The organism is Bacteroides sp. RTP21281st1_H5_RTP21281_210402, from assembly GCF_040918965.1.
Classification (GTDB): Bacteria; Bacteroidota; Bacteroidia; order Bacteroidales; family Bacteroidaceae; genus Bacteroides; species Bacteroides congonensis.
The window spans coordinates 126,784-184,454 of sequence record NZ_JBCOWR010000005.1 but is presented as its reverse complement, the minus strand read 5'-3'; the positions used below and the strand labels follow the sequence as shown (position 1 = coordinate 184,454).

37 protein-coding genes, 2 pseudogenes and 1 riboswitch (1 of these 40 running past the window's edge) are annotated in these 57,671 nt (G+C 44.0%); of the genes and pseudogenes, 20 read left to right on the top strand and 19 right to left on the bottom strand.

Annotated elements, in window-relative coordinates:
* The 7 genes in view from AB5443_RS09595 to AB5443_RS09565 are tightly spaced (at most 44 nt apart) and all read left to right on the top strand, a layout consistent with a single transcriptional unit that may run on beyond the window.
* On the top strand, positions 1-189 hold the 3' portion of the coding sequence (locus tag AB5443_RS09595; protein WP_022139657.1) for a TonB-dependent receptor. It extends 3,012 nt beyond the left edge of the window; 189 of the gene's 3,201 nt are visible here — the last part of the coding sequence; the start codon falls outside the window, past its left edge; its stop codon occupies positions 187-189.
* Positions 190-214: 25 nt separating this feature from the next.
* Positions 215-1,870, top strand: a complete 1,656-nt coding sequence (locus tag AB5443_RS09590) for a RagB/SusD family nutrient uptake outer membrane protein (protein ID WP_022139658.1) — start codon at positions 215-217, stop codon at positions 1,868-1,870.
* Positions 1,871-1,899: 29 nt separating this feature from the next.
* Positions 1,900-2,859, top strand: coding sequence for a DUF5017 domain-containing protein (locus AB5443_RS09585; RefSeq protein WP_307995650.1), 960 nt, complete (start codon positions 1,900-1,902; stop codon positions 2,857-2,859).
* 44 nt (positions 2,860-2,903) lie between these two features.
* Complete coding sequence (locus AB5443_RS09580) at positions 2,904-4,400, top strand: fimbrillin family protein (protein ID WP_368114024.1); 1,497 nt, start codon at positions 2,904-2,906, stop codon at positions 4,398-4,400.
* Between the two features lie 29 nt (positions 4,401-4,429).
* Positions 4,430-5,131, top strand: a complete 702-nt coding sequence (locus tag AB5443_RS09575) for a DUF4627 domain-containing protein (RefSeq protein ID WP_073343153.1) — start codon at positions 4,430-4,432, stop codon at positions 5,129-5,131.
* A gap of 26 nt (positions 5,132-5,157) precedes the next feature.
* The gene (locus AB5443_RS09570; protein ID WP_307995648.1) at positions 5,158-5,958 is read left to right on the top strand and encodes a fimbrillin family protein; all 801 of its coding nucleotides are present in this window, start codon (positions 5,158-5,160) and stop codon (positions 5,956-5,958) included.
* Complete coding sequence (locus tag AB5443_RS09565; RefSeq protein ID WP_307995647.1) at positions 5,955-7,634, top strand: DUF4955 domain-containing protein; 1,680 nt, start codon at positions 5,955-5,957, stop codon at positions 7,632-7,634. The genes AB5443_RS09570 and AB5443_RS09565 overlap by 4 nt, the downstream gene beginning before the upstream one ends.
* 8 nt (positions 7,635-7,642) lie before the next feature.
* On the opposite strand, the gene AB5443_RS09560 is transcribed toward AB5443_RS09565, so the two are convergent.
* From AB5443_RS09560 to AB5443_RS09505, 12 genes and pseudogenes are all read right to left on the bottom strand, one after another.
* Positions 7,643-11,674, bottom strand: a complete 4,032-nt coding sequence (locus AB5443_RS09560) for a two-component regulator propeller domain-containing protein (protein WP_368114025.1) — start codon at positions 11,672-11,674, stop codon at positions 7,643-7,645.
* A 430-nt stretch (positions 11,675-12,104) separates the two neighbouring features.
* Positions 12,105-13,365: pseudogene (locus AB5443_RS09555) on the bottom strand (AAA family ATPase).
* A gap of 73 nt (positions 13,366-13,438) precedes the next feature.
* Positions 13,439-13,780: a hypothetical protein gene (locus AB5443_RS09550; protein ID WP_368114026.1), complete on the bottom strand. Its 342-nt coding sequence runs from the start codon at positions 13,778-13,780 to the stop codon at positions 13,439-13,441.
* Between the two features lie 4 nt (positions 13,781-13,784).
* A complete protein-coding gene (locus AB5443_RS09545; protein WP_368114027.1) occupies positions 13,785-14,609 on the bottom strand; it encodes a M23 family metallopeptidase in 825 nt (274 codons plus the stop codon).
* Between the two features lie 26 nt (positions 14,610-14,635).
* Complete coding sequence (locus AB5443_RS09540) at positions 14,636-18,685, bottom strand: family 20 glycosylhydrolase (RefSeq protein WP_368114028.1); 4,050 nt, start codon at positions 18,683-18,685, stop codon at positions 14,636-14,638.
* A gap of 12 nt (positions 18,686-18,697) precedes the next feature.
* Positions 18,698-21,310: a glycoside hydrolase family 3 N-terminal domain-containing protein gene (locus AB5443_RS09535; protein ID WP_368114029.1), complete on the bottom strand. Its 2,613-nt coding sequence runs from the start codon at positions 21,308-21,310 to the stop codon at positions 18,698-18,700.
* A 23-nt stretch (positions 21,311-21,333) separates the two neighbouring features.
* On the bottom strand, positions 21,334-23,223 hold the full coding sequence (locus tag AB5443_RS09530; RefSeq protein WP_368114030.1) for an alpha-L-fucosidase: 1,890 nt from the start codon (positions 23,221-23,223) through the stop codon (positions 21,334-21,336).
* Positions 23,224-23,228: 5 nt separating this feature from the next.
* Positions 23,229-25,511 carry a glycoside hydrolase family 95-like protein gene (locus AB5443_RS09525; protein ID WP_022139668.1) on the bottom strand — a complete coding sequence of 761 codons (2,283 nt, stop codon included), beginning with the start codon at positions 25,509-25,511 and terminating at the stop codon, positions 23,229-23,231.
* A 261-nt stretch (positions 25,512-25,772) separates the two neighbouring features.
* Complete coding sequence (locus AB5443_RS09520) at positions 25,773-26,612, bottom strand: histidinol-phosphatase (protein ID WP_368114031.1); 840 nt, start codon at positions 26,610-26,612, stop codon at positions 25,773-25,775.
* Positions 26,613-26,645: 33 nt separating this feature from the next.
* Positions 26,646-28,514: an ABC-F family ATP-binding cassette domain-containing protein gene (locus AB5443_RS09515; RefSeq protein WP_022139670.1), complete on the bottom strand. Its 1,869-nt coding sequence runs from the start codon at positions 28,512-28,514 to the stop codon at positions 26,646-26,648.
* Positions 28,515-28,541: 27 nt separating this feature from the next.
* Complete coding sequence (locus AB5443_RS09510) at positions 28,542-29,348, bottom strand: DUF3805 domain-containing protein (protein ID WP_022139671.1); 807 nt, start codon at positions 29,346-29,348, stop codon at positions 28,542-28,544.
* 50 nt (positions 29,349-29,398) lie between these two features.
* Positions 29,399-30,592: a hypothetical protein gene (locus AB5443_RS09505; protein WP_044653995.1), complete on the bottom strand. Its 1,194-nt coding sequence runs from the start codon at positions 30,590-30,592 to the stop codon at positions 29,399-29,401.
* Positions 30,593-30,875: 283 nt separating this feature from the next.
* On the opposite strand from AB5443_RS09505, the gene AB5443_RS09500 reads away from it, so the two are divergent.
* The 10 genes from AB5443_RS09500 (at position 30,876) to AB5443_RS09455 (ending at position 43,927) form a co-directional block, all read left to right on the top strand.
* A complete protein-coding gene (locus AB5443_RS09500; RefSeq protein WP_195408146.1) occupies positions 30,876-31,565 on the top strand; it encodes a response regulator transcription factor in 690 nt (229 codons plus the stop codon).
* Positions 31,566-31,574: 9 nt separating this feature from the next.
* Positions 31,575-33,356 carry an ATP-binding protein gene (locus AB5443_RS09495; protein WP_044653993.1) on the top strand — a complete coding sequence of 594 codons (1,782 nt, stop codon included), beginning with the start codon at positions 31,575-31,577 and terminating at the stop codon, positions 33,354-33,356.
* A gap of 172 nt (positions 33,357-33,528) precedes the next feature.
* A complete protein-coding gene (locus AB5443_RS09490) occupies positions 33,529-34,473 on the top strand; it encodes a DUF5106 domain-containing protein (RefSeq protein ID WP_073343192.1) in 945 nt (314 codons plus the stop codon).
* A gap of 314 nt (positions 34,474-34,787) precedes the next feature.
* Positions 34,788-34,997: riboswitch (cobalamin riboswitch) on the top strand.
* 184 nt (positions 34,998-35,181) lie between these two features.
* Positions 35,182-37,224, top strand: a complete 2,043-nt coding sequence (locus tag AB5443_RS09485) for a TonB-dependent siderophore receptor (RefSeq protein WP_283139994.1) — start codon at positions 35,182-35,184, stop codon at positions 37,222-37,224.
* Positions 37,225-37,233: 9 nt separating this feature from the next.
* Positions 37,234-39,216: a YncE family protein gene (locus AB5443_RS09480; protein ID WP_277133754.1), complete on the top strand. Its 1,983-nt coding sequence runs from the start codon at positions 37,234-37,236 to the stop codon at positions 39,214-39,216.
* A 34-nt stretch (positions 39,217-39,250) separates the two neighbouring features.
* Positions 39,251-39,994 carry a DUF4465 domain-containing protein gene (locus AB5443_RS09475; RefSeq protein WP_277133756.1) on the top strand — a complete coding sequence of 248 codons (744 nt, stop codon included), beginning with the start codon at positions 39,251-39,253 and terminating at the stop codon, positions 39,992-39,994.
* Positions 39,995-40,047: 53 nt separating this feature from the next.
* A complete protein-coding gene (locus AB5443_RS09470; RefSeq protein ID WP_022136810.1) occupies positions 40,048-41,481 on the top strand; it encodes an MAC/perforin domain-containing protein in 1,434 nt (477 codons plus the stop codon).
* 366 nt (positions 41,482-41,847) lie between these two features.
* The gene (locus AB5443_RS09465) at positions 41,848-43,227 is read left to right on the top strand and encodes a tryptophanase (protein ID WP_277133759.1); all 1,380 of its coding nucleotides are present in this window, start codon (positions 41,848-41,850) and stop codon (positions 43,225-43,227) included.
* A gap of 134 nt (positions 43,228-43,361) precedes the next feature.
* The gene (locus AB5443_RS09460; protein WP_277133761.1) at positions 43,362-43,664 is read left to right on the top strand and encodes a GNAT family N-acetyltransferase; all 303 of its coding nucleotides are present in this window, start codon (positions 43,362-43,364) and stop codon (positions 43,662-43,664) included.
* An 8-nt stretch (positions 43,665-43,672) separates the two neighbouring features.
* Positions 43,673-43,927 carry a (4Fe-4S)-binding protein gene (locus AB5443_RS09455; RefSeq protein WP_044655731.1) on the top strand — a complete coding sequence of 85 codons (255 nt, stop codon included), beginning with the start codon at positions 43,673-43,675 and terminating at the stop codon, positions 43,925-43,927.
* 75 nt (positions 43,928-44,002) lie between these two features.
* Here AB5443_RS09455 and AB5443_RS09450 read toward each other — a convergent pair whose 3' ends face one another.
* From AB5443_RS09450 to mutY, 4 genes are all read right to left on the bottom strand, one after another.
* Entirely contained in the window at positions 44,003-44,635 is a 633-nt protein-coding gene (locus AB5443_RS09450) for a 4'-phosphopantetheinyl transferase family protein (protein ID WP_277133763.1), read from the bottom strand.
* An 88-nt stretch (positions 44,636-44,723) separates the two neighbouring features.
* Complete coding sequence (locus AB5443_RS09445; protein ID WP_277133765.1) at positions 44,724-46,076, bottom strand: gliding motility-associated protein GldE; 1,353 nt, start codon at positions 46,074-46,076, stop codon at positions 44,724-44,726.
* Between the two features lie 76 nt (positions 46,077-46,152).
* The gene (locus AB5443_RS09440) at positions 46,153-46,626 is read right to left on the bottom strand and encodes a single-stranded DNA-binding protein (protein WP_073343563.1); all 474 of its coding nucleotides are present in this window, start codon (positions 46,624-46,626) and stop codon (positions 46,153-46,155) included.
* A gap of 87 nt (positions 46,627-46,713) precedes the next feature.
* Positions 46,714-47,763, bottom strand: a complete 1,050-nt coding sequence (gene mutY / locus AB5443_RS09435) for an A/G-specific adenine glycosylase (RefSeq protein WP_277133835.1) — start codon at positions 47,761-47,763, stop codon at positions 46,714-46,716.
* Positions 47,764-47,977: 214 nt separating this feature from the next.
* Between mutY and AB5443_RS09430 the strand changes: the two genes are divergently transcribed.
* The 3 genes from AB5443_RS09430 to AB5443_RS09420 all read left to right on the top strand — a co-directional run bounded on the left by AB5443_RS09430 (position 47,978) and on the right by AB5443_RS09420 (position 51,960).
* Positions 47,978-48,253, top strand: a complete 276-nt coding sequence (locus AB5443_RS09430) for an HU family DNA-binding protein (RefSeq protein WP_004300646.1) — start codon at positions 47,978-47,980, stop codon at positions 48,251-48,253.
* A gap of 283 nt (positions 48,254-48,536) precedes the next feature.
* Entirely contained in the window at positions 48,537-50,111 is a 1,575-nt protein-coding gene (locus tag AB5443_RS09425; protein ID WP_073343209.1) for an Rne/Rng family ribonuclease, read from the top strand.
* Positions 50,112-50,211: 100 nt separating this feature from the next.
* A complete protein-coding gene (locus AB5443_RS09420) occupies positions 50,212-51,960 on the top strand; it encodes an ATP-binding protein (RefSeq protein ID WP_277134955.1) in 1,749 nt (582 codons plus the stop codon).
* Between the two features lie 71 nt (positions 51,961-52,031).
* Here the strand turns inward: AB5443_RS09420 and AB5443_RS09415 are convergent, their stop codons facing one another.
* The 3 genes and pseudogenes from AB5443_RS09415 to AB5443_RS09405 form a co-directional block, all read right to left on the bottom strand.
* Positions 52,032-53,258: an ATP-binding protein gene (locus AB5443_RS09415; RefSeq protein ID WP_073343569.1), complete on the bottom strand. Its 1,227-nt coding sequence runs from the start codon at positions 53,256-53,258 to the stop codon at positions 52,032-52,034.
* A 601-nt stretch (positions 53,259-53,859) separates the two neighbouring features.
* On the bottom strand, positions 53,860-57,114 hold the full coding sequence (locus AB5443_RS09410) for a hypothetical protein (protein WP_277134956.1): 3,255 nt from the start codon (positions 57,112-57,114) through the stop codon (positions 53,860-53,862).
* A gap of 367 nt (positions 57,115-57,481) precedes the next feature.
* Positions 57,482-57,671: pseudogene (locus tag AB5443_RS09405) on the bottom strand (recombinase); the annotation flags it as partial.

Here is a 57,671-nt window from a genome sequence, read left to right as displayed (position 1 = left end):
TGGCTGAGCAAGTGTAAAATCAAATCACTGCGGCTCTATGTCACCGGACAGGATTTGATTACATGGACTAACTATTCCGGCTACGACCCCGAAGTGTCTACCCGCAACTCGTCCATGACGAGAGGATTCGACTACTCGGCATATCCGCGCTCGGCAACCTATACATTCGGTGTGAAAATGAGTTTGTAATAACCTGATTAAACGAAAGAAGAAAATGAAGAAACTATTGATATATATCAGCCTGGCAACTTGCCTGTCAGCCTGTGACTTCCTCGAAACGGACACTTACGATGAACTGTCGGAAAACAATGTGTACAACACCCTCGAAAGTTGCGAAGCAGGACTGGCGGGAATCTACGACCCGATGAGCAGTTCAAAGCTCTACGGCGGACACCTTATTACGACCTGTGATGCCGGCTCGGACATCATGGTGTACAACAAGCAGTATAGTATCGGTATGACAAAGCTCTACCTCAACAACTATACTTCCGTTGACAAAGAGCTGAAAGAGGCATGGACGGAACTGTACAAAGGCATCAACCGTGCCAATACTTACATCGAAGCCATCACCGACAAACCGGCGGATGTATGCAAGGATGAGCGTACCAAACAACGCCTGCTGGCAGAAGCCAAAGGTATGCGTGCCCTTTACTACATGAATCTGGTCAGTTTTTGGGGAGAAGTCCCCTTGCGCCTGACGGCTACCCGCGACCTGAAATCGCAGAAACTGAAGCGCAGCCCGCAAATAGACATCTACAATCAAATCATTTCAGACCTTGAGGAAGCCGAAAAAGGCTGCCTCACCGCAGATGAACTGGCACAAGCCGGACATATATCGGTAACCACGGCACAAGCACTGATGGCAAGAGCCTATATGTGGATGTCCGGTTATCCGGTCTATGCCGACAAATGGAACGAAGCATTGACTTACGCCCGCAAGGTAAGAGACAGCGAACTGCACGAACTGGTACAAGACCGTGGTGACTTGAACGGCTATGAAGCGCTTTTTATCGACCTGTGTTCCGACAAATATAACTGGAAGGAAAATATGTTTGAAGCGGAAATGTACGGCAACGACCTGAACATCACCCGCGAATCCGGTTCTATCGGCCTTTCAATCGGAATCACCCAGGGTTCGGCTCTCGACCCCGACAACGGTTTCTGCTACGGCTTCTATAACGGTACCCGTATCCTGTTCCGTATGTATGAAGAGGGTGACAAACGCAAATGGTGGAACTTTACCAACTATGGTTTCCAAACGGAAAAGATAAGCGAGAACGTGGAAAAGGTAACACGCAAGTACAAGACGGAATCCGAACTGAAATCCATGCGTGACGGAGATGCAGCCAAATACCGCAGGGAATATGAAGTAGTACGACCGCTGACACAATACAGCACGTCCATTAATATCCCCATCATGCGTTATGCAGACGTATTGCTGATGATTGCCGAAGCTGCCAACGAGGTGAACCAGGCTCCTACCCAGGAAGCGGTGGATGCCATCAATGAGGTAAGAAAGAGAGCGAAAGCCAGTGAAGTCAAACTTGGTGACTATGATTACGAAAGTTTCCGCGAACTGGTTCGCGACGAACGTGCCCGTGAATTGTGTTATGAAGGCAACCGCAAAATGGACTTGCGCCGTTGGGGCAAGGATTATTTCGAGAAACGTATCAAGATGCTGGCAGACCAGAACATCATCGTAGGCGGAGAATATGACGGTGACAAAATAGGTTATGATTTGGTATCTGGTGGCGGAACGAACATCAAGGCACAACCGGCTATCGAGCTGCAACCCAAGCATATCTATTTCCCTATTCCGGAAACAGAACTGAACACCAATCCTATATGCGGACAGAACGAGGGATGGTAATTTTATAAACGATAAAAGAACAACGCTTTATGAAGTACAAAAATACACTATTATATGGAATGCTCCTGCTACTGGCAGGTACATTCGAAGCCTGCGACAATAACGGCATTGACGACTTGGATTTCAGCATAAGTCTGGACAATCCGCAAGAAACTTTTAAAGTAGGCGAACCTGTCACTTTCAATCTGTACGGAGACCCTGATTATCTGCTCTTCTATTCCGGAGAGTATGGCAAGAAATATGCTAACCGCAACAGGACAATGGCTGATGTGGAAGCCCTGAGTTTAACATACAACTTAGAATTAAAATATGCCGCCAAAAGATTCAGAAACGGAACACGCGTATTGATTTCGGAAGACTTCAACGGGATTTATGACGAAGAAAACATCAATAAAGCTACTTGGAGTGATATGAACGGACAATTGCAAGTACCTGTCATAGAGTCGGATAATGAGGGCTACCAACACGGAACCATCAGCAACGTGCAGGTCGATTTGTCGGACTACAAATATAAAAACTTCTATCTGGCCATCGAATATAATCTGCCTGCCCTGAATGAGGAAGAAAAAGGAAAGTATGTTCATCCCGATGTCTACTTCTATCCGAAGCTGAATCAGACCATAGACGGAAAAATGACACAGAAGACATCTCCGAAAGCTGATTTTGGATTTAACTTCGTAAGAATCAAATCGAACGACACTTCGAGTGACAACCCGACCGTTACCGCAGTAGACGACTCGAAAGTTTCCATCAATGGACGTAACGGGAAAAACGGTACACACGTATGGGCAATCAGTTTGCCCATAGATGCAGCAAAGGTCAGTGTAGACGAAGGACTTTCTATCAAGAACTATTCCGCAGCCTTGCCCAAATACTCGCACATTTACAACGAACCGGGCGAATATACGGTCACTTTCGTTGCACGCAACGCCAATGCATGGAATTGCACGGAACAGGTAAAAGAGATAAAAGTAACTGTGGTGGAATAATGTCCGACATACACAGCCTAATAAATAACAATCATTAAAATCACATGGAAAACAAATTACTTTATACAGCTTTATTAATGGCCGCCGCATCGCTAACCTTCTGCGGATGTGACAATAACAACGAAGGAAAAGATGAAATACAGACCACCGACACGCCTTTGGTCTTGACCGGGAAAAACTACAGTTTCGACCCGAAAGCCGCAGGTGCAGAGTGGAAAAACGGAAAGAATATCGGTATCTTCCTGACGACGGAAAATGGAGAGGAGATAATAAACTCTTACGAGAATGTTTTGTATAAGTCCATCGAAGTGCCTGCGGGCTATTTTGCCCCGCCTGTGGGAGACGACCCTATCTATTTCCCGCAAGACGGCAGCAAGACGAATCTCATCGCCTACTTCCCCTACTCGGAGAGTCTGACGGAGAACCGCATTGCAATGGATGTATCCAACCAGAACAGTGCATCGCCCTTTAATTTTCTTTATTCCAACAATTGCAAAGGAGTAGGTAAAGACAATAATAAGGTAGTTATGGAACTCCGTCCGGTGTTGTCGCAAGTCGTGCTCGACCTTGTTCCCGGTGACGGAGTGACGAAGGAATATCTGGAAGAAGCAACCGTCCTACTGAAAGGGATGAATAGTAAAGCACAGTTCAATCTGCTGAGCGCTCAGTTCGAGAACTTAGAAGCAAAGAAGGATATCAAAATGAGAGCCAGTGAAACAGCCAACAGCGACACGGCACAAGTGATTCCGACAGCTTCGATAGAAGGCGCCCAACTTTATGTTTCACTCCCCAAAATGAACCGGGAATATACTTGGGAATTATCGGAAAAGTTATCTGAGCTTAAACAAGGTTATCGTTATATATGTACTGCCACAATTTCTTTGGACAAGATTTCCGTTGAAACAACGGAAGAACCGATTGCAGACTGGACTGACGGTAATCAAGCTACCGGCAATTTGCAGGAGAACTGGATACAGAGGACAATTGACGATTTACCGACAGGAGCAATAAAAGTAGAGACAGTAAATGATAAGCCCTGGCAATATGAGATTGGCAACTGGATTTTTGTAGCGAAGAGTGTTAGCCAAATTGGAGAAGCGGCAGTTATCAATGAATCGTCTTTGGGACACAACGTGATACATTGCAAGATAAACGACAATAATACTTGGTATAAGACCTACATCGCTCACAGAATGCCGACTCCGAAACGGGAAGTATATACTCTCAAATTCAAAATGAAAGGTACTGCCAACAAGTCGGTAAGATGTATCATCTTAAGAGAAGATAAAAAGATTATAGCTATCAATGCCCCCGATAATAAATATCAGGGAGCCTATATGCTCAACCTTACAGAAGAATACAAGGAATATCAGATAGACTTCGATTTCTCCAAACAGGTTTTAAGTATCTATAATACCGTCACAGACTATACAGAAACAACAGATGAAGTCCTGGAGAATCTGTTCCTTCAGTTCTCACCTGCAAACAATGATACTGAATTCTACCTGTACGATGTAGTACTTGAACTCAAAAAGAACTAATTAATAACAACTCTAAAAAAACAAGAAGTATGAAAACAATGAACTTTAAACTGGGATTGGCATCTTTATTGGCTGCCGCCCTTCTGACTTCAGTGAACGCAAAAGCATCTGACAACAACGCCGACAAGCAAAAAGACAAAGTGGAAATTAAAGCCATCGCCAGCTTGCCTGTGGGAAAAATAGACCCTGTACACGATGACAAGACCAATCCCGAAGAAACAGACTTATGGCTCTATCGCGTGATGAACGAACTGGAAACAGGAGACGTAAAGGTGGAACTCGACAAAGCTCTGAATCGTAACGTAATCCGTTGCGACTTCTACCAGCAGAAGAGCTGGTACGGCACTTACCTGTGCTACCGTACCAAGAATCAGGAAATGCAACGCAAAGTATATCGCCTCACTTTCAAGGCAAAAGGCACTTCGGGCAATAACATGAAAGTTATCATCGTCGGCAATAACGGCAAGGAATGTGTCATCACAGCGCGCAAGAGCGAATCCGAAACGCCTGCCGGATACAAACAGATTAATCTGAAGAAAGACTATACCGAATATGCACTCGACTTCGACTTCTCCCAAAAAGTAAAAGCCCCCTACCCGTATCCTGACGGCAATGGTGAACTGGGAGAAACATCGGACGAAACGCTGACTAATTTCTTCATCATGTTCTCTCCGAACAGTGAATTCACCAAGTTTGTTCTGGACGACGTGAAACTCGAACTGAAAAAGTAACACAACTTCCATAACAATTGAAAATCATGAAAACACAATACTTACGATTGGGAATAGCGTCTTTATTGACGCTCATTCTCGGTTCGTGCAGCCAGGATGCAACAGACGGTACATTCCCCCAGGAAACGGGTAAAGAGATTGTTTTCAGTACCAGCATCATGCAGACGCGCACGCAGACCACCGACCGGAAGACGGTGTTTGTAGACGAAGACCACATCGGGGTCTTCGTCCTCAACCGGTCTACTTCCGCAACTCTTCACAGCAACCTGAATTATCTGTATAAAGAAAACGCATGGAGCTCTGAAACTCCCGTCACTTTCCCTCTTGACGGAAGCGACGTCAATTTCTATGCTTACTACCCATACGCAGAAGGAAGCACGGCAACCGTTTTCGACTTTACCGTCAGTACAGACCAGGCAGCCAACGGATTGAACCCGAGCGACCTGTTGCTGGCTGAGAACGTGACATCGGAAGCGAACGATGAGGCGGTTACCCTTTCATTCACCCATGCCCTGGCGTTGCTTGAAGTAAAAGTCACCCTACCCGCAGGAGTAAAGGCAGACAAAGTGATACTGAAAGCCCACACGACCGCTTCGGTAGACCTCAAAGCACAGACCGCAACTGTGAAGTCAGATGTGCCCGTATCCGAAATAACTTTGATGAGGCTCAGTGACGACACCTTCCGCGGTGTAGTCCCCGCACAGGAATTAAGCGAAAGATGCATCAAAATCATCGGTGACAACGGCGCGTCATATCGGTACACAGCCGACAGTCCGACGACATTGCAAGCGAACAGCATTAATACGATAACCGCCATTTGCCAATGAAACGACTAGGAAACATGCCGGGAAAGAGTATTCTTTACCTGTTTTGTCTACTGGTGATAGCGGCCTGTCATTCCGACGAAAAGCCGGAAGAGGCAGGCCCTTTGCCTGTTGTACCCACCCCTGAACCGGAGCCCGAACCGGAAACGTCCGATTGCAAGGCATGGACAGACTTCGTGGCAGGTAACGAAGCGAACATACTCCTTGATTTCTCCTACGCCGGATACAAACACGGAGAAACGGCACCACCCGATGTATGGACATTGGGATATACTGTTTATGATGTCACCGACTACGGAGCCATCCCCGACGACGGCAAATCCGACCGGAATGCCATACTGAAGATTCTTGATAAAATAGGTATCAACGGTAACCGCAAAGCCAACGCCCTTATTTATTTTCCCGAAGGTGAATTCATCCTTTATGATGAAAGCGACCGGGGCGGCACGGACAACGACGTGAGAATGCAGATACGTGCCGGAAATATCATCCTGAAAGGGGCAGGACGAGACAAGACCATCCTCACCATGGCAGCCCCCTACCCGCCGCTGCCCAATGTGGAATGGGCAGGCTCCATGTTCGACTTCAAGAACTGGAACGGATTCTCGAACCTGTTGGCAAAAGTAACGGGAAGTTCGCCGAAAGGCAGTTTCTCCGTTGAGGTGGCTTCTACGGGAAGCATCCGTCCGGGCGACCGCGTCTGCCTGAAACTGGAAGACAACTCTCCCGAACTGATTGCCGAAGAACTACATCCTTATCGGTGGATGACTTCCATGACGCAGTTACAGACGCAAGGCGTGCAAGTGTACGATTTCCACGAAGTGAAATCCGTCAGCGGCAACCACATCACCTTCGCCGAGCCCATCATGCATGAAGTGAATCCCCGCTGGAACTGGACTGTCTGCCACTACGACTGCTACGAGAACGTGGGAGTGGAAGACCTGTCTTTCAAAGGGCAGGCAGGAGAGGATTTTGTTCATAGCCAATGGTATGAAAACTCCGCCTACAAGCCACTCGCCTTCCAGCAGATTGTCAATGGCTGGGTACGCCGGGTGGATTTCTACAGTGTCAGCGAAGCGGCCACCTTCACCTTGTGCGCCAATATATCCGCTTACGACATCCGCATCGCAGGCAACCGCGGACATTGCTCCGTACATACTTCCGGCTCGTCACGGGTACTGATAGCGGACGTAAGGGACGAAGCTAAATCCAAAACGATGACAAATGCAGGACAATGGCATGCAGTAGGTGTCAGCAAGCAATCGTTGGGAACAGTCATCAAGGACTGTATCTGGGGAAATGACACTAATTTCGAATCGCACGCTACACAACCCAGAGCAACTTTGCTGGATGGTTGCACAGGCGGCTTTCTCCAGTCCCATCAAGGTGGGGATACGAATCAACTGCCCAATCATCTGGACGATCTGGTACTTTGGAATTTCTGCGCAACCCGTACCCTTTCCAACGAAGCCGACAAGTGGATATGGTGGAGCGACGAACGCGGTTGGAAATTTCTTCCACCGGTTATTGTCGGTTTTCATGGAGAAAATGTTAATTTTGAAACTTCACACGTGAAACTGATAGAGAGCTATGGCAAGAAGGTTCGCCCGCTTTCCCTCTATGAGGCCCAGTTACAACGTCGGCTGGGACATTTGCCAGATATTGATTATCTTAAATAAAGTATCTTTTATTCTTCCTGATTATCTTCCTTATTCCCCGTCCGGTAATACAACGGGCTGATGCCATACATATCCTTGAAACAACGGCTGAAATAACGTTGGGAACTGAATCCAGTACGGTCTGCAACTTCGGTAACAGACAAGTACTGTTCATGTTTCAGCAACCAGGCGGCTTTCTTCAAACGTATGGTCAGTATGAACTCGTTCGGCGTCTGCCCTGTGATAGCCTTTATCTTGGTGAAGAAATTGGTACGTGAGATATACAGTTCCTTTATCAAATCGGACAAAGAATACTCCGAGTTATCCAGATTCTTCTCGATAATGGCAACCGTACGATCCAACAAGTCCTTATCCATCGGATTTGTAGCCAACATCTGCACCTGTGTCTGCGGCTGTTTGCCGAACTTCTCCTGCAATACCCTGCGGCTGTTCACCAGATTATTACATCTTGAAATCAGCAGGTTCACATTGAAAGGCTTTGTGATATAATCATCCGCGCCAATCCGCAACCCTTCGATAGTATGCTCGATGGCGGTACGTGCCGTCAGCAATACAACAGGGATATGGCATGTCTCAAAATTCGCCTTTATCTGCTTGCAGAGTTCTATACCCGTCATCTTGGGCATCATAATATCACTTATAATGATGTCCGGCATTACTTCCTGCGCCTTTTGCAACCCCTCTTCACCATCGGAAGCGGTCACCACTTCATAGTAAGGTTCAAACAATCCTGCCAGCATCTCCCGCAAAGAAGTATTGTCTTCCACAATCAGCATTTTAGCCCCTTTGATTCTGTTTTGCACATCTTCGTCCATCACTTGCTGTTCCAGTTGCAACTGCGGTTCGGCAGGCATACTCAGAGGTTCTTCTTTCACAGGTTCGGTGTCAATCTGTTCTTCCAGGAAATGCTCTTTGCCCAGTTTCAGATAAATGGTAAAGGTGGTGCCCTTATCCAAATGGCTGCTGACCTCAATGCGTCCTTTATGCAGTTCGATAATACCCTTGCTCAAAGCCAGACCGATGCCCGTTCCCTGAATATTGCCCGAGTCAGCTCCCACTTGATAGAAACGCTCGAAGATTTTTTCTATCTCTTCCGGACTGATGCCCGTACCGCTGTCGCGGACTTCAATCACTGCCTCTTCTCCTTTCTTATATACATTCAAGGAGATGGTTCCCCCTTTCGGCGTATATTTGAATGCATTGGACAGCAGATTATTTATCACCTTCTGCAACTGTCGCGAGTCATACCACACTTCCAGATGCTCCTCTCCCCTATCAAAATGGAAATGTATGTTACAAGTAGCGGCATACTCCACATAAAGGAGATAATTCTCATACAGGAAATCAATCAGTTCATGCCTGCTCACCTTTATCTTCATATGTCCCTGTTCCTGCTTACGGAAATCAAGCAGTTCGCTAATCAACTCCCGTAGCTGCAAACCGTTCTTGTAGATGTTCAGCAACTTATTGTAAGCCGCAGGCGAAAAAGACTGCCCCTGAAGCAGCATTTCTATCTGCCCGATGATGATGGTCAGCGGAGTACGGAACTCATGGGAGATATTGGTAAAGAAACGGAGTTTCGACTGGTTCAGTTCCTCTACATCACGGATATGCTGCTGCTCGTATTTCAAGGATTCCTGCAACCGGATACGGTCACGATACGCCTTGATGAGATAAAACAGGATAACGGCTATGACAATGACATATAGCAGATAAGCCCACCCCGTCTTATAGAACGGTGGCAGGACAGTTATCGCCAGACGGCATTCCGACTGGTACACGTGGTTCGCTCCCACAGTTTTGACAATTAGCGTATAATCTCCCGCGGGAAGATTGGTGTAGGTAATCATCTTCTGTCCGTGCGTTTGCGCCCATTCATTAGAGAAACCTTCCAGTTTGTAGACAAGTTCGTTCTTATTCGCCGCAATGTAATTGGTCATGGCAAATTCAATGCTCAGTACGGAATGGTTACTTTTCAAGGTAATGGAAGAAGCGTCATAGAGTGAAGATTGCAGGATGCCGGTTTCATCATTGATACCGACTTCATCACCATTCACCCACAACCGCACGGGGATAATACTGTAAGGTTTGAGAGGTATGTCCAAGTCTTTCTCATAGAAAGAAATCATGCCTTTCACACCACCCAGAAATATTTCCCCATCCTTACACTGGTAAAGCGACTTCTCGTTGAGTGTAGTAAACGGAAAACCACTCTCGGCACTATGGTTGTTGAATACCTTGGTATAGTAATCGAAGATAGTGAATCCCTGGTTCGTAGTCAGCAACAGCTTTCCATTCTGGGATTCGACGATGGAATAAACGCAATCACTGCCAAGCTTGTTGTTCCGTGCATTGAAGTTTTCAAATTTCCCTGTTTCCCGGTAGAAGACGTCGATACCGGAACCGCTTGTGGAGAACCACATATTATGATGCCTGTCCTCAATGATAGTGTTCACCCTGCTGTAACTTATCGAGTTTTCCGCTTCGGGCGAATAACGGTAATTTATCAGCTCTTTGGTGTCAAAATGATAGGCATATACGCCACTGCCTTCTACCGCAACCCAAAGAATCCCTTGCGAATCAAGATACAGGCTATTACTGAACAACTCGAGCAACAAGGAAAACTTCTCTGTCCGCGGATTGAAAAGGAATACACCGCCATAAGAGGCCAACAGAATATCCTGACCATAAGGAATAATATCCAGAACCACGTTGGACGAATTTTCACTACGACTGTCAGGCATACGGTATCGGGTAATCCGGTCGGTCTTGATATCCAATTTATTAAAGCCTTCCTGATGCGTACCTATCCAGAGCACATCTTCCTGCGAGTCATAATATAATGATTTTATATTGTTGGACGAAAGAGAATTCTCCCCTTCTTTATGTTTATACCACTTGAATTGTTTTGTCTTCCGGTTGTAATAGTTCAGTCCGCCGCCTTCGGAAGCTATCCATATATTCCCCCGCTTGTCCTCTGCCATGCAGCCGATGACGGGATAGGTCAGTCCTTCGCTTTCATTCTTTCCGGGACGATAGTAGGTGTAGATTTCATATTCGGGGTTGAAGTAGTTCGCTCCGCCAAAGTAGGTTCCCACCCACATGGTTCCCTGATGGTCTTTGATGATACAGTAGACAGAGGAGTTGCTCAGGCTGCCCGGCACATCGGAAGGGGTATAACAGGTAAACTTCCGTGTTTTCTTATCAAACTTGTCCAGTCCGTTGAAGGTGGCAATCCACATATTTCCCTGATTATCCTCACAACAGTCCCTTACCGAATTGGACGAAAGTTCTTCCTTTCCCGTTTTCCTGCCGTCCGTATAGTGAGCTATTCCACTATCCGACAGATGGAAAAGCCCGTCTTCCCAAGTGCATATCCACATATCACCGGACGTATCCTGATACAGATTATACACATGGACTTGAGACAACACACACTCCGGCACACTGTGTCCTTTCTTGAGACAATACAATCCTTTACGTGTCCCCATCCACAGGTTTCCATCGTCATCCTTCAACAGAGACACAATCAGTTGATGGACATCCAACGAACAATAAGGTTTCAGTTCACGTGACTTCGGGTCATAATAATTCACCTGCCAGTTTCCACCCGTAAACAGCGTATCAGCTCCATAGGTGATATTATACACTCCACCTTTCTGAATGGTATGAAACTTTTCCGAATACATGTCAAACTCACATAATCCTTCTGATGTCTGTACATACAACATTCCTTTATCATTTCCGCAAATATTCCGGATCTGATTGCCCACAAGTGAATGCTCGTCTTCCTTGTCATACTTGTAGTATTGTATCCGGTTGCCATCATACACATTCAGCCCGTCGCGTGTTCCGATCCATATCCGTCCGAGCTCATCTTTGTGCAAGGCATAAACGGAGAATTGGGACAGTCCGTTTTCTGTGGATAGATAGTTGAAGGATATGTCTTGGGCTGAGAGTGTGGTGGTTCCTGACACGGCTATTAACCAAAGGCATAACCGCAGGAGTGTATTTAAAGAGTATAAATGTGTGTATCTCATAAATATTCTGTATTGTTAGAAGCGGAACAAAGATACTAAAAAAACAAGTATAATTATACTTAATTATAAAATCTCTTATTCACATTCATCACGGTTTCCTTAAGTTCTCATTCATAGATAGTTCCGGTGAAGAAGAGATAAGAAATACAGTATTCACCAAGGTTCACGCCTTCACGCCTTTCCTGGAATTTGCATTCTTCCGACTCATATCAGCAATCAAATGACATATAGTACATAAAGGAAGGACGACTGATAATGATATGGTTGGGGTAAGCAACAGCTTTTTCAGTATCAGCCGACTGGAGTTGTCCATTTAGCCAACTATAGCCGTCTGATTAGCCGACTTGAGTTGACTATGTAGCCGACTTAAGTCGGCTGATTTACAGGTTTACTTTTAGAAGATACACGTTTTATGAAGTATCACGTCAGGTTACAGTGAGATTTCTTCCCAATCCTCGACTGTGCGTGTGGAAGAGGAGAAGCTTACTCCGATGCAAATGACCTTGCGCTTGTCTGCCAGATAGGGCATGGCATAACCATTAGTTGGCAGCCAACATAGACAGGAAACCTTCGCGTACTTCATTGTTCGGGAAATCAAGCAAGTAGGTTCCCATTCTTTTATTATATTCTTTGATGGTGAGGTAGCCACTTTGGAAAATCATTGGTAACGGTTGCTCTACATCTGCCTTATAATCTACAAATAAAGAGGGTTTGTAGAATTTCCCTGTCAGTTCGTTCATCTGTTCGCGACTGTGTTGCAGCAGGCGTATCAGATAAGTGGGAGTTCCGGTGGCGAACCAGTAGTCACGGATTTCATTCATTCGAAAAGCATTAAGAATGCTGAATGGATTGTAAATGCCTGTCATGTTCGTGCTGAAATGATAGCCATCGTACTGTCGTTGCAACCAATCCTTCATTTCCTTTACTGTACATTGGTATTTAGTGGCCAGTTGGATCATAGGTTCTTCAAAATATTTCTCCAATTCCTCTTGAGTGATACCACAAAGAGACTCGTATTGTTCACTCATACTGATATCTGTAGGTTGGTTGAATCCGCTGAATACACTGACTTGTGAGAATTTGGTAACTCCTGTCAGCAAAACGAATCTCAGGTATTCGTCAGCCCCTTTAAAGGTGGAATAGAAAGATTTGAGAATCTCCCTATGATGATCCTCAAGCAGTCGCTTTTCTCCTTCGTGAGTACGGGTAGACGCTCCGGTGTCGAGTACGTCGAGAATAGGTTTATCATATTCATCTATTAGCACTACGGCGCGCTGTCCGGTCTTTTGATAGGCACGTTGCAACACTCCCTTGAAGCGGTCACCTGTAGTGGTTTCAAGGGGGTCTTTTCCATATTCCACTTCCCATTTGGCTATGTAGGTTTCGATGCTTTTCTCCAGCTCTCCTTCACGGGTATAGTTCCCTCCGTTGAAGTCTACACGAAAGATAGGATATTGCAGCCAGTCCTTTTCAAGGCGAGAGATTGCCAGTCCGTCGAAAAGTTCTTTCCGCCCTTGAAAGTAACAGGCGAGCGTGCTAACCAGCAAGCTTTTCCCGAATCGGCGGGGACGGCTCAAGAAATAGATTGAACCCTCTTGCACAAGACTGTAAACCAAAGCGGTCTTATCTATGTAAACATATCCGTCTTCACGAAGGCGGTCGAAACTCTGTATTCCAATGGGATATTTCATCTTTTTATCGGCTTTTTATGAATCAGTAGACGAAGATACATGAAAGCGTGCATAAATGCAAATCATTTTTTAGTTATATTAGAGGAACACGGTTGTGAAAGCAGCATATATAATCTTTATGTTGAGCTGCAATATATAAACCCGTAACACTTCTGGGAATAGCAGCAGTGACACCTAAACTTTTTAAATATTCCAAAGCCGCCTTTTCTTTCTCAAAAACAAAGAGCTGAACTACAGTCAACGTATCAGGCATTCCAAATTGCGAATAAAATTCAGCTTCGTGAAGAAGCATCTTTTCTATCTTTTCACGTTCATCTTGAGATAGCAGGTCTCCGTTATATTCAATCTGCACCACTTGCGCACAGAGTTTAACACACAACAGAAACAGTGACAAAAGAATTAATAATGTACGCATAATGTCATTTCATTGATTTCTGTTTCAAATACTTTTTCTTTTCGTGCTTATCCATATCCTGCATGATAAGTTCTTCATCGGTAGCAGCATAATAAAAAGTCTTTTCCTTAAGTTTCACATCGCCTTCTGTGGTGCGAAACACCGGAGTAAAATGAGAATAAGGATACTCCATAAAATTCTCGCTTAATAATTTATTCTTATCCAAAAAGAAATATGAAATCGGAATACCTCTACTTCCTGCTATTCCAATCGGTTGTCCAGTTAGTACAATGTCACCTTCCCGGATGAAATTCTCCGACATATACATATAAGCTGCAAAAGTATTATCAGCATGATATATAAGTAAATGCTCACGAGATGGAGTTTTACAAGCCACGCCACCCCGAGTTGCATAAACAGTATCTTCTAATACACGAAAATTCATTGTCCTAAACGGTTCTCGTTGGTCAACCACCCAACCTGTCTTTTCACCATTCTTCACAGGTAAAGCATAAGGGGTATCTATTTTCAATTCTTTGGGAAATATACCGCGAAAATAGACGTATTGTGATGCATATTTAAATGCATTGCTAGCTTCTGAATCCTTGTCTATAGTATAAATTGTATTTTTTCCAGGAAGTAGGATATGGGAGTTATCGACTTTACAAAAAAGATAATAATCACAAAAATCTTCATTATAGAAAACTAAATCCAAATCTCTTTCTATATTCCTTTCCCATTTGTAATAAATATCTTTTGTGCGGCTTAATATCAATCCACCTACTTTCTGACCGTACATGTTACTCGAAAATAATGTTAGAGCTAATAAAATAAAAATATACTGTTTCATAAGTTTGCTAATTTATAACATACGACTTATCGTACCGACAATTCTTCTATCGAAACCTGTGCCGGATTGCCATTCAAAGAGGTGGCATCCAAACGGATGAAGCGAGTAGATACTTTTTCTTTGAATTGCACCGTTTGCGGAACAGGGTTATTGATGATATTACTGAACTCGCCATTAGTCGGTACTTCTGTCCATATCTTCCCATCGTTACTTATCTGGAATTTATAGCGGAAAGCAGTGGTCGGCTTTGCTTCGGCTCCTGCGGGAGCGTATGTAAATCCTGCAATAACAGTCTGTTTTCCCAAATCAATGGTGACAGGAGATGATGACAATAGATGCCAGGCATCTTTGGACAAACTTTCTTGTGCAGCCTGCGGTGATTCGTCTTGCAATGGAGCGGCATAATAGGCTGCTATCCGGGATACGTTGGCTATCAAGCGACATTCGTCGATAGTCACCCGGATTTTATTGGCTTTCACGGTGGGGATACGCAGCAATCGTTTATAGCCAATTGTGGTTCCCTGTCCTACGATTTGCCATCCTTCGGGCGTCAGCGCCTCTACTGTGAACTTCTCAACCCGCTGTCCTTTAGCGATGTCTTCCTGCAACATTATTACGTTGACAGAAGTTTCCTGTTCCAACTGATAAATCCGGCTGTCTTGTGGGGCAGCACACCATAGGTTCATTCCGTCTTTTATCTTGTCCGAAGCAAATACCTGCTTTCTGTAATCGGCAAATTCTTTCAGCCGGGTGGCATCCGCTTCGCTGATAAGTCCCCGTTTATCCGGCGGGATATTGAGCAGGAGAACGGAGTTGTATCCTACCGACTGGTAATAGATTTCCATCAGATGCTGCAAAGTCTTCACTTGAGCGTCCTGTTCTTTATGGTAGAACCATCCCGGACGGATAGATACATCCACTTCCGACGGATACCAGAACAGTTCGCGAGCCTTTGCCAGCATCTTGCGGCTGCCCAAATCGGCAGTTGTGCTCGATACATTGAGAAGCTTGTTATTTTCGGTAGAACGGCTGTAAATGCTCGGAGTACGTACCGTAGCTCCCCATTCGGTTTCACGGCCGATGCCTTTCTCATTTCCTACCCAACGTACATCATCGCCCATGATGGCCGCAACAGCTTTGGGTTGCAGGCGGCGGATAGTCTTATAATAAGCATCCCAGTCATAGACTTGTTTTTTACCGTTGGGGCCTTCGCCGTTGGCTCCGTCAAACCATACTTCGTGGATTTCCCCGTAATTGGTCAGCAGTTCCGTAAGCTGGCGGACAAAGAAATCGTTGTATTTCGGAGAATCCCCATAACAAGCGGCATTCCTGTCCCACGGAGAGAGATAAACTCCGAACTTCATGCCATACTTGTCGCACGCTTGGCGAAGTTCTTTCACGACGTCCCCTTTTCCCTGTTTCCAGGGAGAAGAAGCAACAGAGTGAGGAGTTGTTCTCGTGGGCCACAGGCAAAAACCGTCATGATGTTTGGCGGTGAGGATTACCATCTTAAAGCCGGCATCTTTCAGAGTACGTACCCATTGTCCGGCATCCAGTTCGGAAGGATTGAAAAGGGCGGGGTCTTCCTTGCCATCTCCCCATTCATTGCCGGTGAAAGTGTTGATACCGAAGTGCAGGAAAGCAGTCAGTTCCAGTCGTTGCCAATTCAACTGCTCCGGAGTGGGAACCAAACGGGCTGCCATATCCACTTTCTGCTCCAAAGTGGCATTGGCGGGAAAACGGAGATGCTTTACAAAGTAATCCTCTTTCGCATGATATAACTGAGGATACGACAGTTCTCCTTTTTCATTGATGAACCGGAAACCGCGGTTGTTCCAATAACGGTGAAAGCCACCGATATTGCTATTGATATAGATTAATTCGAATGAATGTACACCTTTCTTCAACGCGATTGATTTACGGCTGACCGAATGGCGGATTAGTTTGCCACTGTTGCTAATCAGCAGTTCACCGTCTATTTTCAGTTCGTCCATCTCTGTGGTCATATAATAAATGCCATCAGCGGGAACTTTGAAATATCCGCGATAGAGAAAGGCTCCGTTTGATTCGGGAGCAACATTCAGGTTGAAGTCAGAAACAATCTCCGGATTGCCCCAACCTGCGTCCAGCAGGTCTGTGACGTAGTAATACTTGCCGGAAGCGCGTAATAGTTCTGCGCCGGGCAGCAGCTTTTCTGTATCGGCCAATGCGGGACGCATTGTTTCTTTTCTGACAGTAATTGTCCGCGTGCGCCCCAACTTACCGGAAGAAAGACGGGTGGCAATTTTCAGGACTGCGTCGTCTGTAAACGACAGTGGAGATGTGTAAAGCGCTGACTTTGCGGTGGGCGCACTTCCATCAAGTGTATATACCATATCCAGGTCACGACTGTTACGGAACGAGAGAGATGTCTTATCTATCAACGCTACATAATCCGACTGTGGGCCTTCGGGCATAGGTATGTGGTAATTGACTTCGTATGCATCCAAACGGGGATACTGGTTATCAAGACGACGCACAAAGGAAGTGAAATCCTTACGGGATTTCTGCGTCCATGCCAACTCTGCCATTGCGAGCAGACGGGGATAAAGCAAGTACTCCGTATGTTCCGGGGTAGGCGAATATTCCGTCCAAAGGTTGGCTTGCGCACCAAGTATATGGTGTTGCTTGTCGGGAGATATTTTAGTCGCTACCGGTTCATAATGGTACGCCTTTTCGAGAGAAATGCCATGGCCGATAGCGACAGGTTCCACTTCCGGCGCTCCTTGCCCGTTATAATCATAGTAGGCATATTGCAAGGGAGTCATAATGACATCGTGCCCCATATTGGCAGCCGTAATTCCTCCTTCTTCCCCAGTCCATGACATGACGGTGACTGTGGAAGCCAGTCCGCCTTCCAGTATCTCATCCCAGCCTATCATCGCTTTTCCATGTTTCAGAAGCATGGCTTCCGCACGGTGGACAAAGTAGCTTTGCAGTTCGTGCTCATCTTTCAGATGTTCGTCGCGCATCCGTTTCTGACATTTCCGGCAACGTTTCCAATGGACTTTGGGACATTCGTCTCCCCCGATATGGAAATATTTCCCCGGAAAAAGAGGGACGACTTCGTCAATCACATCTTCCAGAAAGTCGAAAACACGGTCGTTTCCCGCACAATACACATTGTCTTCCACTCCCCACTGGTTGCGAAGTTGGAAAGGGCCGTCTATACAGGATAATTCGGGATATGCCGTAATTGCGGCGAGTGCATGACCGGGAAGCTCTATCTCCGGGATAACGGTGATTTGCCGAGCGGCTGCATATGCCACCACCTCTTTTATTTGTTCCTGCGTGTAGAAACCCCGGCAGATACTTCCGTCCACGTTATGGCGAACAGAGCCTACTTCGGTCAATAACGGGTATTTCTTCACTTCAATCGTCCACAGATGGTCATCCGTCAGATGCCAATGGAAATAGTTCATCTTGAACATTGCCATCAGGTCGAGTTGTTTCTTGATGAAATCCACATCCATAAAATAGCGGCAAACATCAAGCATCATGCCGCGATAGGCAAAACGGGGTTCGTCTTCTACCGAGACACAGGGAAGGCTCCAACGTGTATCTTCTACTTTATGAGAATTCTGAATGGCAGACGGAAGGAGTTGCATCAAGGTTTGCATCCCATAAAAAAGCCCGCGCAGGCTTTTGCCTATCAGGTCGATTTTATGATTGGCAACGTCCAACCGGTAGCCTTCTTCATTCAAAGGCAAGGTAGTGTCTATCGCCAATGTTATGCTGTTCTGCCGTGCGTCATATTCTTGTACTTTGTTTTCTTTGGCGGTATTACTGATGGGGAGCGGATATCCAGTAGACCGTTTCATCTGTTCCCGGAAGTACCCGGCGATTCGTTCCACCTCTTCCGTGCCGGCAACAAAAACTGTTCGGGAAGTGAATTCAAATACTCCCTGCCTCACTTGGATATGTTTGGGATAAGGAATGACGGAAATGTCTTTCTCATTCCTTCCGGCTGCGGACACTTCTAATGACAACACACAAAGTACCGCCACCAACCAGTTATTTAATAAAAGTTTTCTCATCTTTATTGGTTGTTACATGTTATTCTCACCATAAGTCATCTTCACGTTCAGGGAAGTATGGTTATTTACGGGTACTTCCAGTTTCAGGTATCCTTTCTTTTCAAAGACCAGAATGTCGCTTGCGGATACACGTACCTTGTATCTCCCTTTTGAATCGGTTCGTCCCAGTTCACGTCCGGAAGTTTTTGAATGGATGGAAACACCGTCTATCAATGTAGCCTGCACATCTCTGACAGTGCCACTTACGGTTATCTCTTTTCCGGCTGCCGCGGATTTGCTTACGGAAGATGCCCGAAGATTGTCCGAGGTGGAAACGGGTTGTCCGTCTGCTCCGACAAGTTGTCCGTTTGCTCCGATATGAATAGTCTGCTTTAGTAAGATACGGTCGGAAGCGGTTCCCAATTGCAGTTCAAACGCACCGGGTTCTATCAGTCTCCTACCATCTTCCAAGGTAAGGGAAAGTTCGGCAACCGGGAAACTGAGAACGCCTTCCCTACTCTCCCCCGGTTGCAATTCAACTTTCATAAATGCGCGCAGTTGTTTTATGGGGGTCACAACTGAACTTACTTGGTCACGCACATAAAGCTGAACAACTTCTTTCCCTGTTCTATTTCCTGTATTCCGGATTTGTACCTTTACGCGGATGGAATCATGTTCCAAAGCGGCCGTCATCTTCTCCAAAGAAAAAGTGGTATAACTCAACCCATGTCCGAACGTCCACAAAGATGCGGGAGACGAAAAGACGTAATCCCTGCCGGGCGCTTCATAACTGCCCGGCTTCTTATAAAAGCCTTTGTCGGAAGGCAAATGGTTGTAATAAGCCGGCAGATGCCCTACGCTCTGGGGAAAGGAGAAAGCCAGTTTTCCCGACGGATTCACTTTCCCGAAAAGAATATCGGCTATGGAGTTGCCCGCCTGTTCTCCTGCATACCATTGTGCAAGAATGGCGGGAATATGTTCTTTTTCCCAGGGGATGCAAAAGGGCTTTCCTGCCACAAGTACCAACACTACCGGTTTTCCTGTTTCGTAGACCGCACGGATAAGCTCGCTCTGCGCTCCCGTCAGTTGAAGGTCGTGCAGGTCAAAGCCTTCCCCGCAATTCACCTGGTTATAATCACGCGCCAGCGATGCACTGGAACTGCCGCAGAAGAGCAGGGCGACATCACTTTGGGAAGCAATCTCCACCGCTTCGGAAATAGCCGAAGTATCTTTGGACATCATACTGCATCCACGGGCATAACGGACGGTAGCCTTGTCACCCACCAGACGCTTTATCCCTTCCAACGGAGTGACGCCATCCTTATTGTTCCGGCTCCATGTGTAATCACCGAACTGCACCTGCGCGGCATTCGGCCCGATGACTGCAATCGAACGAATCCGGTCGATATTCAACGGCAATAATCCGGTTTCGTTTTTCAGCAATACGGTAGATTCATCCGCTATCTTGCGGGACAAGGCGACGCTTTCCGCATCATGCATTTCCTGTTTGCCGAACTTCTCTCCATACGGGTCTTCAAACAAGCCTGCCGCAAACTTGGCAGCAAGCACCCGGCGCACCGCCTCATCAATCACGCTTATATCCATTTGCCCCTTTTCAATCAGTTCTTTCAGATAGGGATAACATTCGCTGGAAGCCTCTACGTCCAGTCCCGCACTGATGGACTGCACGGCACACTCTGCCGGACTGCCGGCTGTATGATGAAAGTTCTGCAACATCTCAATCGCGCCCCAGTCGGAATAGACATATCCTTTAAAGCCCCATTGCTTCCGCAGAATATCGGTCAGCAGATAGCGGGAAGCGGAGTTGGGGACACGGTTCCAAGAGTTGTAGGTGGACATCACAGCCATGACAGGCAACCGGGTAACTACCATTTCAAAGGGTTTCAGATAGACATCGTGCAAGTCTCTCACCCCACATTCCACGGACGCGAGGTTCAGCCCGCCCAACGGATTGCCATGAGGGCCGAAATGCTTCAGCATCGGAGAAATGCCATTATCCAGATAACCGCTTGTCTCCGCACGGGCGAATACCCCGCAAAGGAAAGGGTCTTCCCCATAGGATTCTTCCACCCGTCCCCAACGCAAATCGCGGACTACATCAATGCAGGGAGCCAATACCTGACGCATCCCCTGCGCATGAAGGTCACGGGACGTAGAAGCTGCCTTTTGATAAGCCAGCGTCGGATTGAAGGTACTTCCCAACGCTATATTCTGAGGATATATAGTGGAACCTTCGTGGGCGGAGCCATGCAGGGACTCCGCTACGGTAAATACAGGAATTCCCAGCCGGGTGTGCTCTATCATATACTTCTGTATGAGCCGCATATTCTTGCTGCAATTCTCCCCTGTCAACGGGAAACCTTCTACAAATCCCCAACCGATATTCCCGGAAAAGGCGGAGAGCTTCTTTTCGTCCAACGTCTGTCCATCGAATATATTCCAGGAATGTATGTGGCGGATTTGGGCTATTTTCTCTTCGAGCGTCATCCGGCGCAACAGGTCTTCCACTCTTTCGCCAACGGGCAGAGAGGCATTCTTATAAGGATATGCCTGTCCCCTTGCAACCAAAAAAGGGAATAAGAACAATAACAATACTAACAACGGGTATTTGATATAGTGTTTCATCTGTTTTCTATTACAAGTTAGTGTCAGTTTTTCAACGGTTTCAATGAAATATAACGGGGGCGGAATAATTCTACAGCGGTAACGGATTCCGGTTCGATACGTATATCGTACTCTCCGGCAGGCAATGTGACCGTACCTACCGTTTCGGTCACATTCGCTCCGTTACTGACTTTCTTTGTCAGCTTTTTGCCGCCTAATGTAATCGAATATACTCCGGCTGCTCCCATGCTTGCCTTACGCACTTCTTTTCCGGCATCACCTTCCACCAGTTCATCTTTATATTTAGGAGCAGGAGCGACGTAGGCGATGCCCACTTCATAAGTCATCGGCTTATCCAGACGGACAGACCATACCACCGCATCTCCTTTCTGCGTCATATTCTGCACACACTGCGCCTCGACTTCCTCACCACCATAGCGGGCATTACCTTCCAGACGGGCATCAAATGTACGCAAGTAATCCACCGGTTGGGTGGCGGAAATACGGCGGCGGGGGTCTGCTTTAAGCTCCGACGTACATTCCAAGACGATAACCGTATTGACCGTATCCGGGCAATTCAACGGCACGTCCACCCATAGGTCTTTCCCGGAACGGACACATTTCAGGTTCTTTTGAGGATTGCCCAGGAGACAGGCGCGCTTCACATCTGTAAGCAACCCGCCGACACACAACTTTCCGTCTTCGGGCCAGTCGAATACGTGCAGATAGAGCTTATTGCCTTTCCGGGTAGTCTCTCCCCACGACTGGACTGCAAGCGGGGTGGCTTTCGTTCCCCTGATAGAAGATTCGCCGTTCACTTTCCACCAGTCGGCAATTCCTTTTAATATCGTCTTGTCCGGCGAACTGAACTTTCCGTTTCCCATCGGCCCGATGTTCATCAGAATATTGCCGTTACGGGCGGCGGCTTTGACAAGCAATTTTATGAAGAAGGAAGCGGGTTTGTATTCATTGTCATTCTCATTGTAGGCATATGAGTTGTTGGTAGTAGGAATGCCTTCCCAATAGATGTCTCCATAGTTGCTGAATTCATACGGGCAGTCACTGGTATTGTAATAATCATACCGGTCGAATCCCGAGATGGCACGACCATTGATGATAATGCCGGGACTGGCTTCACGGGTGGCTCTCACGATACGGATACATTCTTCCATCGGGAGTTTATGGGGAGTATCGTACCACATAATATCGGGGTCATAATTAGCGATTAGTTCGCGTATCTGAGGAATCGCCTTTTCATCTACATATTTACGGGCGACGGGCAGGAATTCCTTACGGGTTTCCCACCAGTTGCGTCCGCCCAGCAGTTTGTCTCCACCCGGATTGTCATAATCCCAGTCGTTGCCTACTCCGTCCTTCTCGCCCCAATCGAATGCGTGAGAATAGTAAAAGCCGAATTTTATTCCGGCTTTGCGGCAGGCATCCCGAAGTTCCTTCATCGGGTCACGACCGAACGGAGTAGCTTTCACAATATTGTAATCACTCACCTTCGAGTCATACATGGCAAATCCGTCATGGTGCTTGGAAGTGATGATAAAGTATCCCATGCCTGTCTCCTTGGCTATACGTATCCATTCTTCCGCATCGAATTCTTCGGGATTGAATCTGCCTGCCACTTCTTTCTTATATACTTCGACAGGAATCCGCGCCATACGCTGTATGTGTTCGCCGTATCCGTTATAGCGTTTCCCGTTCCATGAACATCCCAGAGGAGAATAAACTCCCCAGTGAATGAACATGCCGAAACGGGCATTGTCGAACCATCGCATCCTTTTATCAAGTTCCCCTTTATCGGGAACCATTGCCGACAGTCCGGTCTTCGGTTCCGGCTGTTGCTGCGCAAAGCAGGATAGTGTACTTGCAGACAATGCTGCTGCCAGGATAATACTGCAAAAGTGTGTTTTCATGTTTCTCATTCTGATTATATTTTCTTCCCCATAGGAGAGCTGATTGTAAATAGTAACTTTTCACCCGGTTTCATTTGTTTCTCCGTTACCCTTCCCAAGAAAGGATTGAGCAGTTTCATCATTCCGCCTTTTTCCGATTCGATGGTGATGGAGCTTACCTTGCCTTTTTCGTAAGAGGCGGTCACCAGGAATGCTCCCATCGCCCGCAGGTTGCAGAAAGATGCATCCTGCCATTTGGTAGGCATGGCGGGGAATACCCTAATTACTCCGGTATGGCTTTGCAGCAACATTTCCTGAATGGCAGCGGCACAGGCAAAATTTCCTTCCAGCGTGAACGGGCGATAGGTAAATTGTGAAAAGCCCGCCTTCAACTGGTCGCCGTTCAGATGGAAACTGTTCGGCCCGCAAAAGGCTTTGATAAAGATATGCAGGTTGCGCAAGGCTTCGTCTCCGTCAAATACACGGGTTTTCAGGTTGGCAAGCCATGCATAAGTATATCCAGTCCAATAGTCCGGCCCCAACTGTTCGATGTTTTTAATGGAGCGGAGAATCAGGTCGATGCTCCCGTTGCCCTGACTGGCATCAATGATGCCGAAGGGATGGAAAGCCAGCAAATGGGAGAAGTGGCGGTGGGATTCGGTCAAGGGGGTTCCCGGAGCAATCAGCAAGCCGCTTTCATTCTTCGCGAAATCGGGCCATTCGGTCAACTGCTTCTTCCAGTGTATGGCTTCGTCCTTGAATCCGAGCGTGTCCGCCATTTCTTCCGCTACCATATAGGCAAGGCGGATATTGGCAAGGTCGTAATTGGTGGTTTCCTGAAACCAGGCGTCTATCCGGTTATCATTAATTTCCGGTGACGAGGAAAGCGGCAGCTTCCGCATGCCTTTCTTGTCCCTGACGGAAACGTTTTCAAAATAACGGGCTACCTCTTTCACCCACGGGTAAGCTCTTTGGGAAAGAAAGTCCGTATCCATACTATATTTCCATTGCAAATAGAAATGGTGCACAAGCCAGCCGGCAGCAGTAGGAGAATTGGCATACTGGTTCCATCCGCCGATAGGTTCTCCGGTCAACGTGGCGATGCAGGCTACGTTCATCCCTTCCACACCGTAGAATTTGCGGGTGAACTTCTCCGAATTGTCTTTTATCCGCCATAGCCAGTCGGTGAAAACGGATGACTCTTCCAGGTGGTTGGATGCATATCCCGGCCAGTAGCTTAACTGCGTGTTCAGGTCGTTATGGAAGTCTCCCCGCCACGGTGGGGTTTGCCCGTTATCGGCAGTCCACACTGCTTGCAGGCAGATAGGGGGCGCTCCTTTGCGGGAAGCGGCAGCAAACTTATACATTTCAAGATACCATTGCTTTTCCAACAGGGTGTCCGGTATATGTATGCCCGATTTCTTCCAGTATCCTTTCCACCATTCTTCGTGCCCGGCCAGGCTGTTCTCAAAGTCATCGTTCATGTAGCGGCTGATGCAGTCCAGTGCCCCTTCGTTCTCCGAATACCACGTTCCGGTGGAAGTAACACAATATTTTCCTTCCATCTTTTTGCCGGGCATCATCTCCCAGTCCACAGCTATTTCATAAGAAATGTCTCCCCATCCTTGCTGGCGGTACAGCAAGGAAGTAGGGGTTATTTCTTCCACTTTGCCCAACTTATATCCTAAAGAGGTCAGTTTATTCACTCCCGGCTGATAGTCCAGTACCTCTCCGTTTTCTTCATACAGCGGCGTAACCAGGCGGACGGGGAGTGTATCGGACAGGTTCTCAAACTGAAAACGTCCGCCTTTCTCATTGGCAGGAACAAAAATACGGGCTTTGGTACCTCTCTCCCATTCTATGGTACAGACAGCGGAAGCCAAATCAAGTTTTACATTCGTGACTTTACCCAAAGAAGCCGTATTCAGTTCGATGGCTCCGGCAGGTATCTTCGTCGGTGCGGAATCGTATCTTGTCCGTTCATCAATCAGTTTATAGACAGGAGTGATATCCTTCTTCTCAATCACCTGGTCGCAAACAAACTTATAGGTATAATCGGGAGAGGCAAACTGCTCTACCGGACGCAAATCCCATAAATCCGCACGGTCAATGGCAATGCGCAAACGTCCTTCCTTCTGCCATATCAATGCACCGGTCAGCCCGTTTCCCAGCGGAACAGCCTCATCCCATACTTCAGGAAGTTTGTCGAAAGTGAGACTGTGACAAAAAGGGAACGACTCGGCTTTTTCCACGCTCTGCTTACAGGAACAAAACAATCCTGCAACTACAATCATCTGTAAAAAATATACTGCTTTCATATGTTATTGGGGTTTCATAAAAATTCTTTTATCTCGACATTGCAAAGATGCGACAAGCTATCAATACCAGTATGCACTTTACGTACTTTCAACGTACACATACAATACAAATAGTGCTGTATTCGGGATATGGGCGGGAAATTGTACCTCAAGTACAGCCATCTGTACACAATGTGTATCTCATAAGCACCGGGCATAAAAAGAGGGCAGCCGTCTCAAGTCATTACTCGAAACGGCTGCGCTCTTTTTGTTATATGTTATTTACAGAATTTCCTTGTCTTCCCACTTTCCGCCGTGCCACTCCACCACCGACGTGAAGCCCGCTTTCTTCAAAGCTTCCAGTCCTTCGGGACGGGCATTATTTATTCTTTCGGGATAGTGGGCGTCACTGTTCACTTGCACACGGATACCTAAGTCTTTCAACAAAGTGAAATAACGCTCATTGGGATAGAAAGTGCCTAATTCGTGATAAGCCTTGGTGTTGATTTCGACAATATATCCACAACGGGCTATCGCTGCGAAATAATCGCGGACTAAAATGTCGTACCACGGTTCGTCCAGTAATCCGGGACGGTAGCAGGAAGCATTGTAATGCATCTTGTCCGCATGGCCGACAATATCGAATCCGCCCAGTTCGACCATACGAAGCAGGTTCTTATAATAAAGGCGGACAACGGAATCCAAGTCACCGTCAAAATGCTTGTCTATTAACTGACGGAAAGTATCTGCCGGAGTATCAATGTCCACAATTTTTCCTTCCGGGGAATATAGCATATGTACGGAGCCTATCCGGTAATCGAGCGGCAATTCACGAAAACGGGGGGAAGCGGGGTTGCTGTCTTCGTTCAGGTAATCTATTTCAAGGCCGATGGCAAGCTCTATCTTATCCGCGTATTTCCTTTTGAGACGGGCGAATTCGGAAAGGTAATCTTCCATTCTGTCCCATTCCATTGTCCATGCAGTAGGAAACGACAGCGGGGCATGGGAAGAGATGCCATAGGAAGTAAAGCCTTCGCTGATGGCAAAACGGATGAAATCTTCCATGTTGGCTCGTCCGTCGCAATAGAGACAATGGCTATGATAGTTAGTAAGGTTTGTCATACAAGGTTATGTTATCGGGATTATTGTCACAAATCAGCCTTCTATTTCGCTGAGTTCCAGCCAACGCATTGTTTTCTCATCAATCAAGTCGTTCACTTCGGGCAGACGTTTCGACTTCTCGGTCAGTTCGTCAACAGAGAGCGTACCGCTGCAAAGGAGTTCTTCGATCCGGACTTTTTCCGCTTCCAAGTCGGCAATTTCCTTTTCCAGTTGTTCGAACTCGCGTTTTTCCTTGAAGCTCATTTTCCGCTTGTCGTTCAGGCGGACACGGGCTGTCTTTTCTTCCTGTGGCTTCTCTGCTTCTTTTTCTACCTTGGCTTTCGCGTCTTTCCAGTCACGGTAGTCGCTGTAATTGCCGGGGAAATCACGAATGTCACCCTGTCCGTTGAATACCATCAAGTGGTCTACTACCTTATCCATAAAGTAACGGTCGTGGGAAACGACAATCACACAGCCCTTGAAGTTCTGAAGATATTCTTCGAGCACATTCAATGTGATAATGTCGAGGTCGTTGGTAGGCTCGTCCAGTACGAGGAAGTTAGGGTTGCGCATCAGGATGGTGCACAGGTAAAGGCGGCGACGTTCTCCCCCACTCAATTTGTAGACATAGCTATGCTGGGTTTCGGGGGTAAACAGGAAATGTTGCAGGAATTGGGAAGCGGTCAGCTTCTTTCCGTTGCCCAGTTCGATGACTTCGGCAATGTCCTGAATGACGTCTATCACTTTCATCTGTTCGTCAAACTGGAGCCCGTCTTGCGAGTAATAGCCGAAACGGACTGTTTCACCGATATCCACCGTTCCGCTATCGGGTTGTACTTGCCCCATTAGTATTTTGATGAAAGTAGACTTTCCCGTTCCGTTGTTTCCTACGATTCCCATCTTCTCATAGCGGGAGAAGATATAAGAGAAGTCTTCCAGAATTTTCAAATCACCAAAACTCTTGTACAGATGGTCAGCTTCGAATATCTTGCTGCCGATATAGGATGCCTTTACTTCCAGTTTTACGTTATCGTTGTTGAAACGCTGCTTCGCAACCTTTTCCAGTTCGTAGAAAGCGTCTTCACGGTAACGGGCTTTGTGACCGCGTGCCTGAGGCATCCGGCGCATCCAGTCGAGTTCCGTGCGATAGAGGTTGTTGGCACGTTCTATTTCTACGCTTTTAGCTTCGATACGTTCCTGGCGTTTTTCAAGATAATAGCTGTAATTACCTTTATATTGGTAAACTTGCTGATTGTCTATTTCGATGATTTCCGAACATACACGGTCGAGGAAGTAGCGGTCGTGGGTCACCATCAGCAGGCTGAGGTTGGTACGGCGCAGGTAGTCTTCGAGCCATTCGGTCATATCAAGGTCGAGGTGGTTGGTGGGCTCGTCGAGAATCAGGAGTTCCGGTTCAGTAATCAGAGCGTTGGCGAGGGCGACACGTTTCAACTGTCCGCCGGAGAGTTGGCTTACTTTTTGGTCGAAGTTACGGATTTTGAGTTGAGAAAGGATTTGTTTGGCTTTCTGTTCATATTCCCAGGCTTTCTCCTGATCCATACGTGCCAAGAGGTCTTCCAGTCCCGGATGCCCTTCGGTTTCCATGCAACGTTCATATTCCTTGATAAGTTCTACGGTGCTGTTGCCATGATGGAAGCAGGCTTCGAGTACGGTCAGTTCTTCGGGGTATTGCGGGTCTTGTTCCAGATAATCCACGCGAAGGTCACGGCGGAAAACGATGCTTCCGCTATCGTAGCCTTCCTTTCCGGCGATGATATTCAATAAGGTGGTTTTTCCGCTGCCGTTCTTTGCTATTAATCCTACGCGTTGGCCTTCGGCAATGCCAAGAGATATATTTTCAAAAAGAACCAAGTCGCCGAAAGACTTGGTCAGGTTATCTATCTGTAAATAAGGTACTGCCACGTATATTAGTGATTAACGGGTTAGTGATTAGTGATTAATAATCACGGATTTATACTCTTCAATGACGTTGCAGGGCTGTCCTGCCTTTACTTTGCTCCATGCCAGTTTCATCGGGTCGATGATATGGTCTTTATATTGGAGAACAGGGGCTTCGCGATTACCGTCGACCAGCGTTTTCCATTCCATGCCGTCCACTTCGTTGGCGAGAATTGCGCAGACCGTGATGCCGACAGCCAGCCATTCTTCTTTATTCTTCGAACCAATCTTGCCGCTGTCAATCACTTGCTGAAGTTTCTCCAGGTCTTCTTCTATGCCCTGAAAGTCTTTTTTCAGTTCTTGTTTTACGGTAGATACAACCCATTCGTATCCTTCATTAATCTGATAGATTTCGGAAAGGCGGACAGGTATCAGTTCAGCCGGGTATTTCTCTCCTTCCTTGCGTATTTCCAAAGTAGAGAGTATGTCTTCGGCTTCTTTCACGATTCCGCCTTTGGGAACGGTGAAGGAACATTCGAAAGCAATATTGTCAATGCCTGCAATCCATACATGGGAAGTATAATAGGTTCCTTCTTCCTGGAACATCTCTTTGCTATACGCACATTCCAACGTTCCGACCTTCACAAGTGAAGCCGATTCGTTCTCTTTCAGTTCCTGCCGGACGGCGTCTTTGCCATAACCAGCCTTTCCCTTAAATGCGGAAATACGAAAATTGCCCGACCATACATCGGGATTATAGAAAAGAAAAGAGCCTTCGCCATCTTCAAACTCATTCCAGTCCGATGGATAGTTCATAGAAAACCATGCTCCGGGAGAGATAAATTTCTTGCCTTGCATCCTTTTTCATTAAATGATTACTTGGCAAAAATACGAATTAAATACGAATATCATTTACCTATCGGCTGTATTTTCCTGCGTACCTCTTTGGAAATTTCCAAAAACATATAATTCAGCTTGCCGGAATGGATACCTTCTTCATTCTCCTTGTACTTCTTATTGGCGTATTGTTTGGATTTCTCGAAGGTGAGCAGGGACATTTCATTCTGTGATTTACCCACCATCGTGGAATCCAGTTGCTCGTCGGGAAAGAAGTCGTCCAAGTCGACGTCGCCAATCATCGTTGTTTCCAGGAAGTTCTTATCGGTATGCGAATTGTCGGTATAGTATCCCACAAACATATGTCCCGGAGTACGTACTAAAATCGGGTCGATATTTATGGCGCGAAGCAGCGAGGCGAACAGTACGCTACCATCCACACAGTTGATTTGCGAGGATTCCAGTGCGTCGTCAAAGGTGCGGACACGCTGCGAGAAGACTACATTACTCGAAAGACTGGTATTGGAGACGGAACTATAACGGAATTTGCGCTTCTGCAAAATGTTCCAAAGGGCATATACTTGCTTGTCCACCGCTCCTTTAGCCTTGCTCTGATAACCTAAGAAGCGGTTAACTATGCGAGTGTTCAGCGCTTCACGGAGTAACTGGTCGATCATCGGATTCTCCTCATTGACATAGGCGGCAAAAAAGATGCTTGTGTCATGAAACTTCGTTCCGTTCGCCACATACCCCAACAGACATTCATTGATGCTACGAACGGAGAATGTGCGCACACGCTGACCCAAGTCTTTCCCGTTCATCTCAACGGTTACGGCAACGCTCACCGGCTCTGCCTGCGCGTTATTCTTCAATGCTTCGTAATTCCAGATAATATCAGGATAAATGGTATATTCCGTTCGCGGTTTGTTCAGGACGAACTCGGAAACGGAACGGGAAAAGAAAGGCGTTTCTGCCACTTCGATCCGTACACGGCTATATGCGGTCTTTGATTTCAGCCGGATGGCAATGCAGGATTTCGGATTTCCCAAATAGGTGGAATCCGACGGAATGATAACCTGCGCATCGGTAGTGGCTACGGACATAATAGCCGAGGGGAAAATATTCCCGCCCAAATCGTCTGCTATCTCAAAACCTGTATTGAAGGAAGTATATTTAAAGACGGACACACCGCCAAGCAGGAGCAACAGTACAATCACTGCACCTATCACTTCGCGTCTCCGCCGTTTCAAGTCAATTTTTATCATTGTCGGTAGTTTCTATTATCAAGCATTTCTATGCTATTATCAAATATTTCTATGCTATCATCAAGCATTTTTATCCTATCTCGCTAACAAAGATAACAAATAACGGGCGTTTTTTCCTCCTGCCATCCATAAAAAGTTTCCTGTTCTGTACCAAATTCCCCAATTCGGGGAATGTAATAGGATTGTAACACCTGTTTCATCTGTCCGTAACAAAGTCTTCTCATCTTTGCAAAGGTTAAAATAAAAACGTAACTTTGTCATATCACATTAATACATATATCTTATGAACGAAACCCGCATTTTAGTTGTCGACGATGAAGAAGACCTCTGTGAGATTCTGAAATTCAATCTTGAAAACGAAGGTTATGAGGTGGATACAGCAAACTCTGCCGAGGAAGCATTGAAGATGGACATCAGCAGCTATCATTTAATTCTCCTCGATGTGATGATGGGAGAAATCTCCGGATTCAAGATGGCGAACATACTGAAGAAAGACAAGAAAACGGCCAAAGTGCCTATCATCTTTATCACGGCAAAGGATACTGAGAACGATACGGTAACCGGATTTAACCTGGGTGCGGACGATTATATATCGAAGCCTTTCTCACTGCGTGAAGTCATTGCGCGTGTGAAGGCTGTGCTAAGGCGTACGGCTACTGCGGAAACGGAAAGAGCGCCGGAACGACTTACTTATCAGACGCTTGTCATCGACATCACGAAAAAAAAGGCGAGCATCGACGATGAAGAAGTATCATTGACTAAAAAAGAATTTGAAATATTGCTTCTGCTGGTACAGAATAAGGGACGTGTATTCTCACGTGAAGATATTCTGGCACGTATCTGGAGCGACGAAGTGTATGTACTAGACCGTACTATCGACGTGAATATCACCCGTTTGCGCAAGAAGATAGGGATTTACGGCAAATGCATCGTCACTCGCCTCGGATACGGATACTGTTTTGAAGCCGAATAATTAGCAACTATGAACCTGCCTGTAACTCAAAAACATTTCCTTTCTTTCAGCCGGAAGCTATTCCTTTCGGTTATCTCGTTATTTTTGGTATTCGTCATCTGCTTCATAGCCTATCAGTACCAACGTGAACGGGAATATAAAATAGAACTGCTGAACACGAAGTTGCAAGATTACAACAGCCGGCTTTACGAACGACTGGACTCACAACCGCTTGACAATGCGGCTGTCAACGATTATATCAATAATCATATCCTAGAAGATCTGCGTGTGACGCTTATCGACATGAATGGAAATGTGATTTACGACAGTTATCCGAACCATGACGAACAGATGGAAAACCATCTGAACCGTCCGGAAGTTCAGAAAGCGCTGAAGCATGGCAACGGATTTGATGTGCGCCGTACCTCGGAAACAACCGGTGTCCCTTATTTCTATTCGGCGACACGTTATAAGGACTATATTGTCCGTTCGGCTCTACCTTATAATGTAAGTCTTATCAATAACCTGAAAGCCGACCGACATTACTTATGGTTTACGGTTATCGTGACTTCGCTGTTAATGATTATCTTCTACAAGTTCACGAATAAGTTAGGGACTTCTATCAGCCAACTCCGTGAGTTTGCCATGCGTGCCGACCGGAACGAGCCTATCGAAATGGCCATACAATCGGCTTTTCCACACAATGAACTGGGAGAAATCTCACAGCATATCATCCAAATCTACAAACGCCTGCACGAGACGAAAGAAGCCCTTTACATCGAACGTGAAAAGCTGATTACCCATCTTCAGATTTCACATGAAGGACTGGGAGTATTTACGAAGGATAAGAAGGAAATTCTTGTCAATAATCTCTTTACCCAATACAGCAATCTGATTTCGGACTCCAATCTGGAGACAACGGAAGAGGTTTTCGCCATCAGTGAATTGAAAGATATCATACATTTTATCAACAAGAACCGGCAACAACGTTCGAGAAGTAAGGATGAGAAAAGAATGTCCATCACCATCAACAAGAACGGACGCACGTTTATCGTCGAATGTATCATCTTCCAGGATGCGAGCTTCGAGATTTCAATCAATGACGTCACCCAGGAAGAAGAACAGGTGAATCTGAAACGTCAGTTGACGCAGAATATTGCGCATGAGTTGAAAACGCCCGTCAGCAGTATTCAGGGATATTTGGAGACTATTGTCAGCAATGAAAACATTCCACGTGAGAAGATTAATGTGTTCCTTGAACGTTGTTATGCGCAAAGCAATCGTTTGAGCCGGTTATTGCGTGACATTTCTGTGCTTACCCGCATGGATGAAGCCGCCAACATGATTGATATGGAGCGTGTGGACATCAGCGTACTGGTAGGAAACATCATCAACGAAGTAGCACTGGAACTGGACGAGAAGCATATCACAGTGGTTAATTCCTTAAAGAAAAGCATACAAGTCAAAGGAAATTATTCTCTGATTTATTCTATTTTCCGTAATCTGATGGACAATGCCATTGCATATGCGGGCACAAACATTCAGATTAATATCAACTGCTTCCGTGAAGATGAAAGCTACTACTATTTCAGTTTTGCCGATACGGGCGTAGGTGTGTCACCCGAACATCTGAACCGTCTCTTCGAACGCTTCTACAGGGTAGACAAAGGCCGCTCACGAAAGTTAGGCGGAACAGGACTCGGACTGGCTATCGTGAAGAATGCGGTTATCATTCATGGCGGCAGCATCTCTGCCAAAAACAGTCAGGGTGGTGGACTGGAATTTGTATTTACATTGGCAAAGGAGAAGTAAAGTTTTTCAAAAAGTAAGGGTTTAATAAAAAAGGTTCTTTGAAAAGAAACAGGAAAGAAAACAAAAAAGAGGTCAGAGAAGAAAAGGAAGAAAAATTCTTTGAATAAGATGAAAAGGCATTATCTTTGTCTTCCATGTAATTCATAGAAGTTCAATATAATAATAGTCAATCATGAAAACGAACATAAATATTCTTCCGATTGTATGTCTTCTTTGTCTCTGTGCCTGCAAAAACGGTAATGCTTCCGGCTTAAACAAAAACGAAGTAGCGCAGGATACTATCAAGACCTTTGCCCTGCCATCCATCCCCGCAATGATGACAGCACCGGATCAACGTGCCGACTTCCTTGTCAAGCATTATTGGGATAATGTGAACTTTGCCGACACCAACTACATTCACCACCCCGAAGTTACCGAACAAGCCTGGGCGGACTATTGTGACATTCTGAATCATGTTCCGTTGGAAACTGCACAGGAAGCGATGCGGAAAACAATCGAACGGACAAATGTAGACAAGAAAGTATTCACTTACATCACCGACCTGGCAGACAAATATCTGTATGACCCTAACTCCCCAATGCGTAATGAAGAATTCTACATTCCCGTATTAGACGCAATGCTAGCCTCTCCCATATTGGAAGAAATAGAAAAGGTGCGCCCCAAAGCCCGTCGCGAATTAGCACAGAAGAACCGTATCGGCACCAAAGCGCTGGATTTCAACTACACACTAGCTTCCGGCACACAAGGCTCTCTTTACCAACAAAAAGCAGACTATACATTATTATTCATCAACAACCCCGGATGCCATGCCTGTACAGAAACAATAGACGCATTAAAAAACTCCCCCATCATCAACCAGCTTTTAGCACAAAAGAAGTTGATAGTCCTTTCCATCTACCCCGACGAAGAACTGGATGAGTGGAAAAAGCATCTAAACGAATTCCCCAAAGAATGGATTAACGGGTACGACAAGAAATTCATCATCAAAGAACAACAACTGTATGACCTGAAAGCCATCCCCACCCTCTACCTATTGAACAAGGATAAAACGGTACTTCTGAAGGATGCTCCTGTCCAAGCCATCGAAGAATACCTGCTAATGAAAGGCGAACAATAAACAGCTTCCACACCGCACATCCATGCCGTAGCACACGCCCACACACCACGTGCCCACGCCGTAACGCATGCCCCACCGCACATGCCCACGCCGCATGGTTTCCCGGCCCCGTTTTTTCAGCGTCAAGCGCAGGTGTTTTCTCCGGCGTCAAGAAGGGCAGACTGTTTGAGCGTAGCGAGTTTCTGCCCTTTAGCCGGAGGAAACACCGGAGTAGCTGAAAAAACGCAGCCTTGATTCTTTCTTTTTGGTTCTTTTTCTTTCGTATCAAGACGAAAGAAAAAGAACGCCCCCTTTGCAAAAGCCAAATAAACTCCCTATCTTTGCCACGCATTGGTTTGCAGACCTCAAAACACACGAGGAAAGCGATTAAAAGGGAATCAGGTGTAAATCCTGAACAGTCCCGCTGCTGTAAGTTCCATATGTTCGTTGCGAGCAACCTACTTTTAGCCACTGGAAAGAAACTTCCGGGAAGGCGCCCGCAACAGGAACGAGTCAGAAGACCTGCCATGCACCCAATTTCACTGCTTTCGAGGAAAAAGCGTTGAGTCTAATGACCCGGACAATTCGTCTATCATTTCATTCATCACTCTGATTCAGAGAAAGTGTGTTTTAATTAATAAACTCTGCCAAGTTTATTTATGCGTGTCCGGTCGAAGGGATTTCGCCCGGACACTTTTTAAAAGTAAAAAATAGACTAGTAGGATAAGGATGAAACATATCATGTCATACAAAAGCATCTGCGCGGCATTCTGCTGCCAACTTTTATCCGCAACACTTTTCGCGCAACAGCAAAAAGTGGATACAACGCATACCTACTCCATCCCCGAAATAACCGTTTCCGATATTTATCAAACAAGAGAAGTACGCTCCAGCGCTCCGTTGCAGGTACTATCCAAAGATGCACTGAAGAATCTGCACGCTTTGCAGGTTTCCGACGCAGTAAAGCACTTTGCCGGAGTGACCGTGAAAGATTACGGTGGTATCGGCGGACTGAAAACCGTATCCATACGTAGCCTGGGAGCACAGCATACAGCCGTAGGTTATGACGGAATCACCGTAACCGACTGTCAAACCGGACAGATAGACATCGGTCGTTTCTCTCTTGACAATGTAGACCAACTATCACTCAGTAACGGCCAGAGCGACAATATCTTCCAACCGGCACGTTTCTTTGCTTCCGCAGGAATACTGAATATACAGACACTCACTCCCCGTTTCAAAAAAGGAAAGCGCACGAATATCAGTGCCGCCTTCAAGACCGGTTCGTGGGGACTGGTTAATCCGTCCGTCCTGATAGAGCAGCAACTCACCCCAAAATGGACAGTCACAGCCAATGGCGAATGGATGTCTTCGGACGGACAATATCCATATAGCCTGCACTACGGAAATACAGCAGACGACCTGACGTCACGGGAGAAAAGAAAAAATACCGATGTGCAGACTTTTCGTGCCGAAGCCGGACTTTACGGCAACTTCTCCGACAAAAAGCAATGGCGGTTGAAAGCTTATTACTTCCAATCTTCACGGGGACTGCCGAAAGCTACTACACTTTATAACGACTACTCTGCGCAGCATCTTTGGGACAAGAATACATTCGTACAAAGCCAATACAAGAAAGAGTTCAGCCGGCAATGGGTATTCCAAACTTCCGCCAAGTGGAACTGGAGTTATCAACGCTATTTAGACCCCGACACTAAAAACTCTTTAGGGAAAACGGAGAACAGCTATTATCAGCAGGAATATTATCTTTCAGCATCGGTATTATACAGATTGCTGAGTAATCTTTCATTCTCTCTTTCTACAGATGGAAGTATCAATACCATGGATACTAATCTTGCTAATTTTGCGCAACCCACCCGCTACTCATGGCTGACCGCTTTTGCCGGAAAGTACGTGAATGACTGGCTGACAATCTCCGCATCCGCCCTGGCAACCATCATCAATGAAGATGTGAAAGAGGGCGGCAGCGCCGGCAATCACCGCAAATTAACGCCTTATGTCAGCGCTTCATTCAAGCCGTTCCGTAACGAAGAGTTCCGTATCCGTTTCTTCTATAAAGACATTTTCCGTCTGCCTAGCTTCAATGACTTATACTATCAGGAAGTAGGAAACACCAAACTAAAGCCTGAGAATGCGAAGCAATATAATATCGGTCTGACATACAGCAAGAATGTATGCTCATTCCTTCCTTATCTTTCTGCAACCGTTGATGCATACTATAACAAAGTAACGGATAAAATAATCGCCTATCCCACCAAGAACCTTGCAATTTGGAGTATGAGAAACTTGGGAAGTGTAGATATTAAAGGTATCGACGTCACAGGAAACTTGTCTCTTCAACCTTGGGAGAAAATACGCATCAACCTGTCCGGTAATTATACATATCAACGGGCGTTGGATGTCACTGACCCTGATTCGAATAAGGATAAGTCGACTTATAAACATCAGATAGCCTATACTCCCCGTGTTTCAGCTTCAGGGCAGGCAGGAATCGAAACTCCATGGATAAATATGTCTTACTCATTCCTTTATTCGGGAAAACGCTATACAGTGGGACAGAACATCGCAGCAAACCGACTGGATAGTTACAGTGACCACAGTATCTCGGCAAGCCGCGACTTCCAGATAAGAAAAGTTACAAGTTCGCTCAGTGTGGAAGTACTGAACCTGATGGATAAGAATTATGAGATAGTACGATACTTTCCGATGCCGGGACGTTCGGTAAGAGCAACGCTAAAAATAATATACTAAAAGCAGGATATGGATTTGAAAAAGAAATTAACATATATATTTTGGTTCTGTCTGCCGCTACTATTATTATTCACAGCTTGTGATGATATGGAAGACAAGCCTTTTACCTCGGATATTGCGGGTGACCCGACCGAAACGGATACGGCCGAACTCTATGTGCTGTGTGAAGGACTATTCAATCAGAACAACAGTTCATTGATGCGTTTCTCTTTTGGCAACCAGAGAATGGTACGCAACTATTTTAATACAATCAATCATCGGGGATTGGGAGATACGGCAAATGATTTAGCTATTTATGGCGGCAAGATATATGTCATTGTCAATGTTTCCAGTACAGTAGAAGTAGTAGATTTCCGTACAGGAAACTCTTTGAAGCAAATTCAAATACAGGCTGAAAACGGAAGTTCACGAGAGCCAAGATACATTGCTTTCCATAAAGAAAAAGCCTATGTATGTTCATACGATGGAACAGTGACACGAATAGATACAACTTCCCTCACTATAGATGGCGTCGCATCAGTAGGACGTAATCCCGACGGAATTTGTGTACAAAACGGAAAGTTATATATTTCCAATTCCGGTGGCTTGGATCATGCATCCGGTTCAGGCGTAGACAATACTGTATCTGTCGTCGATATTGCTACATTCAAAGAGATTAATAAAATTACAGTAGGATCGAATCCTGGTAAAATAGTAGCCGGTACGGATGGAACAACCGTTTATGTAGCAACCCGCGGAGAAGATGTGGAAGCCGGAAATTACAACTTTGCCAAAATAGACTGTCAAACAAATGAAGTAACTCACTACAATGAGAAAGTACAAAACTTTGCCATTGACGGAGAAATAGCCTATCTATACAATTACAATTATAGTACGCAAACATCTTCTATCAAGACATTCAATCTGAAAACAGGAAAAACCGTTCGTGAGAATTTCATTACGGATGGAACAAGCATTGATACTCCTTACGGTATCAATGTGAACCCTTACAGTGGTAACGTTTATATCACAGATGCTTATGATTATACCATATATGGAGATTTGCTCTGTTTCAACCAACAAGGACAACTACAATTCCGTCTGAATAATATCGGACTGAATCCTAACACGATTGTATTTAGCGACAAAGCTTCACAAAGTGATATTGATGGTAATACCGAAGAAACTGAAAATTCATTGGCTTTCGCCAATAAAGTATGGGAGTACAAACCGGCTCCCGGACAGTTTATCAATACGAGTACGTCGGCTTATGAAAATGGATTTACTACCGAACAAATTTTAGAACGTGCCACAGAAAAGGTCAAGAAGAAATCTGTTATTTCTCTAGGTGGATTCGGTGGTTATATTATACTAGGATTCCCACAGCCTATCCCTAACATCAAAGGAAAATATGACTTCAAGATATGGGGAAATGCTACATACAACAAGAACACAGGTACAGGAGCACTTGGCGGAAATGCTGAACCAGGAATTGTACTAGTCTCAAAAGATATAAACAATAATGGGATACCTGACGATGAATGGTATGAGTTGGCAGGTAGTGAGTACGGAAAAGATACAGAAATACGTAATTACGAAATCACCTATTATCGTCCTCAACCGGTCAATGGCGATGTGCGTTGGACAGACAACCAAGGAAAAGAAGGATTGATTAAGCGTAATACATTCCATCAACAGGACTCTTATTATCCTAACTGGATAGAAGAAGACGAAATAACTTTCCATGGGACACGTCTAAAAGACAATGCTGTGGAAGAAGGCAATGTTTGGGTAGGCTATTGTTACCCTTGGGGATATGCAGATAATCATCCCAACAAAACCGAATACTGTCAATTTAAAATAGACTGGGCAGTAGACCAAAACGGACAACCTGTGTTATTAGACAAAATAGACTTCGTAAAAATCTATACTGCCGTCAATCAAGACATAGGCTGGACAGGAGAAATATCTACCGAAGTCGTCACTGTAGAGAACTTACATTACGAAAAATAATCAAACAATTAATAATTAAAATTAGAGCAAAAACATGAAAAAGTTATCTTTATTCTTATTAGTATCTGTGTTCGCTTTTTGCGGATGTAGTGATAGTGACGATGAAACAAAAGATGGTGATAAAAAAGAAGTTGTCATTAGTTTCGAAAGCCTACTAACTGAGGCAGAAAGTGAATTTATCTCAACTAGTACCGAGAAACCGGAATTTTATTTTAAAGATACATTCAATGACCCACAAAACTATGTAACTTTTGACCATTATTACAATGATTGGGGACAAGGATATAGCTTTGCAGGTTTTACTTATACCAACAAAACCAACCATATATCAGATTGCCAACCCAATTGTGGAAGTGTAAAAACAGGAAAAGTGTATATGGGAGTTTATAGTGACAATTTCACCCCCGCCACTCTATCAATTATTAATTCTCAATATACAATTAAAGGCCTATGGATAACTAATAGCAAAAATGCCTACATTGGAATGACAGAAGGCGATGGCTGGGCGACAGCTTTCAAGAAAGGAAGTTGGTATGAAGTTACTGCAACAGGCTACAACGATAAAGGAGACAAGATAGCCGAAGCTGCTATCAAGCTTGCTGATTATAAGAGTAACACAGACGAGCCTATTAATACATGGATATGGTTTGATTTAACAGATTTACAAGCAGCCTCGAAAATAACTCTTACTGCAAATTCGTCTGACTCTGATGATGAAAATGGAATGAGGACAGGCAAATATTTCTGTATTGATGATCTTACACTTATTGAAAAATGATTTCTTACAGATATATATTCAAACTTATTCATATAAACAAAACAATTAAGCTTATGAACAAATTGATTACATTTTCATTGTTATCTTGTTTGATACTGTCATGTACAGACGAAGAACTTATCATTGACCAATTAAAAGAAAGCACTCCTGTAACAAGGAGTGCTGGAGATGGTAATTACGATTTATTAGGTTATGGTTACAACTGTTTCTATTCTGATTTCCAAGACCCTTTATATGCAAAAGCCAAAGTAATAGATTTAGAACGACTTCAAAAAGGACTAGGACGGGATCCTATCACTGGACAAGAAGTTATATTTACTCCTGCAGATATTGAAACATCCATATTACACGGTAAGACAGAAACAAAAACAGCATACGGATCATCAATATATACATTAACAGAAAATCTCAATATACATGCCACTGCGAATATCGGAGACAAAATTTTAAAATTATTTTCATTAGATCTAGAAGCAACAATAAATTCAGGAGGAACTAAAGAAGAAAGAAACGCTTTTTACAGAGTTGATGCACTCAAAATGACACGAAGGCTAACCCTACCATACACAACACCATCAAGACTTAAATATTTTTTCACAGATATATTTTTATCCGATTTAAAAAGTTTATCAGGTAAAGAGTTAGTTGAAAAATATGGTACACATGTTATGACTGATATACTATTAGGAGGCAAATTTTCCGCATTTTACACAGGTAAATATACAAGTACATCAGCAACACAAGTTCAAGAATTCAAAGCATCATCTAATTTCTTAATGTCATCAATCACGGCAAATGTTCACTATGACAGCAATTTATTCAACAGTTTTAACAATGTAAATATTTATATCAAAACACAAGGTGGTTCCCAAACTGTAACTTCAATAATAAGCCAAGATCCTAATGGAAAATTGGACAATGTATCTTTTGATTATACAGGTTGGATTAATAGTGTCTCTACTGAAACCGAATCACTCATAGGAATAGGTAATCCAGATACAAAAATCTATTTACTCAGTGAATTCATAGATGACCCAGGTAAGAAAAAAAGTATAGAACTTGCTTTACAACTTAAAGAATACAATTATGAAATGGAAAGTTTACTTATGTCTCCCAAAGGAATTCTCTATAACAACAATATAGAAGCAGGTATATTATCAGAAAACCCTATAAAACCATCAAGTCTTATCCCTATAAGTTTATTTCACACAGGTCCACCAGCAATTAAATTCACCTGCCCTTTCACTTTGCAACTAGAAGACAATTACGTGAAATTTAAAAGAAGAGATAATGACTATTTAGACAACACTCTTAGATATACGCCTAATAAAAATAATAAAACCCAACAATGGAAGATAGACTTCATCGACGATAAATATTTTACAATTAAAAACTTAGCAAATAATCAATATCTATCATCTTATGATCTTAAATTCTATAATGAGATAAATAATAGCACCTTTTACTGGATGCTGCTTAAGAAATAAAATTACTACATATTAAACATATACCTAGGGGTATTTGCTAACTTATAATACAAAAGTTTATGCATGAGAGAAACATATACTTTTGTATTATTCCAATAAATCAATTTGATTCTATTTTTCATTACTCGGTTTATAGATTGTAAACGCTCGACCATATAATTAAATCAATAGACCATACCATAAAAACAGATTTAATATTCTAAGCCTTAACTATCTAGAATTAAGATAATAGGTTATTCTCCCTACACCTTCACTATTTTTCTCAAAATACTGTCTACTCCACACACTAACAATAGAATATGAAACACTTGTTTATTTCATTAACATTAGCTACATTCGTCGAACAAAACACTTAAATATACAACAATGGAATTACCTTTTGCTGAATCATGGAAAATAAAGATGGTAGAACCCATCCGGAAAAGCACTCGTGCAGAACGCGAACAATGGATTAAAGAAGCACATTACAACGTCTTCCAACTCAAAGCGGAACAAGTTTATATAGACCTTATCACCGACTCAGGAACAGGAGCAATGAGCGACCGCCAGTGGGCGGGAATGATGCTCGGTGATGAAAGTTATGCCGGTGCGACATCTTTCTTCAAACTGAAAGAGATGATTACGAAACTGACCGGATTTGAATATATCATTCCGACTCACCAGGGACGTGCCGCAGAAAATGTCCTTTTCTCCTATTTGGTGCACGAAGGAGACATCGTACCCGGCAACTCACATTTCGATACTACTAAAGGACATATCGAAGGACGCCATGCTATCGCGTTAGACTGCACCATTGATGCCGCCAAGCAGACACAGCTAGAACTCCCCTTCAAAGGAAATGTAGACCCTGACAAATTACAGAAAGCTCTGACTCAATACGCCGAACGCATCCCTTTTATCATCGTAACCATTACCAACAACACAGCCGGCGGACAGCCTGTATCTATGCAGAACTTACGCGAAGTACGCGCCATCGCTGATAAATACGGCAAACCGGTACTTTTCGACTCTGCGCGCTTTGCTGAAAATGCTTACTTCATCAAAATGCGTGAAGAAGGTTATCGGGATAAATCCATTAAAGAAATTACGCGAGAGATGTTTGCCCTTGCCGACGGCATGACAATGAGCGCCAAGAAAGACGGAATCGTCAATATGGGCGGATTCATTGCAACACGACGTGAAGACTGGTATGAAGGCGCAAAAGGTTTCTGTGTACAATACGAAGGGTATCTCACTTATGGCGGAATGAACGGCAGGGATATGAACGCACTTGCCATCGGACTGGATGAAAATACCGAATTCGATAATCTCGAAACACGTATCAAGCAAGTGGAATACCTGGCAAAGAAACTGGATGAATACGGAATCCCCTATCAGCGTCCTGCCGGCGGTCATGCCATTTTCATCGATGCGCCCAAAGTGCTGACACACGTACCCAAGGAAGAATTTCCGGCACAGACACTGACTGTTGAGCTCTATCTGGAAGCCGGTATCCGTGGATGCGAAATCGGCTATATTCTTGCCGACCGTGACCCGGTTACTCATGAAAACCGATTCAACGGACTCGATTTACTGCGTCTTGCCATCCCCCGCAGAGTGTACACTGACAATCATATGAACGTAATAGCCGCCGCCCTCAAAAATGTATATGAACGTAGGGAAAGCATTACCCGCGGAGTACGTATCGCTTGGGAAGCTCCGTTGATGCGACATTTCACAGTCCAGCTAGAAAGGTTGTCAGTATAAACAGGAAAAGTCCGTGTAAACAAGGAAAGCCCATATAAGCAGGGAAAGTTATCTCCGTCAACAATTGTCCGTATAAACAAAAGTTCTTCCGAAGTGTTTATATTATAATCGGTCAAACTTAATACGTAAAAATTATGGCAGAAGATTATAAATTAATAGACAACGAAGAAAAACATCGGTATGAATTTCAGATCGATGGCAAGATAGCTGAAATAGACTATATCAAATCAAATAACGGAGAAATCTATCTCGTTCACACGAAAGTACCTGCTTCACTGGGCGGAAGAGGAATCGGTTCGCAACTTGCTGAAAAGGTATTGACGGACATAGAGAAACAAGGTTTACGCCTGGTGCCGCTCTGCCCGTTTGTGGCCGGATATATCCATAAACATCCTGAATGGAAGAGAATTGTAATGCGTGGTATTCACATTAAATAAGTATAGCTATGGGAAAGAAAGTTGAATATACCAATAGCGAACTGACTATTGTATGGCAGCCGGAATTATGCCAGCATGCCGGAATATGCGTAAAGATGTTACCCAACGTCTATCATCCGAAAGAAAGGCCGTGGGTGCAAATTGAGAATGCGACAACGGAAGAATTAATTGCACAAATCAGCAAATGTCCGTCAGGAGCATTAAGCTACCGACTGAATGAGAAAAAGCCCGGCAAGCAAGAAAAGATAAGTAAGGAAAAATAAGTAACCAAAAGAGAAACGGTGAATAAGAAGGGAAATTTCCCATTCATTATTCACCGTTTCTCTTTTATTTTATATTCAATCCAGAGTCCATGTCAGCACAAAATCCGGATGGATGCGATAACCCGTTGTATAGAGTTTTTGCTGTTCCGTCACGAACTCCTGAACTTGAAACGTACCTTCTTCCTGAGGAACAAACTGTGTCAAACGGAGTTTGCGGAGATCGGCGTCGGCATTTTCCATCCGTTTAAAGATAGCTTCTTTTGCAGACCAGTGCAACAACAGTCCCCATACTGTATCATCTTTATAAACTCCTACCTGCTCGTCGGGACGGATATAACGGTCGGCCACCCGATGAACCCGTTGACCGTATTGCTCAATATCAATGCCAACAGGAGCCTGAGAACCAAGTATCACAGCCACATACCCTTTCGTATGAGAAATACTGATAAAGAAAGAATGATCGGCCAGATAAGGTTTGCCTTCTGAAGAATAAGCAATTTCCTTATCTTCCCGAAGCATTGAATACAGCAACACACGAACAGATGTCCATTCCATCTTCCGGCGTTCAGAAACAAAACGGTTCAGTTCCTGCTCACAGGAAATTCTTCGCGCTTCGGGCAGAAGAGCCAGTAATGTATCCAAAGATTCTTCCATCTTCCATACAGCCCACTGCATATCATTGGTTCTACTTTGCAGGAATAACGCCATCTTATGCTTGGTTGAAATTATATTTCCGTGATTATTCTTCTGTAATTATTCTCTTGGGATTGTCCTTCCGTGATTATTCCTTCATGACTTATTCTTTTTCTTCCGATGCTTCCGTATCGTTAGGCAGAATCGTAAACTTGACTTTCAGAATCCGGCGGCTATCCATCTCCAAGACTTCAAACTCATAATTGTGGTAAGTCACTTTCTCGTGCAATGCCGGGAATTCGCCTTTAATTTCGAGCAACATACCCGCCAATGTATCGGCATCCCCTACCACTTTCTCAAATTCATCTTCGCTTACTTTCGCAATCTTATAGAAATCCGTCAACTGCGTTTTTGCCTCGAATATCCAGGTATGGTCATTCAGCACGACATATGTACGTTCTTCATCGTCATACTCGTCATGAATCTCCCCTACAATTTCCTCGATAATATCTTCCATCGTCACCAGTCCGGAAGTTCCGCCGAATTCATCCACAACGATGGCAATATGAATCTTATTCGCCTGGAAATCACGCAGCAAATCATCAATCATCTTCGTCTCCGGCACAAAATACGCAGGACGGATCAACGACTGCCAACGGAAATTATCCCCCTTGCTCACATGAGGCAGAAGGTCTTTGATATACAGCACCCCCTTGATATTATCCCTCGAACCGGCAAAGACAGGAATACGCGAATAAGCATTTTCAATAATACATTGCATCACTTCCTTAAAAGACGTGCGAATATCCAAATCGACCATATCCAGGCGTGATGTCATCACTTCTTTCACGGTTTCTCCACCAAAACGGATAATTCCTTCCAGGATATTATTCTCTTCGGTAAGTTCCGCTTTATCCGTAAGTTCCAATGCGTGTGACAGTTCGTCAACTGAAATATTATGGCTTTTCTTGGCAAAATGCTTGTTCAGAAAAGCAGTAGAGCGTACCAGGACAGTAGCTATCGGATAAAATATCTTTTCCAGGTAATAAATGCCCGGCGCGGAGAAACGGCAGAAAGCCAATGTCTTCTGTGCAGAATAAATCTTCGGCATGATTTCGCCGAACAGGAGCAACAGAAAAGTCAGTATCACAGTCAGTATCAGGAACTCTGCCAACGGAGAATGAAATACAAAGACATTCATAAAGAAGAAGTTGCAGAGCATGATAATGGTTACGTTCACAAAATTATTAGTAATCAGTATCGTCGCCAGGAGACGTTCGGAATTGCCAAGAAGGGCACTTATTTTATCATCGGAAGTATGATTCCGTTCATCAATATCATTCCGGTCTGAAGGAGAAAGCGAGAAAAAAGCGATTTCAGAAGCCGAAGCAAAACCGGAAGCCAGCAGGAGCACACCTGCCAGTACTATGGCAATAATAGCAGAGATAGAAGGAGTGTTTACGGTAATACCGTTGAAAATGTCAGCCAATTGGCTTAAATAACCATCTGAGTCCAAAGAGTATATATTTTAGTTTAACAAAAGACAATGTGCCAATCTGCTCGCGAAAACCTATTGGCACACTATCACATTACTAGAACGGCAAGTCATCTGCCGGATTATCTTGTACAGGCTGGGCTTGCGATTGCTGCGTCTGTTGTGATTGCTGTTGCATTTGCTGCGGCTGGCCAGCGGCAGGCTGTTGTGCAGAAGCAGCAACTCCCGGATTAGCGCCTTTCGGAGACAGCATTTCCATATTATCCACATAAATCTCGGTGATATAGCGCATAGCTCCCGACTGGTCACTGTAAGAACGTGTTCTAATCTTTCCTTCCAGATACAATTTGTCACCTTTGTGCACATATTTATCCACAATCTCAGCCAGACGGTTGGATGCAACGATATTATGCCACTCCGTTCTTTCAGGAATTTGGGTTCCATTTTGCAATGTATAGCCACGGTCTGTCGTAGCTAACGGAAAAGTTGCCACAGCCGAGCCTGTATCGAAATATTTCACCCGCGGATCTTGTCCCACGTTTCCTATCAATATCACTTTATTTACTGACATATATGTATCAAGTTTATAATTCTTAGTTTCAAATGCGCTGCCAAAATTAAACAGAATAACAATAGGATGCAAGAATTGTTGTAACTTTTATTTCGAATCAATATACTTCTCAATAAAAGCGTGCACCAACCTTGAAACAGCATATTGCTCCAATTCTTCCGCCTTTATTTTCTGAAACTTACTGAAAGAAGCCGTTTCTCCGGGCAATGTCACTTCATAGAAATTAGCATAAATCACCCGATGGGACAATACATGCTTCACTTCCCTGCACACCGAACGGACTACCGGCTGCTCCCCCGGCGCAAAAAACGCCCGAAATTCAGGCAAAGCTAAAAAATCTTCTTCCGGCACAGCCACCGGAGTTTCTATCAAAGGTAGTTCAAACAGGTTCTTCCAAATATCATCTGCCGTCCGCTTATTTATAAAGGTATGCGCGCCCGCACGTACATAAATATAATTGAAATAACGGTTCGTCGTTTTCGTCTTATGCCGCTTCACAGGCAACTTGGTAACCAACCCTTTCGCAAGAGCCGAACAACTATCTGCCAACGGGCAGAACAAACAGTCAGGCGATTGCGGCGTACACTGAATCGCTCCGAAATCCATAATTCCCTGATTGTAAAGAGCCGGTTGTTTTCTATCCAGCATCTCGTCCGCCAACCCTGCAAAAAGTTTCTTCCCCTCTGTCGAATCAATCGGCGTGTCAATGCCGAAATAACGTGAAAGCACACGATACACATTTCCGTCCACCACCGCATAAGGCATGCCATAAGCAAACGAGCAGATGGCCGCCGCCGTATACTCCCCCACTCCTTTCAAAGCCAACACTTCCGGATACGTTTTCGGGAAAACTCCATTCATGCTTTTTGCGGCAGCGTGAAGATTCCGGGCACGTGAATAATATCCCAATCCCTGCCAGTACTTCATCACCTCGTCCTCGTCTGCGTCAGCCAACGTCCGCACATCGGGAAAGCGCTTGATGAAACGCATAAAATAATCATACCCCTGCACCACACGTGTCTGCTGAAGGATAATCTCCGAAATCCATATCAGATACGGATCGGAAGACTCCCGCCAGGGCAGCTCACGCTTATTCTCTTTATACCACTCTATAATTGTTTCATTGAACTTGTTCATAGGCCCGGTCATCATGTATCATCTAACATTTATCTTGTATATGCTGTTCAAAAGCCACACAAAAGTAACTCTTTTGGCTCTAAGAAAACTCAACGCCACCATTTTTTTAGAAAAATGTGCATAATATATTTTTTTAGGAGCTTAAAAAGCTATATATTTGCAGTCCAAAAAATTAGCAATAACATAATAGTAATAATATTTTTTTTAAGGAAAAATGACTAAAGCAGATATTGTAAACGAGATTACAAAGAAAACTGGGATTGACAAGCAGACAGTTCTTACAACAGTTGAAGCATTCATGGACGCTGTAAAAGATTCATTGTCAAACGACGAGAATGTATATTTGCGTGGGTTCGGTAGTTTCGTAGTGAAGAAAAGAGCACAGAAAACTGCTCGTAATATTTCTAAGAATACTACGATTATCATCCCCGAGCACAACATTCCGGCTTTCAAACCGGCTAAGACATTTACAATTTCAGTAAAGAAATAATAAACAAGAGTATTAACCCATAAAATGTGAAGCTATGCCAAGCGGAAAAAAGAAAAAAAGACATAAAATGTCTACGCACAAGCGTAAAAAAAGACTAAGAAAGAACAGACATAAAAGCAAAAAATAATTTTTAAGTCTGGATCACACAGAAATAAAGAACAAACTTGCGAAGCCAATGTCTTTCAAGTTTGTTCTTTGTTTAAGTAGCTAACCCAAAATGAACAATTTGTCAAAAAAGTTGTTCATATAAATGAGATTCAACCAATAATAAGGAAACAAAACAGTGACAAGTGAACTAGTAGTTGACGTACAGCCCAAAGAGGTCTCCATTGCCCTTCTCGAAGACAAGAGCCTGGTAGAACTTCAGAGCGAAGGAAGAAACATTTCCTTTTCTGTGGGCAATATGTATTTGGGACGTATCAAGAAATTGATGCCCGGACTGAATGCATGCTTTGTAGACGTCGGTTACGAGAAAGACGCTTTCCTTCATTATCTTGACTTGGGTCCTCAATTTAACTCACTCGAAAAGTTTGTAAAGCAGACTTTAAGCGACAAAAAGAAGCTGGCCTCCATCAGCAAGGCAACCCTGCTTCCCGACCTCGACAAGGATGGAACTGTATCCAACACACTCAAGGTGGGACAAGAAGTAGTGGTGCAAATCGTAAAGGAACCGATCTCCACGAAAGGGCCGCGACTGACTTCCGAAATTTCATTTGCCGGACGTTACCTCGTGCTCATCCCTTTCAACGACAAGGTTTCCGTATCACAAAAAATTAAATCGAGCGAAGAACGCGCCCGCCTGAAACAACTGCTGATGAGCATCAAGCCGAAAAACTTCGGTGTCATCGTCCGCACGGTAGCCGAAGGCAAACGCGTAGCCGAACTCGACGGAGAGCTTAAAGTCCTGGTAAAGCATTGGGAAGATGCGATGGCAAAAGTACAGAAAGCCACCAAGTATCCGACGTTGATTTATGAAGAAACCAGTCGTGCCGTAGGTTTGTTGCGCGACCTCTTCAACCCTTCTTTTGAGAATATTCACGTCAACGACGAGGCTGTGTACAATGAAATCAAAGACTACGTATCACTGATTGCGCCCGACCGGGCTAATATCGTGAAACTGTACAAAGGCCAGCTTCCCATTTACGACAATTTCGGTATCACCAAGCAGATTAAATCATCGTTTGGTAAAACTATCTCTTACAAGAGTGGTGCTTATCTGATTATTGAGCATACTGAGGCGCTTCACGTAGTAGACGTGAACAGCGGTAACCGCACCAAGAATGCCAACGGACAGGAAGGCAACGCACTCGAAGTAAACCTGGGAGCCGCCGACGAACTGGCGCGCCAACTGCGGTTAAGGGATATGGGTGGTATCATCGTCGTGGACTTCATCGACATGAATGAAGCCGAAAACCGTCAGAAGCTTTATGAACGAATGTGTGCCAATATGCAGAAAGACAGGGCACGGCATAATATTCTGCCGCTCAGCAAATTCGGACTGATGCAGATTACACGCCAGCGTGTGCGTCCGGCAATGGATGTCAACACGACCGAAACCTGCCCTACTTGCTTCGGCAAAGGCACTATCAAGTCGTCCATTCTCTTTACGGACACTTTGGAGAGTAAAATTGATTACCTGGTCAATAAACTGAAGGTTAAGAAATTCTCGTTACACGTCCATCCGTATGTGGCCGCTTACATCAACCAGGGACTCGTTTCCCTGAAACGGAAGTGGCAGATGAAGTACGGATTCGGTATCAAGATTATTCCAAGTCAGAAACTCGCATTCCTGCAATATGTGTTCTATGATACACATGGAGAGGAAATCGACATGAAGGAAGAATTCGAAATCAAATAGACAGAAAAGGCGGCTCGTTGCAACGGGTCGCCTTTTTGTATCGTACAATCACCGGAAATCTCATTTTTTATTCTTATTTTTGTGAGAAAATAAAAGAGTTATGAACCTACCTGCAAAGCGCAAGCGTATTCCGTACGGAATGATGAACTTTATCGATGTCCGCGAAGATGACTGTTATTACGTGGACAAGACACATTATATCCCTCTCATAGAGAATGCGAACAAGTATTTCTTCTATATCCGTCCGCGCAGATTCGGCAAGAGCTTGACAATCTCTATGCTCCGACATTATTATAATATATTGGAAGCAGATAAGTTTGAGAAATGGTATGGCGGCCTGTATATAGGAAAGCATCCCACTCCCGAACGAAATTCATACCTCATTATTTACCTGAACTTTGCCGTAGTAAACGCCGAACTGAAAAGTTACCGACAGTCATTAGACGCACATTGCAACACTGAATTCAACTTTTTCTGCGATGTATATGCCCAATATCTTCCCGAGGGAATAAAGGAAGAGATGAATAAGAAGAAAGGCGCTGTAGAGCAACTGGATTATCTATATAAAGAATGCGTCAAAACCAATCAACAGATTTATCTGTTCATTGATGAATACGACCACTTCACAAACAAGATTCTGTCAGAGCCTTCCTGTCTCGAAGATTATAAGAGCGAGACACACGGAACCGGTTATCTGCGCAGCTTCTTCGATACGGTGAAAGCAGGCACGGATTCCACTATCAAACGATGCTTCGTGACAGGTGTTAGTCCCGTCACTATGGACGACCTGACCAGTGGATTCAACATCGGTACCAACTATTCGCTCTCTGCTGAATTTAACGAAATGACCGGATTCACCGAAGAAGAAGTACGGGCGATGTTGGATTATTATGCCACTACCTGCGAGTTCCATCATTCTACCGACAAGTTGATAGAAACAATGAAACCGTGGTATGACAACTACTGCTTTTCGGAGAACAGTTATGGCAGGACAACGATGTACAACTCAAATATGGTACTCTACTTCGTAGATAATTACATTCGTAACGGCGGAGAAATGCCCCGTAATATGGTAGAAGAAAATATCCGTGTAGATTATAACAAACTACGGATGCTTATCCGCAAAGACAAAGAATTTGCCCATGATGCCTCGACCATCCAGACATTGGTACAGCAAGGATATATCACCGGTGAACTGAAAACCGGATTTCCTGCCGAATCGGTTGCAGAACCGGATAACTTTGTCAGCCTGTTGTTCTACTTCGGAATGTTGACTATCAGTGGAACCAAACGTGGTAAAACAGTATTGACTATCCCCAATCAGGTGGTGCGCGAACAGTTGTACAGTTACTTATTGGATACCTACAACGAAGCAAACCTCCGTTTTGATAATTGGGAGAAGGGAGAACTCGCCTCGGCGATGGCTTATGATGGCGACTGGAAAGCCTATTTCGACTATATTGCCGAATGCCTGCACCGATACTCTTCCCAGCGTGACAAGCAGAAGGGTGAAGCATACGTACATGGATTCACATTAGCTATGACCGCCCAAAACCGTTTTTATCGCCCCATCTCCGAACAAGATAACCAGGAAGGATATGCCGATATTTTCATGTCTCCCCTATTGGAAATCTACCAAGACATGCTTCATTCCTACATTATAGAATTAAAGTATGCCAAAGGAAAGGACAATGATGAAAAGGTGGAACAACTCCGACAGGAAGCTATCGCACAAGCCAACCGCTATGCTGCCAGTGAAACGGTGCAAAAGGCAATCGGAACAACGACTCTACACAAAATCATAGTCGTTTATCAAGGGATGAAAATGGTAGTGTGCGAAGAAACTTAAATTTTATACATATTTTAATATACTATACAGAAAAGGCGGCCCGTTGCGACGAGTCGCCTTTTTTAGTATTATCATCCCCAATTTTCTTCTAACAGGAATTCAGCGATATGCCTATGTTTCACTCCTTCTATATTATCTTGCCACAGTTCATCCATACTCACTACATATTTGGGATAATGATCAGCAATAGCCAGCAAAGGAGCGTATTCCCTGTCAACGGTAGCCTGCGATGCCAACAGATAAGTCACTTGAACATAAATTTTCTCTTCACGACGCAAAGCCACAAAATCCACTTCTTTCTCATCCTGCTTGCCAATATAAACATTATATCCGCGACGTTTCATCTCCGCATAAATCAGATTCTCCAATGCTCCGGCTATCAAACGGTCTTTATAACCCATCACCGCATAGATTATAGACAAGTCGCTTACAAAATATTTCTCATTGGTTTGCAACAACTCCTTGCCTTTGATGTCATAGCGTTGCACACGTTGGATAATGAAAGCACTCTCGAGCGCATTCAAATAGTTATAAATGGTATTAATATCCACTTTTCGCTGCTGATTCTTAAAATAGTCGGCAATATTCTTGGCATTTAACCTGTTACCGATATTGTCAAAAACGAACCGGACAATACGTTCCAACAAATCGACATTGCGGATGCCATGACGTTGTACCGTATCACGCAATATTACAGAGGAATAGATGTCATATACTATCTTGTAAATAGCTTCATAAGGGTAATGCGCCGTGTGGATAGCAGGAAAACCGCCCATACGCAGATATTTCTTGAATTCTTCCCGCAAATCCGTCCGGCCCATTGCGGAAGCCGACAACCCGTGAAAATCCAAATATTCTTTGAAAGAAAGCGTCATGATATGGACATCTACATACCGTCCCGCCAAATAAGTGGACAATTCGGATGAGAGCATGCGAGAGTTGGAACCTGTCACATAAATATCTACTTCCCAATCCACCATGAATGAATTGACAGCTTTTTCCCAATGCTCCACTTCTTGTATCTCATCCAATAGGATATAATATTTCCCAATCCCCCCTTTTATCTTTTCGCTCATATAAGCATACAACGATTTGGCATCCGTAATATCTATCCATTCAAAACTTTCAAAGTTCATATAAATGATGTGTTCTTTATCCGCACCTCTCTTCAAGAGCTCATTCTGAATCTGTTGAAGAACCACAGATTTCCCACAGCGACGGATACCTGCAATCACTTTTACGAACGGCTGGTCTATAAAAGGAATAATTTGTCTCATGTATAAGTCTCTCTCAATCATAGCTTCCAATATTGTTAATTTACACTTCTAACCACAAATATACTCCTTTTCTCCAAATCATTTAGGGTTATACCCCGAAAAACATCTAATAGATATAAGTTTTTTAGGGTTATACCCCGAAACATTTATCTGGCTTATCACCGGGATTTGTAACCTGACTCGTTTCAACGGGACGCCTTAGAATAAGATACAAAAGAAGTTTTGGAAATCACCATTATAATCAAAAAAGCCCGGACTTTCACAAGCCCGGGCTTTCTGTGTTCTCAAAACATCTTCTTATCTATAGGGAAATAAGGGACTAGCATGTTAGTTCTAGCGCAATATGGAAGATGCTTCGAGAATATAAAGGAAGATGTCTGTGGGAAATAAGGGAGACATCTTCCTTTCTAAGTAACAGACTCAAAAGATATACTTTCACAAGCATGAACTTTCTATCTGCGTACTCAGGGAAATATCTTCATGCCATTACATGAAGACAGATTTATTAATTCAGACTAGCATAAGTCTGTTTTTTTAAAAGCTATCTCCCACTCTTGCTAACACCTAACGTCAATAGAGGGGAGATGCTTGTATTATAGAGAAATATTCTCAATTTATGAGTTTATTTCTTAGTACCTTCCGGATATATAATAGTCATTTTAGTAGTTCCGTTTGCTATTTCCTGTCCCCAAGAAGAAGCGGCTTTAATTTCAATGACTACCTTAATAGGTGCAGCAAGACTGCTATCCATAATATCCAAGAAATCCTTCTTCAATTTAATATCCTTAACTGCATCTTCAGTCAATACACCATTGGTATAGCCATCAGCAGTAGTATCAAAATATTTTTCAAAATCAGTACGGTTACTGCCTTCAACAACTGTATATGTCATGCTCAAGCCATAAATAGCTAACGCATCAGCAGCAATCTTGGTTCCAAAATTCTCTTCCGTAGGCGTAGGCCACATTTCTTTTCCTCTTGAATCATTCCATGTGAAACCATCCAACAGTTTTGTACTTTCAGTCAATGCTTTCTTCTCAATTACTGTCTCTTCAGGAACCTGCAAATCGCCTGTCATATCAGGAGCAGTAAGTTTAACTGTTCCAACAGTAGCAATTTCATCTGCCGGTTTAGTTTCATCTCCACAATACAATACAAATTTCACAGTTACCTCATTAGTGTTAGCAGGATCGTTAGTGAATGTATATATTTCATTTTTATCTCCTGAAGTTGCAATAGTACCAACGTCATTACCTGTTTTATCACCTGCTGTAAGTACAGTCTTAAGCTCAACATTGCCTGCTGCAACTTCTTTTATAAGATTAGTCCATTCTGATTGTACAAACAATACTCCTAGATTCTTAGTTAAAGTAACTTTAAGAGGATTACCACTAAGCGCAGAAGTCATTGACACTACAGACTTACCATCCCAAACTGCTGATTCCGGATTTAAAGCTTTGAATACCGGTTTATCCACTGTCACACTAACTGGTACAGTTATTTTCAAAGTATTTCCAAAATCAAATATGATGTTTGGAGTAGCAGTACCAGAGAATTCACCCTTAACAGTTACTTCTACATTGTCGTTCTTCACTTGAGCATCAACCTTGCCATCAGCAGCAGCCGTATGCTTAATAGAACCACCTGCACTTGTTATCGCTGAACTTACTTCAGAAAGTTTAGCATAATTTTGTCCGGTAGCCGTATTGATTTCTTTCAGAATTGCGTCAATTGCATCCTCTTGGAGATTATATGATTTATTTCCGGTATTCCATTTTTGTCCATTACTCAGGACAATATCTTTCACTGTAACACCTTCAGATTCCACAGTAACAGTTTCAGCATCGCCTGTATATGATGCTGTCTTACTTCCAACGTTCATTGTCACAGTTGGAGTTACCGTACATTTATGTTGCAAAGTTGCAGCACCCTTCAATTTCAAAAGGCCGTTTGTTAAAGTAAAGTTATCCTTATTAGTACCATCTAATGCAAATGTAACATCAAAAAGTTCAGTCGGAATATTCATCTTACTTAAAGGCTGTGCGGTCTGCTCATTAGATCCATCCAAATCACTCAATGTCACGAAATAGTAGTCAGCTCCATCAATGCCTTTGCCTTCATCCGTGGGAGTAAAGAATGACAGTCCGTCCTTATTATCCGGATACATCACATTACCACGACCTGTAGCAGAATTAGAATAAGTAACCTTTTTCACATAACTTTTGCCTATGATGGCAGCAAAATAATCAGAAGTGATTTCAGTCAATTTTGTTGTTTCATCATTACCAGTTACATATAAAGCAATAGCATAACTTTCTGAAGCAGAACCAATATTCAAAGTCACTTCAATTACACCTTCTTCATATTCTGTTTCCGATTTCTTAACCTTTGATACTCCAATAACTTCAAACGGCGCACCAACACTGCGGCTTTTCACGATATGCTTATCTGTTGTGATAGTGTATTTACTATCCTCTGCCACCAATGCATCCACTGCAGAAGCCGGAGAAACACGGAATCTTACTTTAGTTTCAACTTCATTGGAAATCAGTTTGCTGCCAATTGTTTCCGGCAAGCCTGTTTCAGGATCAACAGCGGTAGCAGCATCGGCAGTTGTATAGTAAGATATAAATTCAACCTTTCTTACCAAGCCGTTTGCGTCATATTCCTGTGGAAGGAAAACAAGGCTCTTCAGCATATCTTTTACCGCATCGGTAAGTACAGATACACTGTTCTTAATAGATTCAATTTCAGAATTATAAGAAGCGAAGGTTGTTTTCAAATGTTCATCAATCTGCTTGTTTAAGTCTGCTGATTTCAGATATACAGACAAGTCTGACGTTTTTGCACACTTAGCTAATTCAGCGCTCACATCTGTTATACCATTCAAGGCATTATAACAATCATTTGCTTTCTGAATAGTATTATTATTCGGATCTGATAAATCGCTGACAAGAACTTCAAGAACATCTGTCTTGTAGTCCATCAACGTCTTAATATCTACAAATATGTTCTTATATTCTTGGCTTTGGCTATCAACAAATGTACTTATCTGGTTTTGAAGTTTTTGCATATCTTCATTATATAATTCAAGACTCAGATAAGTTGTTTCTATATCAGCTAAAATAGATGTTTTGAATGATCCGTCTACGTACTCTTTAACAGCATTGACTTTATCAGTCACTTGATCTGACGTCAAATAATCAAGCATTTTAGTATCTACATAGTCCTTTGCAGTTTTCAGGTATTCATTCAACTGATCAATTGTAGCGAAATTGGCACTAGCATCTTCTAGATTCTGAATTTTAGTCTTTATGCCATCCAATTCAGCAATTTGAAGTTCCAGTTTAGCAATTCTTTCTCCGCTTGCCTTATCAAGTTCCAACATTTTCTGCTCAAGATCTGCCAATTTCAAGGCATTCTCTTCCGCTTTCCCGTCAGCTTTATCCAGTTGTTCTTTCACTTTGTCGATGTCAGCTTGCAGTTGTTCTTTTGCTACTTTTACCGCATCTGCGATGGATTTATCCACTTTGCCAATGGCTTCTTCCAGTTTTGTGTTCAATGCAGTAACATCTTCACTTGAAGCTTTACCATCTAACGCCGTTTGCAATTTCTGGACTGCAGCTTTCAGTTCTTCCAATGCAGTTTTGTCTGCTTTGCCTGCTATTGCATCCAGTTGAGACTGTAAATCAGCCACTGCGCTACTAATAGCAGTTTTCATAGCTTCCGTTGTTACATCAGCCCCTTTTTTGTTGATGGTGTCAATCTGCTCTTGCAGCCCTTTCACATCATCATCATAGTCCTTACAACCTACGTAGGTGACAGTAGAAAGTGCCAGCGCCCCGAAGAACATCACTTTTACAAATTTTCTTTTCATAACTACTTAAAAATTACATTAATAATATATTATTAAACACTAAGTTTCAATAATAGACTTCCCGTTACTTCCTAGGTAACGGGAAAACCTTTGTACCTGCTCTTCAGGAGTAGTCAATACGGAAAAATAAGACATTATGGGATATTTTCTTTACCCCTGCTTCTGGCAAGCGGCAGAGGGGCGGGAAATCTTGTGTAATATTTAGAAGTTAACAAAGTCCTAATACAGAGAATCCACTTGTTTCGTTCGTCTTATTCCTGTTTTGAGTAGTTTATTAGAAAAAATGTATGATTTCGTTTGGTTGTTTTAAGAAATATGCTCATATTTGCACCGATATTCAAAACCCGTTACCTAGGAAGTAACAGACTTAATTCCAAGTATTTATCCCCACCACCGAGCGTTTCACAAAGTCAATAACCTGTTTGTTCGCTTCATCAATTTTCTTATTTTTGAACGGCTTCAGATATGTCTCCGTCACGGTGATGGACGAATGTCCCATTGCTTCGGAAATGATTCCCGGATGAATTTCACAATAATAAGCCGTTGTAGCCCAGGTG

Bases quoted from the DNA above. Each gene is read 5' to 3' on its own strand.
- AB5443_RS09570 (WP_307995648.1), top strand. From the start codon at position 5,158: ATGAAAACACAATACTTACGATTGGGAATAGCGTCTTTATTGACGCTC.
- AB5443_RS09465 (WP_277133759.1), top strand. From the start codon at position 41,848: ATGGAATTACCTTTTGCTGAATCATGGAAAATAAAGATGGTAGAACCC.
- AB5443_RS09530 (WP_368114030.1), bottom strand. From the start codon at position 23,223: ATGAGAAACATGAAAACACACTTTTGCAGTATTATCCTGGCAGCAGCA.
- AB5443_RS09580 (WP_368114024.1), top strand. From the start codon at position 2,904: ATGGAAAACAAATTACTTTATACAGCTTTATTAATGGCCGCCGCATCG.
- AB5443_RS09575 (WP_073343153.1), top strand. From the start codon at position 4,430: ATGAAAACAATGAACTTTAAACTGGGATTGGCATCTTTATTGGCTGCC.
- AB5443_RS09475 (WP_277133756.1), top strand. From the start codon at position 39,251: ATGAAAAAGTTATCTTTATTCTTATTAGTATCTGTGTTCGCTTTTTGC.
- AB5443_RS09455 (WP_044655731.1), top strand. From the start codon at position 43,673: ATGGGAAAGAAAGTTGAATATACCAATAGCGAACTGACTATTGTATGG.
- AB5443_RS09420 (WP_277134955.1), top strand. From the start codon at position 50,212: ATGAACCTACCTGCAAAGCGCAAGCGTATTCCGTACGGAATGATGAAC.
- AB5443_RS09550 (WP_368114026.1), bottom strand. From the start codon at position 13,780: ATGCGTACATTATTAATTCTTTTGTCACTGTTTCTGTTGTGTGTTAAA.
- AB5443_RS09525 (WP_022139668.1), bottom strand. From the start codon at position 25,511: ATGAAAGCAGTATATTTTTTACAGATGATTGTAGTTGCAGGATTGTTT.
- AB5443_RS09485 (WP_283139994.1), top strand. From the start codon at position 35,182: ATGAAACATATCATGTCATACAAAAGCATCTGCGCGGCATTCTGCTGC.
- AB5443_RS09500 (WP_195408146.1), top strand. From the start codon at position 30,876: ATGAACGAAACCCGCATTTTAGTTGTCGACGATGAAGAAGACCTCTGT.
- AB5443_RS09540 (WP_368114028.1), bottom strand. From the start codon at position 18,685: ATGAGAAAACTTTTATTAAATAACTGGTTGGTGGCGGTACTTTGTGTG.
- AB5443_RS09495 (WP_044653993.1), top strand. From the start codon at position 31,575: ATGAACCTGCCTGTAACTCAAAAACATTTCCTTTCTTTCAGCCGGAAG.
- AB5443_RS09560 (WP_368114025.1), bottom strand. From the start codon at position 11,674: ATGAGATACACACATTTATACTCTTTAAATACACTCCTGCGGTTATGC.
- AB5443_RS09410 (WP_277134956.1), bottom strand. From the start codon at position 57,114: ATGAAAAGAAAATTTGTAAAAGTGATGTTCTTCGGGGCGCTGGCACTT.
- AB5443_RS09535 (WP_368114029.1), bottom strand. From the start codon at position 21,310: ATGAAACACTATATCAAATACCCGTTGTTAGTATTGTTATTGTTCTTA.
- AB5443_RS09585 (WP_307995650.1), top strand. From the start codon at position 1,900: ATGAAGTACAAAAATACACTATTATATGGAATGCTCCTGCTACTGGCA.
- AB5443_RS09470 (WP_022136810.1), top strand. From the start codon at position 40,048: ATGAACAAATTGATTACATTTTCATTGTTATCTTGTTTGATACTGTCA.
- AB5443_RS09490 (WP_073343192.1), top strand. From the start codon at position 33,529: ATGAAAACGAACATAAATATTCTTCCGATTGTATGTCTTCTTTGTCTC.
- mutY (WP_277133835.1), bottom strand. From the start codon at position 47,763: ATGAACAAGTTCAATGAAACAATTATAGAGTGGTATAAAGAGAATAAG.
- AB5443_RS09510 (WP_022139671.1), bottom strand. From the start codon at position 29,348: ATGCAAGGCAAGAAATTTATCTCTCCCGGAGCATGGTTTTCTATGAAC.
- AB5443_RS09460 (WP_277133761.1), top strand. From the start codon at position 43,362: ATGGCAGAAGATTATAAATTAATAGACAACGAAGAAAAACATCGGTAT.
- AB5443_RS09415 (WP_073343569.1), bottom strand. From the start codon at position 53,258: ATGATTGAGAGAGACTTATACATGAGACAAATTATTCCTTTTATAGAC.
- AB5443_RS09480 (WP_277133754.1), top strand. From the start codon at position 37,234: ATGGATTTGAAAAAGAAATTAACATATATATTTTGGTTCTGTCTGCCG.
- AB5443_RS09505 (WP_044653995.1), bottom strand. From the start codon at position 30,592: ATGATAAAAATTGACTTGAAACGGCGGAGACGCGAAGTGATAGGTGCA.
- AB5443_RS09450 (WP_277133763.1), bottom strand. From the start codon at position 44,635: ATGGCGTTATTCCTGCAAAGTAGAACCAATGATATGCAGTGGGCTGTA.
- AB5443_RS09440 (WP_073343563.1), bottom strand. From the start codon at position 46,626: ATGTCAGTAAATAAAGTGATATTGATAGGAAACGTGGGACAAGATCCG.
- AB5443_RS09545 (WP_368114027.1), bottom strand. From the start codon at position 14,609: ATGAAACAGTATATTTTTATTTTATTAGCTCTAACATTATTTTCGAGT.
- AB5443_RS09565 (WP_307995647.1), top strand. From the start codon at position 5,955: ATGAAACGACTAGGAAACATGCCGGGAAAGAGTATTCTTTACCTGTTT.
- AB5443_RS09590 (WP_022139658.1), top strand. From the start codon at position 215: ATGAAGAAACTATTGATATATATCAGCCTGGCAACTTGCCTGTCAGCC.
- AB5443_RS09430 (WP_004300646.1), top strand. From the start codon at position 47,978: ATGACTAAAGCAGATATTGTAAACGAGATTACAAAGAAAACTGGGATT.
- AB5443_RS09520 (WP_368114031.1), bottom strand. From the start codon at position 26,612: ATGACAAACCTTACTAACTATCATAGCCATTGTCTCTATTGCGACGGA.